General features: G+C 69.1%; 52 protein-coding genes, 1 tRNA gene and 1 pseudogene (1 of these 54 cut by a window edge). 26 read left to right on the top strand and 28 right to left on the bottom strand.

Annotated features, from left to right (window positions below; genetic code table 11):
* A protein-coding gene (locus ACSFBM_RS13105; protein WP_435484714.1) for an MFS transporter crosses the window boundary here: on the bottom strand, nt 1-1458 show its 5' portion. 60 nt of this gene lie to the left of the window's left edge; the window shows 1458 of its 1518 coding nt (coding positions 1-1458); its start codon is at nt 1456-1458; its stop codon lies beyond the left edge, outside the window.
* 112 nt (nt 1459-1570) lie between these two features.
* On the opposite strand from ACSFBM_RS13105, the gene ACSFBM_RS13110 reads away from it, so the two are divergent.
* The 3 genes from ACSFBM_RS13110 to ACSFBM_RS13120 are packed head-to-tail and all read left to right on the top strand — an operon-like array spanning nt 1571 to nt 3998.
* Nucleotides 1571-2476 carry a LysR family transcriptional regulator gene (locus tag ACSFBM_RS13110; RefSeq protein WP_435484715.1) on the top strand — a complete coding sequence of 302 codons (906 nt, stop codon included), beginning with the start codon at nt 1571-1573 and terminating at the stop codon, nt 2474-2476.
* 38 nt (nt 2477-2514) lie between these two features.
* Nucleotides 2515-3879: an HD-GYP domain-containing protein gene (locus ACSFBM_RS13115; protein WP_435484716.1), complete on the top strand. Its 1365-nt coding sequence runs from the start codon at nt 2515-2517 to the stop codon at nt 3877-3879.
* Nucleotides 3876-3998 carry a hypothetical protein gene (locus tag ACSFBM_RS13120; protein WP_435484717.1) on the top strand — a complete coding sequence of 41 codons (123 nt, stop codon included), beginning with the start codon at nt 3876-3878 and terminating at the stop codon, nt 3996-3998. Before ACSFBM_RS13115 ends, ACSFBM_RS13120 begins: the two co-directional genes overlap by 4 nt.
* Nucleotides 3999-4022: 24 nt before the next feature.
* On the opposite strand, the gene ACSFBM_RS13125 is transcribed toward ACSFBM_RS13120, so the two are convergent.
* Together ACSFBM_RS13125 and ACSFBM_RS13130 are read right to left on the bottom strand one after the other, a co-directional pair.
* The gene (locus ACSFBM_RS13125; protein ID WP_435484718.1) at nt 4023-5504 is read right to left on the bottom strand and encodes an ATP-dependent nuclease; all 1482 of its coding nucleotides are present in this window, start codon (nt 5502-5504) and stop codon (nt 4023-4025) included.
* Between the two features lie 115 nt (nt 5505-5619).
* Nucleotides 5620-8136 carry an ABC transporter permease gene (locus ACSFBM_RS13130; protein ID WP_435484719.1) on the bottom strand — a complete coding sequence of 839 codons (2517 nt, stop codon included), beginning with the start codon at nt 8134-8136 and terminating at the stop codon, nt 5620-5622.
* Nucleotides 8137-8346: 210 nt separating this feature from the next.
* Between ACSFBM_RS13130 and ACSFBM_RS13135 the strand changes: the two genes are divergently transcribed.
* The 8 genes from ACSFBM_RS13135 (at nt 8347) to ACSFBM_RS13170 (ending at nt 18393) form a co-directional block, all read left to right on the top strand.
* The gene (locus ACSFBM_RS13135; RefSeq protein WP_435484720.1) at nt 8347-8661 is read left to right on the top strand and encodes a hypothetical protein; all 315 of its coding nucleotides are present in this window, start codon (nt 8347-8349) and stop codon (nt 8659-8661) included.
* Between the two features lie 85 nt (nt 8662-8746).
* Nucleotides 8747-11824, top strand: coding sequence for a formate dehydrogenase-N subunit alpha (fdnG, locus tag ACSFBM_RS13140; protein WP_435484721.1), 3078 nt, complete (start codon nt 8747-8749; stop codon nt 11822-11824).
* Nucleotides 11825-12001: 177 nt separating this feature from the next.
* A complete protein-coding gene (gene fdxH / locus ACSFBM_RS13145) occupies nt 12002-12979 on the top strand; it encodes a formate dehydrogenase subunit beta (RefSeq protein ID WP_435484722.1) in 978 nt (325 codons plus the stop codon).
* A 10-nt stretch (nt 12980-12989) separates the two neighbouring features.
* Nucleotides 12990-13613: a formate dehydrogenase subunit gamma gene (locus ACSFBM_RS13150; protein WP_435484723.1), complete on the top strand. Its 624-nt coding sequence runs from the start codon at nt 12990-12992 to the stop codon at nt 13611-13613.
* 161 nt (nt 13614-13774) lie between these two features.
* Complete coding sequence (gene fdhE, locus ACSFBM_RS13155) at nt 13775-14791, top strand: formate dehydrogenase accessory protein FdhE (RefSeq protein WP_435484724.1); 1017 nt, start codon at nt 13775-13777, stop codon at nt 14789-14791.
* Entirely contained in the window at nt 14791-16239 is a 1449-nt protein-coding gene (gene selA / locus ACSFBM_RS13160; protein WP_435484725.1) for an L-seryl-tRNA(Sec) selenium transferase, read from the top strand. The genes fdhE and selA overlap by 1 nt, the downstream gene beginning before the upstream one ends.
* Nucleotides 16240-16381: 142 nt before the next feature.
* Complete coding sequence (gene selB, locus ACSFBM_RS13165) at nt 16382-18289, top strand: selenocysteine-specific translation elongation factor (RefSeq protein ID WP_435484726.1); 1908 nt, start codon at nt 16382-16384, stop codon at nt 18287-18289.
* Between the two features lie 11 nt (nt 18290-18300).
* A tRNA-Sec gene (locus tag ACSFBM_RS13170) sits at nt 18301-18393 on the top strand.
* Nucleotides 18394-18534: 141 nt separating this feature from the next.
* Here ACSFBM_RS13170 and selD read toward each other — a convergent pair.
* On the bottom strand, nt 18535-19587 hold the full coding sequence (selD, locus tag ACSFBM_RS13175) for a selenide, water dikinase SelD (RefSeq protein WP_435484802.1): 1053 nt from the start codon (nt 19585-19587) through the stop codon (nt 18535-18537).
* 134 nt (nt 19588-19721) lie between these two features.
* Here selD and ACSFBM_RS13180 point away from each other — a divergent pair, with 134 nt between their 5' ends.
* From ACSFBM_RS13180 to mnmH, 5 genes are read left to right on the top strand one after another with little or no spacing between them, the layout of a single operon-like run.
* On the top strand, nt 19722-20576 hold the full coding sequence (locus tag ACSFBM_RS13180; RefSeq protein ID WP_435484727.1) for a putative selenate ABC transporter substrate-binding protein: 855 nt from the start codon (nt 19722-19724) through the stop codon (nt 20574-20576).
* A 10-nt stretch (nt 20577-20586) separates the two neighbouring features.
* Nucleotides 20587-21402, top strand: coding sequence for a phosphonate ABC transporter ATP-binding protein (locus tag ACSFBM_RS13185; RefSeq protein ID WP_435484728.1), 816 nt, complete (start codon nt 20587-20589; stop codon nt 21400-21402).
* Nucleotides 21399-22226, top strand: a complete 828-nt coding sequence (locus ACSFBM_RS13190) for a PhnE/PtxC family ABC transporter permease (RefSeq protein WP_435484729.1) — start codon at nt 21399-21401, stop codon at nt 22224-22226. Before ACSFBM_RS13185 ends, ACSFBM_RS13190 begins: the two co-directional genes overlap by 4 nt.
* Nucleotides 22223-23038 carry a phosphonate ABC transporter, permease protein PhnE gene (gene phnE / locus ACSFBM_RS13195; protein WP_435484730.1) on the top strand — a complete coding sequence of 272 codons (816 nt, stop codon included), beginning with the start codon at nt 22223-22225 and terminating at the stop codon, nt 23036-23038. Before ACSFBM_RS13190 ends, phnE begins: the two co-directional genes overlap by 4 nt.
* A gap of 24 nt (nt 23039-23062) precedes the next feature.
* Nucleotides 23063-24112, top strand: coding sequence for a tRNA 2-selenouridine(34) synthase MnmH (gene mnmH, locus ACSFBM_RS13200; protein WP_435484731.1), 1050 nt, complete (start codon nt 23063-23065; stop codon nt 24110-24112).
* Here the strand turns inward: mnmH and fdhD are convergent.
* The 8 genes from fdhD to modB all read right to left on the bottom strand — a co-directional run bounded on the left by fdhD (nt 24067) and on the right by modB (nt 30708).
* Entirely contained in the window at nt 24067-24975 is a 909-nt protein-coding gene (gene fdhD, locus ACSFBM_RS13205; protein WP_435484732.1) for a formate dehydrogenase accessory sulfurtransferase FdhD, read from the bottom strand. The genes mnmH and fdhD overlap by 46 nt on opposite strands.
* Nucleotides 24976-24994: 19 nt before the next feature.
* Entirely contained in the window at nt 24995-25285 is a 291-nt protein-coding gene (locus tag ACSFBM_RS13210; protein ID WP_435484733.1) for a hypothetical protein, read from the bottom strand.
* Nucleotides 25282-27717, bottom strand: a complete 2436-nt coding sequence (locus ACSFBM_RS13215) for an FdhF/YdeP family oxidoreductase (protein WP_435484734.1) — start codon at nt 27715-27717, stop codon at nt 25282-25284. Before ACSFBM_RS13215 ends, ACSFBM_RS13210 begins: the two co-directional genes overlap by 4 nt.
* Before the next feature lie 112 nt (nt 27718-27829).
* Entirely contained in the window at nt 27830-28144 is a 315-nt protein-coding gene (locus ACSFBM_RS13220; RefSeq protein ID WP_435484735.1) for a type II toxin-antitoxin system RelE/ParE family toxin, read from the bottom strand.
* Nucleotides 28141-28422 (bottom strand): YlcI/YnfO family protein, encoded by a 282-nt coding sequence (locus ACSFBM_RS13225; protein WP_435484736.1) that lies wholly within the window; start codon nt 28420-28422, stop codon nt 28141-28143. The genes ACSFBM_RS13220 and ACSFBM_RS13225 overlap by 4 nt, the downstream gene beginning before the upstream one ends.
* Before the next feature lie 34 nt (nt 28423-28456).
* Nucleotides 28457-29245, bottom strand: coding sequence for an ABC transporter ATP-binding protein (locus ACSFBM_RS13230; protein ID WP_435484737.1), 789 nt, complete (start codon nt 29243-29245; stop codon nt 28457-28459).
* The gene (gene modA / locus ACSFBM_RS13235) at nt 29242-30000 is read right to left on the bottom strand and encodes a molybdate ABC transporter substrate-binding protein (RefSeq protein ID WP_435484738.1); all 759 of its coding nucleotides are present in this window, start codon (nt 29998-30000) and stop codon (nt 29242-29244) included. Before modA ends, ACSFBM_RS13230 begins: the two co-directional genes overlap by 4 nt.
* Nucleotides 30001-30024: 24 nt before the next feature.
* Nucleotides 30025-30708, bottom strand: coding sequence for a molybdate ABC transporter permease subunit (gene modB / locus ACSFBM_RS13240; protein ID WP_435444718.1), 684 nt, complete (start codon nt 30706-30708; stop codon nt 30025-30027).
* Between the two features lie 106 nt (nt 30709-30814).
* Between modB and ACSFBM_RS13245 the strand changes: the two genes are divergently transcribed.
* Entirely contained in the window at nt 30815-31054 is a 240-nt protein-coding gene (locus ACSFBM_RS13245) for a hypothetical protein (protein ID WP_435484739.1), read from the top strand.
* Nucleotides 31055-31104: 50 nt separating this feature from the next.
* Here ACSFBM_RS13245 and ACSFBM_RS13250 read toward each other — a convergent pair.
* From ACSFBM_RS13250 to apbC, 5 genes and pseudogenes are all read right to left on the bottom strand, one after another.
* Nucleotides 31105-31239 (bottom strand): annotated as a pseudogene (locus tag ACSFBM_RS13250) (tRNA (N6-threonylcarbamoyladenosine(37)-N6)-methyltransferase TrmO); the annotation flags it as partial.
* Between the two features lie 47 nt (nt 31240-31286).
* A complete protein-coding gene (locus ACSFBM_RS13255; protein WP_116910874.1) occupies nt 31287-31634 on the bottom strand; it encodes a winged helix-turn-helix domain-containing protein in 348 nt (115 codons plus the stop codon).
* Between the two features lie 221 nt (nt 31635-31855).
* Entirely contained in the window at nt 31856-33553 is a 1698-nt protein-coding gene (locus tag ACSFBM_RS13260) for an OFA family MFS transporter (protein WP_435484740.1), read from the bottom strand.
* Nucleotides 33554-33681: 128 nt separating this feature from the next.
* Nucleotides 33682-34626: a LysR substrate-binding domain-containing protein gene (locus tag ACSFBM_RS13265; RefSeq protein ID WP_435484741.1), complete on the bottom strand. Its 945-nt coding sequence runs from the start codon at nt 34624-34626 to the stop codon at nt 33682-33684.
* 11 nt (nt 34627-34637) lie between these two features.
* On the bottom strand, nt 34638-35729 hold the full coding sequence (gene apbC, locus ACSFBM_RS13270) for an iron-sulfur cluster carrier protein ApbC (RefSeq protein ID WP_435484742.1): 1092 nt from the start codon (nt 35727-35729) through the stop codon (nt 34638-34640).
* An 84-nt stretch (nt 35730-35813) separates the two neighbouring features.
* Here apbC and ACSFBM_RS13275 point away from each other — a divergent pair, with 84 nt between their 5' ends.
* Complete coding sequence (locus ACSFBM_RS13275) at nt 35814-37013, top strand: patatin-like phospholipase family protein (protein WP_435484743.1); 1200 nt, start codon at nt 35814-35816, stop codon at nt 37011-37013.
* Nucleotides 37014-37020: 7 nt separating this feature from the next.
* Here ACSFBM_RS13275 and ACSFBM_RS13280 read toward each other — a convergent pair whose 3' ends face one another.
* From ACSFBM_RS13280 to ACSFBM_RS13310, 7 genes are all read right to left on the bottom strand, one after another.
* Entirely contained in the window at nt 37021-38820 is a 1800-nt protein-coding gene (locus ACSFBM_RS13280) for an ATP-binding response regulator (protein WP_435484744.1), read from the bottom strand.
* Between the two features lie 65 nt (nt 38821-38885).
* Nucleotides 38886-39440, bottom strand: a complete 555-nt coding sequence (locus ACSFBM_RS13285) for a hypothetical protein (protein WP_435484745.1) — start codon at nt 39438-39440, stop codon at nt 38886-38888.
* Nucleotides 39441-39567: 127 nt separating this feature from the next.
* Entirely contained in the window at nt 39568-39930 is a 363-nt protein-coding gene (locus tag ACSFBM_RS13290; RefSeq protein WP_435484746.1) for a hypothetical protein, read from the bottom strand.
* Nucleotides 39931-39980: 50 nt separating this feature from the next.
* A complete protein-coding gene (locus ACSFBM_RS13295; protein WP_435484747.1) occupies nt 39981-40661 on the bottom strand; it encodes a YceH family protein in 681 nt (226 codons plus the stop codon).
* A gap of 94 nt (nt 40662-40755) precedes the next feature.
* Complete coding sequence (locus ACSFBM_RS13300; protein ID WP_435484748.1) at nt 40756-41202, bottom strand: DUF2846 domain-containing protein; 447 nt, start codon at nt 41200-41202, stop codon at nt 40756-40758.
* Nucleotides 41203-41350: 148 nt separating this feature from the next.
* On the bottom strand, nt 41351-42382 hold the full coding sequence (locus ACSFBM_RS13305) for an isocitrate/isopropylmalate dehydrogenase family protein (protein WP_435436076.1): 1032 nt from the start codon (nt 42380-42382) through the stop codon (nt 41351-41353).
* Between the two features lie 73 nt (nt 42383-42455).
* Complete coding sequence (locus tag ACSFBM_RS13310) at nt 42456-43094, bottom strand: LbetaH domain-containing protein (RefSeq protein WP_435484749.1); 639 nt, start codon at nt 43092-43094, stop codon at nt 42456-42458.
* A 98-nt stretch (nt 43095-43192) separates the two neighbouring features.
* On the opposite strand from ACSFBM_RS13310, the gene metG reads away from it, so the two are divergent.
* Together metG and ACSFBM_RS13320 are read left to right on the top strand one after the other, a co-directional pair.
* Nucleotides 43193-45289: a methionine--tRNA ligase gene (gene metG, locus ACSFBM_RS13315; RefSeq protein WP_435484750.1), complete on the top strand. Its 2097-nt coding sequence runs from the start codon at nt 43193-43195 to the stop codon at nt 45287-45289.
* A 20-nt stretch (nt 45290-45309) separates the two neighbouring features.
* Nucleotides 45310-45513: a hypothetical protein gene (locus tag ACSFBM_RS13320; protein ID WP_435484751.1), complete on the top strand. Its 204-nt coding sequence runs from the start codon at nt 45310-45312 to the stop codon at nt 45511-45513.
* A gap of 6 nt (nt 45514-45519) precedes the next feature.
* Here the strand turns inward: ACSFBM_RS13320 and ACSFBM_RS13325 are convergent, their stop codons facing one another.
* The 3 genes from ACSFBM_RS13325 to ACSFBM_RS13335 all read right to left on the bottom strand — a co-directional run bounded on the left by ACSFBM_RS13325 (nt 45520) and on the right by ACSFBM_RS13335 (nt 48977).
* Nucleotides 45520-46416 (bottom strand): alpha/beta fold hydrolase, encoded by an 897-nt coding sequence (locus ACSFBM_RS13325; protein ID WP_435484752.1) that lies wholly within the window; start codon nt 46414-46416, stop codon nt 45520-45522.
* 13 nt (nt 46417-46429) lie between these two features.
* On the bottom strand, nt 46430-47884 hold the full coding sequence (locus tag ACSFBM_RS13330; protein ID WP_435484753.1) for an FAD-dependent oxidoreductase: 1455 nt from the start codon (nt 47882-47884) through the stop codon (nt 46430-46432).
* Nucleotides 47885-47969: 85 nt separating this feature from the next.
* On the bottom strand, nt 47970-48977 hold the full coding sequence (locus ACSFBM_RS13335) for a Bug family tripartite tricarboxylate transporter substrate binding protein (protein WP_435484754.1): 1008 nt from the start codon (nt 48975-48977) through the stop codon (nt 47970-47972).
* Between the two features lie 112 nt (nt 48978-49089).
* On the opposite strand from ACSFBM_RS13335, the gene ACSFBM_RS13340 reads away from it, so the two are divergent.
* Nucleotides 49090-49989, top strand: coding sequence for a LysR substrate-binding domain-containing protein (locus ACSFBM_RS13340; protein WP_435484755.1), 900 nt, complete (start codon nt 49090-49092; stop codon nt 49987-49989).
* A 31-nt stretch (nt 49990-50020) separates the two neighbouring features.
* On the opposite strand, the gene ACSFBM_RS13345 is transcribed toward ACSFBM_RS13340, so the two are convergent.
* The gene (locus ACSFBM_RS13345) at nt 50021-50506 is read right to left on the bottom strand and encodes an outer membrane protein assembly factor BamE (RefSeq protein ID WP_435484756.1); all 486 of its coding nucleotides are present in this window, start codon (nt 50504-50506) and stop codon (nt 50021-50023) included.
* A gap of 69 nt (nt 50507-50575) precedes the next feature.
* On the opposite strand from ACSFBM_RS13345, the gene ACSFBM_RS13350 reads away from it, so the two are divergent.
* The 5 genes from ACSFBM_RS13350 (at nt 50576) to queE (ending at nt 54968) form a co-directional block, all read left to right on the top strand.
* Complete coding sequence (locus ACSFBM_RS13350) at nt 50576-50782, top strand: DUF3460 family protein (RefSeq protein ID WP_435484757.1); 207 nt, start codon at nt 50576-50578, stop codon at nt 50780-50782.
* A 75-nt stretch (nt 50783-50857) separates the two neighbouring features.
* The gene (locus ACSFBM_RS13355; RefSeq protein WP_435484758.1) at nt 50858-51694 is read left to right on the top strand and encodes a segregation and condensation protein A; all 837 of its coding nucleotides are present in this window, start codon (nt 50858-50860) and stop codon (nt 51692-51694) included.
* Nucleotides 51695-51821: 127 nt separating this feature from the next.
* Nucleotides 51822-53411 (top strand): L-aspartate oxidase, encoded by a 1590-nt coding sequence (gene nadB / locus ACSFBM_RS13360; protein ID WP_435484759.1) that lies wholly within the window; start codon nt 51822-51824, stop codon nt 53409-53411.
* A gap of 70 nt (nt 53412-53481) precedes the next feature.
* Nucleotides 53482-54333: a pantoate--beta-alanine ligase gene (panC, locus tag ACSFBM_RS13365; protein ID WP_435484760.1), complete on the top strand. Its 852-nt coding sequence runs from the start codon at nt 53482-53484 to the stop codon at nt 54331-54333.
* Nucleotides 54330-54968 (top strand): 7-carboxy-7-deazaguanine synthase, encoded by a 639-nt coding sequence (gene queE / locus ACSFBM_RS13370; protein WP_435484761.1) that lies wholly within the window; start codon nt 54330-54332, stop codon nt 54966-54968. Before panC ends, queE begins: the two co-directional genes overlap by 4 nt.
* Nucleotides 54969-55001 lie beyond the last annotated feature (33 nt).

Genomic DNA, 55001 nt, shown 5'->3' on the forward strand with positions numbered 1-55001 from the left:
GAACACGAACACCACCAGCGCCGTCAGCACCGTCACCCCCGCCAGCACGCACAGCAAGGTGCCGAACGCAGCGCCGTACGCCTGAAGCAGCACCGCGCGGTCGATGCCGGGCAGCAACGCCATCGCCTGCGACAGGTCGCCCGTCGTCATGCGCTGGGCCGCCTGCGACGCCCCGGCGTCATGGCCCAGGCGCCCCAGCTGCGCCGCCACCAGCGCCGCGAGCCCCGCCCCGACCAGCGCCAGCGCAATGCCCTCGCCCGCCACCCGCACCGTGTTGAAGATGCCCGACGCCATGCCCGCGCGCTCGCGCGGCACCACGCTCACGGCCAGCCCGTCCATCAGGCCCCAAGGCAGGCCGATGCCCGCGCCGATCAGCAGCAGCGCCCCGGCCAGTTCGTGCAGCGGCGCGCCCGGCGCGCAGCGGCTCAGCCAGACCAGCCCGGCCGCGCACACCAGCAGCCCGACCGCGGAAATCGCCCCGGCCGAGAACCGGTGCGCCAGCCACGCGGCCAGCGTCGGCACCACGAGGATCGGCCCCGACAGCGCGAACATGATGCTGCCCGCCTCCAGCGCGCTGCGCCCTTCCAGCCCGATGAAGCGGATCGGCAGCAGCACCAGCAGCACCACGAAGCCATAGGCCGGCGCCGCGGCCAGCAGCTGCACGCCGACGAAGCGCGGAAAGCGGAACAGCGTCAGGTCGAGCATCGGGTGCGCCACGCGCCGCTCGATGGCGATGAAGGCCGCACCCATCAGCGCCGCGCCCACCAGCGGGCCGACGACCCACGGGCTGCCCCAGCCGCTGTCGGGCGCCTGCAGCACGCCCAGCGTGAGCAGGCTCAGCGCGGCGGTGAAGGTGATGGTGCCCGGCAGGTCCAGGCCCATCGCGTGCGGATTGCGCGACTCGCGCATGCAGGCCGCGGCCATGCACAGCGCCACGAGGCTGACGGCCCCGGGGCCCAGCATCACGGCCTGCCAGCCGAGCGACACGGCCAGCCAGCCCGACAGCGCGGAGCCGCACGACAGCCCCACGCCGAACGCGGTGCCGATGAGGCTGAACGCCCGCATGCGCGCCGCGCCGTCGAACACCTGCGCCAGCGCGGCCGTGCCCGCCGCGAAGGCCGCGGCCGAGCCCAGCCCCTGCAGGGCGCGCGCGAGGTCGAAGGCCACGATGCCCGGCGCCAGCGTCAGCAGCGAACTGCCCAGCGCCATCACCGCGAGCCCCAGCAGGAACACCCGCTTGCGGCCGTACGCATCGGCCAGCGCGCCGGCGGCCATCAGCGTGGCGCCGAAGCTCAGCATGAAGGCATTGGTCACCCAGTTCAGCTGCACCGGGCTGCCGCCGAGCGCGGCATGCACGGCGGGCAGCACCACCGCCGGGCCGGTGAAGCTCAGCGGCATGCCCAGCGCGGCCAGGCAGACGGCGGCGAGCAGCCAGTTCTTGGAGGAGGACGACAGCATCGAAAAAGCGCCTTCGCGCAGAAAGAACAAGGAGGGGCAAAGATAAAAAGGATTCAATGGAATGAGAATGGCGCCTTTGATCCTCAGACCCCCAACCCAAGGTTGCCAATCCATGGACAGCTTCAGCGGACTCGAATCCTTCGTGCGCGCGGCAGACCTCCTGAGCTTCGCCAAGGCCGGCCGGCTGCTGGGCATCTCGGCCTCCGCCGTGGGCAAGAACGTCGCGCGGCTGGAACAACAGCTCGGCGTGCGCCTGTTCAACCGCACCACGCGCCACACGCGGCTCACGCAGGAAGGCGCGATGTTCCACGAGCGCTGCCGCCGCATCCTCGACGAACTGGACGACGCGCGCGCCATGATGCAGGACGCCGTGGCCGCGCCGCGTGGCCGCCTGCGCGTGAGCCTGCCGACCATCGGCTACCGCTTTTTGCTGCCGGTGCTGCCGGCCTTCAAGGCGCGCTTTCCCGAGATCGAACTCGACCTCGACTTCAACGACCGGCTGGTCGACGTGATCGCCGAAGGCGTGGACGTGGCGATACGCAGCGGCGAGCTGGTCGATTCGCAGCTGGTCGCGCGCCGGCTCGGCCCGTTCCATTTCGTGCTGGCGGCGTCGCCCGCCTACCTGGCGCGCCACGGCGTGCCGCAGGTGCCGGCCGACCTCGCGCAGCACGACTGCCTGCGCTACAAATTCGTCACCGGCGGCAAGGTCGAGGAATGGGACCTGCCCGGCCTGCCCGAACAGCTGCCGCCGGGCCTGCTGTGCAACAACATGGAGGCCATGCTGGGCGCGGCCATCGCGGGCCTCGGCGTGGCCTACATGCCCGACTTCCTGGCGCGCGATGCGCTGCGCCGTGGCGAACTCCAGCGTGTGCTGACCACGCACCTGGTGCGCCAGGGCCAGTTCTCGGCGCTGTGGCCGTCGAGCCGGCAGCTCTCGCCCAAGGTGCGCGCGTTCGTGGATTTCGCGGGCGAGCACATGTTCAAGCCAACCGGCGACGCCACCGGCATTGAGAACTAAGGCTTAAAGTTTCCGGCGGCCGTGCCGATAACACGGAGATGCCTTCCTCCCACGCCTTCCCGGACTCGCAGGCGTTCACGGCCGGCGGCCTCGCGCTGTCCGAACTCATCGGGCCCCTGAGCCACGCGCTGGACCTCACCTCGGGCCAGCCGAGGGGGCATTGCGTGCGCGCCTGCTGGATCGGCATGAACATCGGGCGGCAGATCGGCCTGGACGAGGCGTCGTTGCGCGACCTGTACTACACCGTGCTTCTCAAGGACCTGGGCTGCAGCAGCAATGCAGCGCGCATTTCCGAGCTGTACATGACCGACGACCTGCGCTTCAAGCGCGAGTTCAAGGAGGTCGGCGACAGCTGGCCGCGCATGCTGCGCTTCGTGTTCAGGCACACCGGCTCGAAGGCCTGCCTGCCGGCCCGGCTGCGCGGGCTGCTGCACGTGCTGCGCAACGGCCCGCTGATTGCGGACGAGCTCATTCGCACCCGGTGCACGCGCGGCGCGGGCATCGCCCGGCGGTTGCGCTTCGGCGAGCCGGTGGCGCAAGGCATCGCAAGCCTGGACGAACACTGGGACGGCAGCGGACACCCGCAACAACTCAAGGGCGATGCCATTCCGCTGCATGCGCGCATCGCGTTGCTGTCGCAGGCGGTGGAGGTGCTCCATGGCGCGGGGCACGCTCCCCTGGCCATTCATGAAGTGCGCCGCCGCGCGGGCACCTGGTTCGACCCGTCGCTGGTGGCGGCGTTCGACCACGTCGCGCTCGACCCCCTGTTCTGGCACCGCCTGGCTTCGCCGGCTTTGGAGGCCCGCGTGTTCGCGATGGAACCGGCCAGGGGCCGGGTCGCGCTGGACGACGGCTATCTCGATGACATCGCCGAAGCCTTCGGCGAGGTGGTGGACGGCAAGAGCCCGTTCATGGCCGGCCACAGCGCGCGCGTGGCCGCCAGCGTGGACAGCATCGCCCAACAATTCGGCCTTGCGCCCGCGCGCCGGCGCTGGCTGCGCCGCGGCGCCCTGCTGCACGACGTCGGCAAGCTGGGTGTGAGCAACGCGGTGCTCGACAAGCCCGGCAAGCTGGACCGCGCCGAATGGGACGCCGTGCGGCGGCATGCGCAGCACACCGAAACGATCCTGTCGCGCATCGGTGCCTTCGGCGACCTCGGACGCATCGCCGCAGCCCACCACGAGCGGCTCGACGGCACGGGCTATCCACGCGGGCTGAAGGCGGAACAGATCCCGCTGGAGACACGCATCATCACGACCGCGGACATCTTCGATGCGCTCTGCGCCACGCGCCCCTACCGCGCTGCGGTTCCGCTCGCCGGAGCGCTCACGGTGATGGCCGCGAGCGTCGGCACCGCCATCGACCCGGCCTGCTTCGAGGCACTGAAGCGGGTGGTCGGGTGAGCTTTGAACGATGGGCTGCCGCGCAATTCGCGGTCGAGGCCTCGCTCACCCAGAACATGCGCCTGGGCGCGGTGAACCAGGCCATGGCGCGGCTGGAAGCGGCGGACAGCCGGGCCTGAACGCTCAGGCCCTGGCGCGGCGGATCAGGCCGGCTCTGCGATCGCCGCCGGGGCGGGTGCAGGAACAGCCGCCGGCGCAGTGGCGGGCACGGCCACCGGCGCAGCCTCGGCCGCCATCCGGCTCAACGCCAGCGCGGCCGTCAGCGCAAACCGCGTGCGCGCATCGCCCTCGGCCCCATTGCTCACCGTGGTGCCGGCGCGCTCGCTCCTGCTGGCCGTGCGCACCGCGTCGGGCCGGTGCACGGGCACCATGAACGGCGAGTGCGTGGTGTAAAGGATCTGGCTGCCGAAGTCCTTCTCGAAGTGCGCCAGCAGGTCGGCCTGAGAGTGGGCGTGCAGGTGCAGCCCGGGCTCGTCCAGCAGCAGCACGGCGTCCTGCGCCCGGCCGCCCTGGGTGTCGGCGAAGAACGCGACGTAGAACGAGAAGAACCACTGGAAGCCACGGCTGCGCTCATCGAGGTTCACCTCCACCTCGTAGGCGTCGCCCGGGTCGGACACCAGCGTGTCCAGGTGCTGCCCGTCGAGGTTGAAGCGCACCTTCAACGCCCGGTCCCTCCACAGCCGGCGGATCTCGGCCGTCACCACCGCGCCGGCGCGGTTGGCCAGCTGGTTGCGCGTGGCCAGGTCGTTCTTCTCGAGCAGGTCCTGCAGCCGTTGCGGGTCCAGCCCCGCCACCTTGCACAGCTGGCCGAAGCTGCGTTGCGCGGGCGTGAGCTGGCCCCAGCCCTGGCGCCCCAGGTACTCGGCGATGTTCTGGCGCCCGGGCAGCGCCGGGTACTCGTCGACGTAGACGAAGCGCGGCAGCTTCTCCAGCACCCAGGCCTGCGCCCTGGCCAGCGCCGGTGCGTCGTTGGCGATGGCCAGGGCCATGTCTTCCAGCTCGGCCAGCATCTGGTCCTGCTTGTCGCTGAGCTCGGCGCCCGCCGCGGCCAGCGCACGGCGCAATGCCTGCACCGCCGCGACCGCACCGGCGGACCACCGGATGTAGTCGGGGCTCATGATCATCACGGCGTCGAAGGTGTCGGCCGCCTGCTCCAGTGCGGCCTTCGCCTCTTCCGCGACCTTCTCGGCGGCGGCCTTCACGGCCGGCACGATCTTGCGCACCTTGCCCTTGATGTCGCTCACGTCGAGCGACAGCGCCGCGAGCCCTTCGAGCCCGGCCGAGCGCGCCGCGCCGTAGCCACGGCTCGCGGTGACGTGGCGCACACCGGCCGCGCGCGGAAGCATGTCGGCCAGCGCGGCCTGCTCGCTGTCGTCCAGCGCCCAGCGCGTGAAGACGACCGGCGTGTCGCCGGTGCACTCGTCCAGGCGCCGGTGGCGCGGAAAGTCCTTGATGGGGCTCAGCTCGGCCAGGCCCTCGGCCGGGTTCAGGCTGTGCAGTGCGCGCAGCAGGTTCGACTTGCCGCTGTCATTTCGACCGAGGATCGCCGTGATCTGCGAGGAATCGATGAGGCCGCTGTCGTGGATCGAGCGAAAGTTGGTGATCTGGAATGACGCCAAGCGCATGCAGGGGTTCTCTTCTGAATTGAATACGGGGTCGGGGAATGTATTGCATCCCCGACCCCGCAGCCTCGACCCCAGAAGAAAAAAACTGCGCGGCGCTGTCCCGCGCTGAGCGTTGCTACTCGGACGCGCGCCGCAGCGTGTCGACCACGGGCCGGCGCAGCACGTCGCGCAGGCCCCACCAGCCCGCGCCCAGCGCCAGCACCGCGCCGGCCAGCGCGCCGGCAACGGGCACCAGCGGCGACGCGGTCCAGGTGAACTCGAACACATAGCGCGCCAGCGCCCAGCCGATCACCGAGGCCACGATGCTGGCAAGAAAGCCCGCGAGCAGCCCGACCCCCACCAGCTCGGCGCGCTGCACCTGCCGCAGCAGGCTGGCGCGCGCGCCCACAGCGCGCATCACGGCGAACTCGCGCGCGCGCTCTTCGCGCGTGGCCGTCACCGCCGCGAACAACACCACAAGGCCGGCCGCCAGCGTGAAGCCGAACAGGAACTCGACCGCGCGGATCACCTGGTCGAGCACGCGCTGCACCTGGTTGATGGTCGCGCTCATGTCCACGTTGGTCACGTTGGGGTAGCTGCGCACCAGGGCGTTGTCGAAGCCCCTGGTCTCGGGCGCGCGGAAGGCGCCCATGTAGGTCACCGGCACGTCGGCCAGCGAGGCCACGGTGTACATCACGAAGAAGTTGGCGTGCAGCGAGCCCCAGTCGACCTTGCGCAGCGAGGTGACGCGCGCATCGTTCTGCATGCCGCCGATGTCGAAGCGCAGGCTGTCGCCCAGCTTCAGGCCCAGCGTCTCGGCCAGGCCCTCTTCCACGCTCACCTCGCCGGCCGCGCCGGGCGTCCACTTTCCGGCGGTGATGGCGTTGTGCGCGGGTGCCTGCGTGGCGTTGCTCAGGTTGAACTCGCGGTCCACCAGGCGCTTGGCACGGTCTTCGGCGTAGTCGTCGGGCGTCACGGGCTTGTCGTTGATGGCGACCAGGCGGCCGCGGATCATCGGGTACCAGTCGAACTTGGCCACGCCGGCGTCGCGCAGCGACTTCTGGAAGGCGTCGCTCTGGTCGGGCATGACGTTGATGACGAAGCGGTTCGGCGCGTCGGGCGGCGTGGCCTTGCGCCAGCTGGCCACCAGGTCGGTGCGCAGCAGCACCAGCAGCACCAGCGCCAGCAGCCCGACGGACAGCGCGCTGACCTGCACCACCGCATAGGCCGGCCGCGCGGAGATCTGCCGTGTGGCCAGCACCAGCCAGCGCGGCGCGGTGGTTTCGTTCACGCTGCGGCGCAGCACCTTCACCGCCAGCCAGCTCAGCAACGCGAACACGGCCACCGCGGCCGCGAAACCGCCGACCGCGATCAGCCCCAGCTTGAGGTCGCTGCTGGCCGCCATCAGCAAGGCCGCGAAGCCTGCCACGCCCACGCCCAGCACCGCCAGCGACGCCGGCTTGAGCCCGCCGACGTCGCGCCGGATCACGCGCAGCGGCGGCACCTTGGCCAGCTGCAGCACCGGCGGCAGGCCGAAGGCGAACAGCAGCGTGAGGCCCATGCCCAGGCCGAAGGCCACGGGCCACAGCGTGGCGGCCGGCAGCGCGGTCTCGACCAGGCCGGCCAGCAGCAGCACGAACACGTAGTGCACCGCGAAGCCGATGGCCACGCCCAACGCGCTGGCCACCAGGCCGATCACCGCGAATTCGAAGGCATAGGCCATGGCGATGGTGCGCTGGCTCTGGCCCAGCACGCGCAGCATGGCGCAGTCGTCCAGGTGGCTGGCCGCGAAGCCGCGTGCGGCCAGCGCCACGGCCACGGCCGACAGCAGCGCCGCCAGCAGCGCCACCAGGCTCAGGAATTTCTCGGCACGGTCCAGCGTCTGGCGCATCTCGGGGCGGCCGCTCTCGAAGGAGTCGAGCCGCACGCCGCGCAGCTCGCCCTTCTTGATGGTGGCGTCGGCCCAGTCGGTGAAGCGCTTCACCGCCACGTCGTTGCCGGCCACCGCATAGCGGTAGCCCACGCGGCTGGCCGGCTGCACGAGCGCGGTGCGCGCCACGTCGGCCTGGTTGAGCATCACGCGCGGCGAGAAGCTCATGAAGCCGGCGCCGCGGTCGGGCTCCAGCGTGATGACGCGGCCCACGCGCAGGCCGGCGTCGCCCAGCAGCAGGGTGTCGCCGACCTTCAGGCCGAGCGAGTCGAGCAGCGAGGCATCGACCCACACCTCGCCCGCCGGCGGAATGTCGCGCGTGACCGCGCCCGCGCCGTCGAGCGTGGTCGAGGTCTGCAGGCTGCCGCGCAGCGGGTAGCCCGGCGCGACGGCCTTCAATGCCACCAGCTTGCTGGCGCCGCCCTGCGCGTCTTCGGCCCGCGCCATGGTCGGAAAGCCGTAGGTGCCGGTGCCTTCCAGGCCCAGCGATTTCGCCTGCGCCATGAAGGCCTCGGGCGTGGGGTTGTCGCTGACCACCACCGCGTCGCCGCCCAGCAGCTGGCGCGCATCGCGCTTCAGGCCGCCCTGCAGGCGGTCGGCAAAAAAGCCGACGGCCGTGAGCGCGGCCACGGCCAGCAGCACGGCGACGATCAACAGGCGCAACTCGCCGGCGCGCAGGTCGCGCCAGAGCGTGCGCCAACCCAGGCGGAGGGAGGCATTCATGGCCGCGACGATAGCCCAGAGCCCCGCACACGGCGGCATTCAAGGGTTATTGCGGGGTGATTGCCGGCCTTGGCCTACTTGATCGCATCAAGGCACTGTCGCATGATGCAAAAAAACATCCCCGTCCCGTAACTCCGAACATTCAAGGGGTGGCCGCGGGGACACACCAACAATCTGCGGTCCGATCGCCTTTCCCACGAAGGAGTGTCGATGCCACGTTCCCAGCGCCTGCCAGCCGTCGGCCTTTTTGGCCTTTGCCTGGCCGCAGGTTTGTTCCTGACTGCCTGCGACCCCAAGCCCACGACCGGCATGGCCTCGAGCGCGCCCGCCACGGCGCCTTCAGGCGCCAGTCCGGCCGGCATCAAGCCCGCCGACTCCGGCGACAAGGTCGACGCTTCTGCCGCACACAAGGGCCCCTCCGAAGGCGGCGCGGCCGTCGGCGGCATGAGCGGCCCGAACGGCGGCGGCTCCTCCGGCGGCGCGGCGCCCTCGCCGAGCGGCGGCGACGGCACCGCGCCCAAGTAGCGCGGTTCGCCGCCACCAGGTTTCCCCTTTCAAAGAAGAAGCTCCCGATGAAACACACCACTTCACCGCTGCAGGAGGTCACGTCATGGACATGAACCGCCGGCAATTCTTCCGCGTGAGCAGCGCGGGGCTGGTCGGCTCCAGCATCGTGGCGCTCGGCTTCTCGCCGACCGCCGCGCTGGCCGAGGCCCGCAACTTCAAGCTCGCGCGCACCACCGAGACGCGCAACACCTGCCCCTACTGCTCGGTGGGCTGCGGGATCATCATGTACAGCCTGGGCGACAAGGCGAAGAACGTGGTGTCCGACATCCTGCACATCGAGGGCGATGCCGACCACCCCGTGAACCGCGGCACGCTGTGCCCCAAGGGCGCGGGCCTGCTCGACTTCGTGCACAGCCCCAACCGCCTGAAGTACCCCGAGGTGCGCGAGGCGGGCGCCACCGAGTGGAAGCGCATCGGCTGGGACGAGGCGCTCGACCGCATCGCCAGGCTGCTCAAGGCCGACCGCGACGCCAACTTCCAGACCACCAACGCCGACGGCAAGACGGTGAACCGCTGGACCAGCTCCGGCATGCTGTGCGCCTCGGCCTCGTCCAACGAAACCGGCTACATCACCCACAAGGCATTCCGCTCGACCGGAATGCTGGTCTTCGACAACCAGGCACGCGTTTGACACGGACCCACGGTGGCCAGTCTGGCCCCGACGTTCGGCAGAGGCGCAATGACCAACCACTGGCAGGACATCCAGAACGCGGATGTCGTGCTGATCATGGGCGGCAACGCGGCGGAAGCGCATCCGTGCGGCTTCAAGTGGGTGATCGAGGCCAAGAAGCAGAACAAGGCACGCCTGGTCGTGGTCGACCCGCGCTTCACGCGCTCGGCCGCCATGGCCGACTACTACGCCCCGGTGCGCGCGGGCTCGGACATCGCGTTCCTGGCCGGGGTCATCAACTACCTGCTGGGCAACGAGAAGATCCAGACCGAGTACGTGCGCAACTACACCAACGCGCCGTTCATCGTCGGGCCTGACTACAAGTTCGAGGATGGCATCTTCAGCGGCTACAACGCCGAGAAGCGCAACTACGACCCCAAGTCGTGGAACTACGCGCTCGACGAGGCCGGCATGGCCAGGGTCGACATGACCATGCAGGACCCGCAGTGCGTGCTGCAGGTCATGAAGCGGCACTATTCGCGCTACACGCCCGAGCTGGTGAGCCGCATCACGGGCACCCCGCAGGACAAGTTTTTGAAGGTGTGCGAGTACATCGCGAGCACCAGCACGTCCACGCGCACCATGACCATCCTGTATGCGCTCGGGTGGACGCAGCACAGCCAGGGCTCGCAGATGATCCGCACCGCCGCCATCGTGCAGCTGCTGCTGGGCAACATCGGCGTGGCGGGCGGGGGCATGAACGCGCTGCGCGGGCACAGCAACATCCAGGGCCTGACGGACCTGGGGCTGCTGTCGAACTCGCTGCCGGGCTACATGTCGCTGGCGCGTGACAGCGAGCAGACGCTGGAGGACTACTACAAGACCCGCGCGCTGAAGCCGCTGCGCCCCAACCAGATGAGCTACTGGCAGAACTACCCGAAGTTCTTCGTCAGCATGCAGAAGGCGTGGTGGGGCAACGCGGCCACGGCGGAGAACGAGTGGGGCTTCCACTACCTGCCGAAGATCGACAAGCTCTACGACATCCTGCAGGCCTTCGAGCTCATGAACCAGGGCAAGCTCAACGGCTACATCTGCCAGGGCTTCAACCCGGTGGGCTCGTTCCCCGACAAGAAGAAGATCGTCGACGGCCTCTCCAAGCTCAAGTTCCTGGTCACCATCGACCCGCTGGTCACCGAGACCAGCGAGTTCTGGCGCAACTTCGGCGAGTTCAACGACGTGAAGACCGCGGACATCCAGACCACGGTGTTCCGCCTGCCCTCGACCTGCTTCGCGGAGGAAGACGGCTCGCTCACCAACTCCAGCCGCTGGTTGCAATGGCACTACAAGGGCGCGGAGCCGCCGGGCGAGGCCAAGGGCGACATCGAGATCGTGGCGGGCATCTTCAACCGCATTCGCACGGCGTACATCAAGGACGGCGGCGCCTTCCCCGACCCGATCGTCAAGCTGACCTGGCCGTACAAGATCCCGCATTCGCCTTCGGCGCAAGAGCTGGCGATGGAATACAACGGCCGCGCGCTGGTCGACCTGGTCGACCCTAAGGACCCGAGCAAGCCGCCGACAGCCAAGGCGGGCGAACAGCTCTCCGGCTTCGGCCTCTTGCGCGACGACGGCAGCACGGCCAGCGGCTGCTGGATCTACAGCGGCGCGTGGACGCAGGCCGGCAACCAGATGGCGCGGCGCGACAACGCCGACCCCTACGGCATCGGCCAGGCGCTGAACTGGTCGTGGGCCTGGCCGGCGAACCGGCGCATCCTGTACAACGCCGCCTCGACCGATCCCACCACCGGCAAGCCGTGGATCGCCAGGCGCGGCCTCATCGCCTGGGACGGCACCAAGTGGGGGGGCTCCGACATTCCCGACATCCGGCCCGACGCCAACCCGATGGAAGCCGAGGCAGTGCGCCCGTTCATCATGACGGCCGAGGGCGTGGCGCGGCTCTTCGCGCCCACCGGCATGGCCGAAGGGCCGCTGCCGGAACACTACGAGCCCTTCGAGTCGCCGCTGGTCAACAACCTGATGCACCCGAACAACGCGGTGGCGCGCGCCAACCCTGCGGCACGCATCTTCAAGGGCGACCTCGAGCGGCTCGGCGTGCCGGCGGACTTTCCGTACGTGGCGACCAGCTACCGGCTGACCGAGCACTTCCACTACTGGACCAAGAACGTGCGCACCTCGGCCATCATCCAGCCGCAGCAGTTCGTGGAGATCGGCGAGGAGCTGGCGAAGGACAAGGGCATCGCACACGGGGACATGGTCAAGGTGTGGAGCAAGCGCGGCCACATCAAGGCGGTGGCGGTCGTGACCAAGCGCATCGTCGGCCTGCAGGTGGACGGCCGCACGGTGCACACGGTGGGGCTGCCGAACCATTGGGGCTTTGTCGGCATCGCGAAGCCGGGCTACCTGGTGAACACGCTCACGCCCTTCGTGGGAGACGCGAACACGCAGACGCCGGAGTACAAGTCGTTCACTGTGAACATCGAGAAGGCGTGAGATGAAGCAGTTCTTCAACGCCCTCGATGCCTTCGTCTTTCTCCCTCCCCTTCCGGGGGAGGGCCGGGGTGGGGGCACGACGGCCTCCACTGCCACGCAGCGCTTCCTTGAAGGCCTGCCCCCATCCCAGCCTTCCCCCAAAGGGGGAAGGAGCAAGACCAAAAACCGGAGCCGTTGATGTCCTCCCTCCAGACCCTCGACATCGCCGCCCGCTCGGCCACCACCACGCCCTCGCCCGACATCCGCCACCGGCCGCAGGTGCAGCAGGTGGCGAAGCTCATCGACGTGTCCACCTGCATCGGCTGCAAGGCCTGCCAAGTCGCGTGCATGCAGTGGAACGACCTGCGCGACGAGGTCGGCACCAACCACGGCACCTACGACAACCCGGTCGACCTCACGCCGGCCTCGTGGACGGTGATGAAGTTCTCCGAAGTGGAGCCCGAAGCCGGCAAGCTCGAATGGCTGATCCGCAAGGACGGCTGCATGCACTGCGACGACCCCGGCTGCCTGAAGTCTTGCCCCGCGCCGGGCGCCATCGTCAAGTACAGCAACGGCATCGTCGACTTCATCAGCGAGCACTGCGTGGGCTGCGGCAACTGCGTCACCGGCTGCCCCTTCGACGTGCCGCGCATCAGCAAGGCCGACAACAAGGCCTACAAGTGCTCGCTGTGCTCCGACCGCGTGGGCGTGGGCCTGGAGCCGGCCTGCGTCAAGGCCTGCCCCACGGGCGCGCTGCACTTCGGCACCAAGGAAGACATGCACGAGTACGCCTCGGAACGCATCGTCGACCTGAAGGACCGGGGCTTCGCCAACGCCGGCGTCTACGACCCGGCCGGCGTGGGCGGCACGCACGTCATGTATGTGCTGCAGCATGCCGACCGCCCCGGCCTGTATGCCGGCCTGCCCAAAGACCCGCACATCAGCCCGCTGGTGTCGCTGTGGAAAGGCGTGGCCAAGCCGCTGGCGATGGTCGCGATGATCGGTGCGGTGGTGGGGAGCTTCTTCCACTACATGAAGGTCGGCCCCATCGAGCCGAAGGACGAGCATCCGGACGCCGGCCTCGACGGCAGGCCCGACGACGTCGTGTTGATCGAGGCGCCGCCGGCCTCGTCGACGGCAACCGCCGAGCGTCCCCACGACACACCCCGTGCATGAGGAGAACGCGATGACCCGCTACTACCTTCGCCGCTACCGCGATGCCACGCGCATGAACCACTGGTTCGTCGCGGTCATGTTCTTCGCGGCCGCGCTCTCGGGCCTGGCCTTCTTCCACCCGGCCCTGTTCTTCCTGAGCACGCTGTTCGGCGGCGGGCCGTGGACGCGCATCCTGCATCCCTTCATGGGCGTGCTGATGGTGCTGGGCTTCGTGTTCCTCTTCTTCACGATGTGGCGCGAGAACTTGCTCGACCGTGGCGACCGCGAGTGGATCAAGAACGCGCCCAGGATGCTCAAGGGCGACAAGTCGGGCATGCCGCCCGTGGGCAAGTACAACGCCGGTCAAAAGCTGGTGTTCTGGGCCTTCGGCGTGAGCCTGCTGCTGCTGTTCGTGACCGGCTTCATGTTCTGGAGCCCGTGGTTCGTCGGGTTCTTCCCCATCCTGCTGCGGCGCATCGCGGTGGTGGTGCATTCGGTGTCGGCGGTGGTGCTCATTCTTTCGGTCATCACGCACATCTACGCCGCGATCTGGGTCAAGGGCACGCTGCGCGCCATGACGCGCGGCACCGTCACCGAGGGTTGGGCCAAGCTGAACCACCCGCTGTGGCATCGAAAGATGACGCGCGGTGAATAGCGCCTCCCCGCATTTCCTCCTCCCCTCCCGGGGGAGGGCTGGGGTGGGGGCACGACGGCCTGGACACCACCCGGGTGCTCGTTGGGCACTGCCCCATCCCAGCCTTCCCCCGGCAGGGGAAGGAGCAAGACAAATCGCCAGATCGCTGTAGAGTGAGCGCAATGAACAGTCCTCCGCCGATCCGGACCACGCGGGTTCTCGATCCCGAACAGATCGCGATGCAGGCCGGGCGGCAGATGCCGTTCCTGCGCCTGCCCGTGCGTGCCGCCGTGTTCTCCGACCGGCAATTGCGATTGCGCCAGCTCGCGGCCTCGCATCCGATGCGCGAGTACCTGATCTTCATTGCAGACCTTGCGCAGGCACAGCACCAGGTGCTGCAGAACTACCCGCAGGTTGCGTTGCCCGAATCGACCGCGCTCGAAGCCGCGGCGCAAGTGCTCAAGCCGCCGATGCCCGCGTTCGGCTGGACGCGCGATGCCGTGTGGCGGCAAGAGCTTCGCAGGCTGCTCGGTCTCTTCCGCGTTCGCGTGCCCGAAGGCGCGGCACGAGACACGCTCGACCGCGTGGTGGCCGCCGACGACGCATGGCTCGACCAGCAGGCCGACCTTCTTTCGCGCCGCATCATGTTCGGGCTCGACCTGGCCGCGGCCCCGTTGATTGCCGCCGGGCTGCAGGCCTACTGGGCGCAGCTGGTGTTGCAGGTGGCCGAACGCGACGGCGAGAACATCTTTGGCCGCACCGACCCCGGCACCGAATGCCCCTGCTGCGGCAGCGCGCCCACCGTGAGCGTCACGCGCATCGGCGCGGACGAAGCGGGGTTTCGCTACCTGCACTGCTCGCTGTGCAGCACCGAGTGGCACTACGTGCGCATCAAGTGCGCGCACTGCGAAAGCACCAAGGGCATCCACTTCGAATCGCTCTCGCCGCAGTCCGGCGTGGAACTGCCGGCCACCGGCGCGCGCGAAGGCGCGGTGAAGGCCGAGTGCTGCGACAGCTGCGGCCACTACCTCAAGCAGATCGCGATGGAGAAAGACCCCGAGGTCGAACCCGTCGCCGACGACCTAGCCAGCGTCACGCTCGACCTGCTTGTCTCCGAAGCCGGGCATCAACGCAGCGGCCACAACCTGATGCTGCTGTTCGGCGACCCCGAGATCGCAGACGACGGCGGAGGCGGCTGATGGCGACGCCGAAAGAGTCCGTGGTCCACGGCTCGACGGCAAGGCCCCAGGATCTGCCTTCTGTCGATCAACTGCTGCGCCTCGAAGTGCCGGGCGCATTGCTCACCGAGCACGGCCGCACACTGGTGGTGAAGGAAGCGCGCGCATTGCTCGAAGGGCTCCGTGCGCAAGCCGTTGCCGGAACGCTGCCGGCGTCCGACGTGCAGCAGCAGGCCCTCGGCGCGGCGCTGGCAGCGCGTGTGCGCTCCCGCCTTGCACCGCGCATGCGCGCCGTGCTCAACCTGACGGGCACCGTGATCCACACCAACCTCGGACGCGCGCTGCTGGCCGACACGGCACTGCAGCGGCTGCTCGCGGTGATGACCTCGCCCAACAACCTCGAGTACGACCTGGCCACCGGCAGCCGCGGCGACCGCGATTCGCTGGTCGAAGAGCTGCTGTGCACCATCACCGGCGCCGAAGCCGCGACGGTGGTCAACAACAACGCGGCCGCCGTGCTGCTGACCATCGCGGCGCTCGCTCGCGAGCGCGAGGTGATCGTCTCGCGCGGCGAACTGGTCGAGATCGGCGGCGCCTTCCGCATGCCCGACGTGATGGCCAGCGCCGGTGCCCGCATGGTCGAGGTCGGCACCACCAACCGCACGCACCCGCAGGACTACGAGCGCGCCATCAACGAACACACCGCGCTGGTGATGAAGGTGCACACCAGCAACTACGCGGTGCAGGGCTTCACGGCCGCGGTCGACGAGGCCACGCTCGCGGGCATCGCGCACGCGCGCGGCGTGCCGCTGGCCACCGACCTGGGCAGCGGCTCGCTGGTCGACCTGGCGCACTACGGCCTGCCGCGCGAGCCGCTGCCGCAGGAGATGCTGGCCGCCGGCTGCGACGTGGTCACCTTCTCGGGCGACAAGCTGCTGGGCGGCCCGCAGGCCGGCCTCATCGTCGGCAGCAAGGAGGCCGTGGGCCGCATCCGCAAGTTCCCGATGAAGCGCGCGCTGCGCATGAGCAAGCTGCCGCTGGCCGCGCTGGAAGCCACGCTGGCGCTGTACCTGCGGCCCGAGCGGCTCGCGCAGGACCTGCCCACGCTGCGCCTGCTGACGCGCCCGGCCGAGGCGATCCGCGAGATGGCCGAGGCGCTTCTTCCTGCCGTGCAGGCCGCCGTGTCGCCGCGATTCACCGTCACGGTGGTGCCGCTGCTCGGGCAGATCGGCTCCGGCTCGTTGCCCGTCGAACGCCTGCCTTCGGCGGGCCTGGCGCTCGCACCGGCCGGCACGTCGAAGAAGGGCCTGGGCACGGCGCTCGACGCGCTCGCCACCGCACTGCGCAGCCTGCCGCTGCCGGTGATCGGCCGCATCGCGGAAGACCGCCTGCTGCTCGACCTGCGCTGCCTGGAAGACAGCGCACCATTCGTCGCGCAGTTGCCTTTGCTGAAGGAGCAGCTCTCGTGACATCGCCCCGCATTCCTCCCTCTCCCTCTGGGGGAGGACCGGGGTGGGGGCACGACGGCCTTCGAAGAAGCGCAGCGCCTGATCGAGGGCATGCCCCCATCCCAACCTTCCCCCAAAGGGGGAAGGAGCAAGACCCCCGGTCATGATCATCGGCACCGCAGGCCACATCGACCACGGCAAGACCACGCTGGTGCGCGCGCTCACCGGGGTCGACACCGACCGGCTGCCCGAGGAAAAACGCCGCGGCATCTCCATCGAGCTGGGCTACGCCTACCTGCACGCGCCCGACGGCGTGTCGCTCGGCTTCGTCGACGTGCCGGGCCACGAGCGGCTGCTGCACACCATGCTGGCCGGCGCCACCGGCATCGACCATGCGCTGCTGGTGGTGGCGGCCGACGACGGCGTGATGCCGCAGACGCGCGAGCATCTGGCGGTGGTCGCGCTGCTGGGTGTGCGCGAGGCGACCGTCGCACTCACCAAGATCGACCGCGTCGACGAAGCGGTGCGCGACGCAAGGCTCGACGAGGTGCGTGCGGAAATCGATGCCTTGCTCGCGCCCACGGCGCTTTCCAACGCGCCGGTGCTTGCGGTGTCCGCCACCACGGTGGAAGGCATCGACGCATTGCGCACGCGGCTGCTCGATGTCGCACGCGAAGCGCACGCGCGCGAAGACGACCTCGCGTTCCGCCTTGCGGTGGACCGTGCCTTCACGCTGGCGGGTGTGGGCACCGTCGTCACCGGCACCGTCTTCAGTGGCACGGTGCGCATCGGCGACGAGCTGCGCGTGGCGCCCGGCGAGCGCACGGTGCGGGTGCGCGGCATTCACGCCCAGAACAAGCAGGCCGAATCGGCGCACGCGGGGCAACGCTGCGCGCTCGCACTGGCCGGCGTGACGAAGGACGAAGTGCACCGCGGCGACTGGGTCTGCACCCCGGCCATTGCACTCGCGACGGCGCGCATCGACGTGCTGCTCACGCTCTGGCCGGACGAAGCCAGGCCCCTGCGCTCGGGCGCGACGGTGCATGCGCACATGGGTGCGAGCGATGTGATGGCCTCGGTGGCCTTGCTCGACCGCGATGCCATCGCACCGGGCGAAACCGCGCTGGCCCAACTGATCCTGCGCGAAGAGTTGGGCGCCTGGCATGGTGACCGCGGCGTGCTGCGCGACGCCTCGGCCACCCGCACCGTGGCCGGCGTGCGCGTGCTCGACCCGTTCGCGCCGGTGCGTTACCGGCGCACGCCCGAGCGGCTGCGCACGCTGGCGGCCTGGGCCGTCGACGCGCGCGCCGCGCGCGTGGCCGCGCTGCTGCACAACGCGCCGCTGGGCATCGATGCCGAGCGGCTGGCGCGCGCACTGTCGCTGGCGAACGAAGCGGCGCTGCCGTGGCCCGGCGATGCGGTGCGCATCGACCGCACAGCCATTGCGCGCATGCACTTGGACGCGCTCGAAGCCCAGGTCGTCACCCGACTCGCCGACTTTCACCAGGGCGCGCCCGACGAGGTCGGCCCCGATGCGCGCCGCCTCAAGCGCCTGGCCGCGCCGCGCACCGACGATGCGCTGTGGCGCCATGCGATCGACGCTCTGCTGGCACGCGGCGCGCTGGTGCGCAGCGGCACCTGGCTGCACCTGCCGGACCATGCGGCACGCCTGAACGAAGCCGAGCAGAAGCTCGCGCAGAAGCTGTTGCCCAGGCTGGCCGACGGCGGCTTCGATCCACCGTGGGTGCGCGACCTGGCGAAGGACTGCGCGGCAAGCGAGCCGATGGTGCGGCAGACGCTCGCGAGCCTCGCGCGCCGCGGCGAGGCCTTCCAGGTGGTGAAGGACTTGTACTATCCGCTGGCGACCGTCGAGCAGCTGGCGGCCATGGCGCGCGATTGCCTCGAAGGGCCGGAGGGCTTGCAGGCGGCGAGCTTTCGCGATGCGACGGGGCTGGGGCGCAAGCGCGCGATCCAGCTGCTGGAATTCTTTGACCGTGTGGGCTATACGCGGCGCGTGAAAGACACGCACCTGCTGCGGCCCGATACGTCGTTGTTCGGGGCGAGCCCGTGAACAGCGCTTATGGGAGGGGATCGTCCCTGGTGGGGCGGCTGGGCTTCAAACCCAGTGGGTGGCGCCAGTCGTCGCCGGGAAGGTTCGACTCCTTCCCCCTTCCGCCGCTTCTGTCTTGCTCCTTCCCCCGCTGGGGGAAGGCTGGGATGGGGGCAAGCGGCGCTGGTTTTTGCGCAGTGCTTCATCGACCGCCGCTTGGCCCCACCCCTGCCCTCCCCCAGAGGGGGAGGGAGAAATGCGGGGAGCTACGGCACCACGCGCAGCGAGGGCTCACCGGCCTCTACAAGCCCGATCACCGCAGCCTGCGCAAACCCTTCGTCACGGAAGATCTTCAACACGCCATCCACCGCTTCAGGCGCACAGCTCACGAGCAGGCCGCCCGAGGTCTGCGGATCGCTGAGCAGGTTCTGCGCGGTGCCCGGCAGGCCGGCGGCCAGTTCCACATCGGCGCCGTAGCCCGCCCAGTTGCGACCCGACGCACCGGTGACGAAGCCCTCGGCAGCCATCGCCGCCACGTTGTCGAGCAAGGGCACCTTCGACCACTCGACCACCGCAGTGAGCTTTGCCCCCCGCGCCAGCTCGAGCGCGTGTCCGGCCAGCCCAAAGCCCGTCACATCTGTCAGCGCATGCACGCCGTCGAGCGCCGACAGCGCGATGCCCGGCGTGTTGAGCTTGGTCGTGTTGTCGATCAGCTGGCGATAGCCGGCCTCGGGCAACTGCTCCTTCTTGAGCGCGGCCGACAGCACGCCCACGCCCAGCGGCTTGCCCAATACCAGCACGTCGCCCGCCTTCGCATCGGCATTGCGCCGCACGCGGTCCGGGTGCACCAGCCCCATGGCGACCAAGCCATAGATCGGCTCGACCGAATCGATGGTGTGGCCGCCGGCAATGGGAATGCCCGCCGCGCGGCACACGTCCTGCCCGCCGCGCACGATCTCGGCGATCACTTCCACCGGCAACTGGTTGATCGGCATGGCCACCAGCGCCAGCGCCATGATCGGCCGGCCGCCCATCGCGTAGACGTCGCTGATGGCGTTGGTTGCGGCGATGCGGCCGAACTCGTAGGGGTCGTCCACGATGGGCATGAAGAAGTCGGTGGTGGCGATCAGCGCCTGCTGGTCGTTGAGCCTGTAGACTGCCGCGTCGTCGGCGGTCTCGATGCCCACCATGAGCTCGGGCGGGATCATTCCCCCGGCATGGTTCTTCAGGATCTGCGACAGCACACCGGGTGCGATCTTGCAGCCGCAGCCGCCACCGTGCGAGAAGCTGGTGAGCCGCAGCGGTGCCAGCGGATTCATGGGTCTGGGGGTGGCGGCATCGGTCATGGCAACGCTTCGGTCGAATGAGACAAGCCGCGATTATCGAAGCCCCGCCCCTGCTGCGCCCCTTCGCCCGAATACACCCCTTTTTCACAACCACCACAGGCCACCTCATGAACAAGCTCTCCCGACTGGCACTTGCGCTCACTGTTTCCCTCGCCAGCTTCGGCGCGCTCGCCCAGGGCGTGCTGCGCGTCTCCGCCATTCCCGACGAGGCGCCCACCGAACTGCAGCGCAAGTTCACGCCGCTGGGCGACTACCTCAAGAAGGAAACCGGCATGGACGTGCAGTTCACGCCCGTGACCGACTACGCCGCCGTGGTCGAGGGCCTGGCCACCAACAAGATCGACCTGGCCTGGCTGGGCGGCTTCACCTTCGTGCAGGCGCGCATCCGCACCAACGGCGGTGCGGTGCCGATCGTGCAGCGCGCGGAAGACGAGGTGTTCACCAGCAAGTTCATCGTGCCCATCGACAGTCCCGCCAAGACCTTGGCCGACCTGAAGGGCAAGACCTTTGCCTTCGGTGCGCCTTCTTCCACCTCGGGCAGCCTGATGCCGCGCTACTTCCTGCTGCAGGCGGGCATCAACCCCGAGAAGGACTTCAAGACGGTCGCGTTCTCGGGCGCGCACGACGCCACGGTGGCTTTCGTGGCCGCATCGCGTGCGGAAGCCGGCGTGCTGAATGCGTCGGTGTGGGACAAGCTGGTCGAAGCCAAGAACCCGAACGCCGCCAAGGTGCGCGTGCTGGCGACCACGCCCACCTACTACGACTACAACTGGACGGTGCGCCCGGGCATGGACCCGGTGCTGCAGAAGAAGCTGACCGATGCCTTCCTGAAGCTCGACCCGGCCAACCCGGCGCACAAGGACATCATGGCGCTGCAACGCGCGAGCAAGTTCATTCCGACGAAGTCGTCGAACTATGACGGGATCGAGACGGCGGGGAAGTCGGCTGGGTTGATCAAGTGAGCCTGCGCGGATGAGTTTTTCGCTGGAAAGCGTGGGCGTCGTCCACCCCAACGCCCACCGCGCCCTGGCGGGCGTCACGCTCGCCGCGCGCGACGGCGAACGCATCGCCGTCATCGGCCCCTCGGGTGCCGGCAAGACCACGCTGCTGCGCGTGCTGGGCGCCGCGCTGCGGCCCACCGAAGGCGAAGTGCGGGCACTGGACGCAAGCCCCTGGCAACTGCCGGCCGCCGCACTGAAGAAGCTGCGCGCGCGCATCGGCACCGTGCACCAGTCGCCGCCGATCGCGCCGCGCCTGCGCGTGGTCACGGCGGTGCTCGCGGGGCGGCTCGGCGAATGGTCGACGCTGCGCGCGCTGGGCTCGCTGTTCTACCCCTCCGACATCGCCGGTGCGCACGAGGCACTCTCGCGCCTGTCGATGGAAGACCGCCTGTTCGACCGCTGCGACCGCCTCTCGGGCGGGCAGCTGCAGCGCGTGGGCATTGCACGTGCGCTGTACCAGCGCCCTGCCTTGCTGCTGGCCGACGAGCCCGTGTCGGCGCTCGACCCCACGCTGGCCGACGCCGCCATCGGCCAACTGGTCGCGCAGAGCGACACCACCGGCGCCACGCTCGTGGCCTCGCTGCATGCGGTGGACCTGGCGCTGCGCTGGTTTCCGCGCATCGTCGGCATGCGCAACGGGCAGGTGATGTTCGACCTGCCCGCCGCGCAGGTCACGCCGGCGATGCTAGATGCGCTCTATGCGAGCGAAGGCGGTATCGCGACGCAACGGCCCCTGCCGCCGGGCGCAACGGCGGAAGCGGCCTTCCAGCGGCCCGACTGCCCGTGAGCACGGCCATCGCCCATCGCGATCCGCACGCAGCGCGCCGGCTGGCCGCGTGGCTCGCCGCGCTCGTCATCGCATGGCCGATGCTGGCGCTGTCCGAATTCAAGCCCTGGGCGCTGTTCGAAGGCGGCAACCTCGCGGTGATCGGCGGCTTTCTCGGGGGCTTCTTTCCGCCCGACGGCTCGCCCGACTTTCTTGCACTGCTTTTCAAGGCCACGCTCGAGACGCTGGCCATGGCCACGGCCGGCACCGCGCTGGCGCTGCTGATCGGCGCGCCGCTGGGCTTCGTGACCACGCGCGCGCTGTCGATCTCGCGCATCGGCCCGGGCCCCGGCCGGGTGCAGGCCGGCGTGGTGCGGCAGGCCGCGCGCTGGCTGCTGATGGTGCTGCGCGCCATTCCGGAAATCGTGTGGGCGCTGCTGTTCGTGCGAGCGCTCGGGCTCGGGCCGGCGTCGGGCGTGCTGGCGCTGGCCATCACCTACGGCGGCATGCTGGGCAAGGTGTACGCGGAGATCCTCGAATCGACCGACACCCGCCCCGCGCGCGCCCTGCTCGAAAGCGGCAGCGGCCGGTTCTCGGCGCTGTGCTACGGTCTGCTGCCGAACACCGCGCAGGAACTGGCCTCCTACACCGTGTACCGCTGGGAATGCGCGGTGCGCGCCTCGGTCGTGATGGGCTTCGTGGGCGCGGGCGGGCTGGGCCAGCTGATGGACCAGTCGATGAAGATGCTCAACGGCGGCGAGGCGAGCAGCATCCTGCTGGTGTTCCTGGCGCTGGTGCTTCTGGCCGACCTGCTGAGCAATGCCTTGCGGAAGCTGCTGGCATGACCGCGTTGCCCCCTCCTCCCGTTCTGCCCCCTTCCCCGCCGCCATGCTGGCGCTGCCGCATCGCGCTGCTGCTGATCGGCGTGGCGGTGGTGGCGAGCTTTGTCTACCTGGGCATCGACTACCGCGCGCTGGGCTCGTCGGAGTCGCTGCGCCTCATGGGCAAGTTCATCGCGGAGTTCTTCCCGCCCGATGTGTCGCCGGACTTTCTCGCCAAGGTCGGCAACGGCGCGTTGCAGACGCTGGCGGTGTCGGCCCTGGGCACGGTGCTGGCGGCCGTTGCGGGCGCGCTGCTCGCGCTGCCGGCGTCGGGCCGCGCGGGCGGTGCGTTGCGCCATGGCGCGCGCTTTGTCCTCAACTTTCTGCGCAGCGTGCCCGAGCTCGTGTGGGCCGCGCTGATGGTGCTGGCCGCGGGCATCGGCCCCTTCGCCGGCGCGCTGGCCTTGTCGCTGCACACCACGGGGGTGCTGGGCCGCCTGTTCGCCGAAGCGCTGGAGAACGCCCCGCGCGAGCCCGAGCATGCGCTGACGCTCTCGGGCGCCGGCCCGGTCGCGGCCTTCAGCTACGCCAGCCTGCCCATCGTGCTGCCGCAGTGGGTCGCCTACACGCTCTACCGCTGGGAAATGAACATCCGCATGGCCGCCGTACTGGGCTTCGTGGGCGGGGGCGGGCTGGGGCAGCTGCTGTACTTCCACCTGTCGATCTTCCAGCAGCAGCAGGCGATGACGGTGCTGATCGCGATGTTCGTGCTGGTCACCTTCGTGGACTTGGCGAGCGCTCGCTTGCGAAAGGGCCTCGGCCCGGCTTACGCCTGACAATCGCGGCATGAGGTTCCTCCCATGAGTCATCGCCAGCCCGTGCGGGTGCCCGACCGCCACGCCTTCGACACGCTGATCGACGCCCGCTCGCCGGCCGAGTTCGCGCTCGACCACATTCCCGGCGCCATCAACTGCCCGGTGCTCGACGACGAGGAGCGCCGCATCGTCGGCACCATCTACGTGCAGACCGGCGCCTTCGAGGCGCGGCGCATCGGCGGCGCCATGGTGGCGGCCAACATCGCACGGCATCTGCGCGACACCCTGGCCGACCGGCCCGAGAACTGGAAGCCGCTGGTCTACTGCTGGCGCGGCGGCATGCGCAGCGGCTCGATGGTGACTTGGCTGCGCCTCGTGGGCTGGGACGCGCAGCAACTCGCGGGCGGCTACAAGAGCTTTCGCCGCCACGTGATCACGCAGATTGATACGCTGACCCCGCAGCTCGACCTGCGCGTGGTCTGCGGCGCCACCGGCAGCGCCAAGACCCGCGTGCTGCATGCGCTGGCCGCGCGCGGCGCGCAGGTGCTCGACCTGGAAGATTTCGCGAACCACAAGGGTTCATTGCTGGGCGCGCTGCCGGGCGTGGCGCAGCCCTCGCAGAAGCACTTCGAGACGCGCATTGCGGCGGTGCTCGAAACCCTCGATCTTTCGCGCCCGCTGTATGTGGAGGGCGAGAGCATCCGCATCGGGCGGGTGTCGCTGCCGTTGTCGCTGGTGGCGCGGATGCGCGCGGCGTCGTGCATCGAGGTGGCCGCCACGCCAGAGGCGCGCCTGGCCTACCTGCTGCGCGACTACGCCTACCTGGGCGACGACCGCGGCGCGCTGGCCGACAAGCTCGGGGTGCTGAAGGAGCTGCAGGGCAAGGAAACGGTGGCGCGCTGGCAGCAATGGGCGCACGAAGCAGACTTGCCGCATCTGTTCGCGGAGCTGATGGCGTTGCATTACGACCCGCATTACGAGAAGTCGCAGGAGCTGCACTTCAAGGCGTGGGACCGGCGGCGCAGCGTGGCGGCAACCGATCTGTCGGATCAGGGGATCGAGGCTGTGGCGGATGCGGTGCTGGGGCTGGGCTGAACCGCAAACCCGTCCGCATAGAGCACCCCACGCGGCGCGCGGCACAGCCCCCAGAACCGCAGCCCGCTGAGTTCGGCCATGCGCACGCCCATCGAGGTCGGCGCGGAAATGGTGGCCATCGCCGCAATGCCCAGGCGCGCGCACTTGCGCACCAGCTCGTGGCTGCCGCGGCTGGACATCAGCACGAAGCCAGGTTCTTCAAGTCGGCCCGCCAGTGCGAGCTTGCCGAGCAGCTTGTCGAGCGCGTTGTGGCGTCCCACGTCTTCCATCAGGTCGGTGAGCTCGCCGTCGACCGTGGCCCATGCGGCTGCGTGGATGGCGCCCGCCTCGGCGTTGAGCACCTGGCGCGGCGGCATGGCGGCAAAGGCACGCAGCACGGTGGCCAGGTCGATGCGCTCGATCCACGCGCGCGGCGGCACGCGCTGCGGCGTGAGGTCGAGCCCCGCGAAGCTTTCGACGCCGCACACGCCGCAGCCGGTGCGCCCGGCGAGGCTGCGGCGGCGGTCCTTGAGGCGTTCGAAGCTGCGGGTGGAAATATCGAGCTGCACCTCGATGCCGGGCATGCCGTCGGGCAGGCCGGCGTCGGAGGCATCGACCACCTGCACGTCGATGCCGCGGCAGTCCGCCGCGGTGTCGAGGATGCCTTCGCTCAGCGAGAAGCCCAATGCGAAGGCCTCCAGGTCTTGCGGCGTGGCCATCATCACCGCGTGCGATACGCCGTTGAACACCAGTGCCACCGGCACTTCGGCCGCCAGCGTGTCGTTGCGCACCACGCCCTCGGGCGCGAGGCCGCGCTCGCCGACGACGTGCACGGCATGCCGCACAAGCGACGGCAGGGAGTCTGTTTCGGTGGTGTCTGTCATGGCCGAGGCCATTGTCCGCTCAGCCGGGGTTTTCGTCAGCCGGCAGGGTGGCGACCAGGGCACGCCCGGCATCGGTGAGGTGCGCGACCCAGCGGTCGTCGAGCTGCACCACGCGCACCCAGCCGGGCCCGCGCACGCCGCCGATGGCGGCGTCGCCCATCAACGTGAGCTGGCGCATCACCACGCTGGCGCCCTGCCCCAGCCGCTTGCCCAGGCGCGGAAGCGACATGCCGCCCTCGCCCGGCGCCTCGGCCAGCACGCGCAGGATGGCGACCGCAAAGGCATCGGCGTCGAAGGCGGCAGCGGTCATGCCGCCACGGTATCGGCGTCAGCAGGCGCGGGTGCGGGCGCCACATGCAGCGACAGCACCACGGGAATGGATTTGGAGGTCGGCGTGCCCGCGTTCTCCGCCACCGACGACAGCGGCACCAGCGGGTTGGTCTCGGGGTAGTACGCCGCCAGGTTACCGCGCGGAATGTCGTAAGCCACCAGCTTGAAGCGGTCGGCCCGGCGTTGAATGACGACCCCCTCGCTCGGCACTTCGTGTCCTCGCTGCCCCCCGGGGGGGGCCTCGCTTGCTTGGGGCGGCCCAGCGCGGCGCTCGGGGCCGTCGCTCCACACGGTCTGGATGTCGACCCAGTCGCCGTCCTTCATGCCCAGCTGGCGGATGTCTTCCTTGTGGATGAACACCACGCGGCGCTGGCCGAAAACGCCGCGGTAGCGGTCGTCCATGCCGTAGATGGTGGTGTTGTACTGATCATGCGAGCGCGTGGTCAGCAGCGTGAAGACGATGGTGTCGCCCTTCTTCGCGAAGCGCGCGCGGGCGCGGTGGGCGTGCGTGTCCAGCGGCACGGCGTGGGTGAAGAACACGGCCTTCTTCGACGCGGTGTTCCACACGCGCTCGCTCGCCGTATTGCGCAGGCGAAAGCCGCCGGGGTGCGCCACGCGGGCATTGAAGTCCTTGAAGTCGTCGAACACGGCTTCGATCTTGTCGCGGATGCGCGCGTAGTCCTCGACGAGCCAGAGCCACGGCGTCCTGCTGCGCGCGCCGATGGTGGCGGCCGCCAGACGCGCCACGATGGCCGGCTCGGACAGCAGCTGCTCGGACGCGGGCGGGTTGATGCCCATCGAGATGTGCACCATGCTCATCGAATCTTCCACCGTCACGCCCTGCGGGCCGGCGGCCTGCATGTCGATCTCGGTGCGGCCCAGGCACGGAAGAATGAGGGCCTCGCGCCCGTGGATCACGTGGCTGCGGTTGAGCTTGGTGGTCACGTGCACCGTGAGGTCGCACTTCTGCAGGCCCTTCCAGGTCTGGTAGGTGTCGGGCGTGGCGGCCGCGAAGTTGCCGCCGAGCGCGAAGAACACCTTGCCCTTGCCGTCGAGCATCAGCTGGATGGCCTCGACCGTGTCCACGCCGTTCTCGCGCGGCGGCTCGAAGCCGAACACCTGCTGCAGCCGGTCGAGCAGCGCCGCCGGCGGCTTTTCCCAGATGCCCATGGTGCGGTCGCCCTGCACATTGCTGTGGCCGCGCACCGGACAGGCGCCCGCGCCTTCGCGGCCCATGTGGCCGCACAGCATGAGCCAGTTGCCGATCATCTGGATGGTGGCCACCGAATGCTGGTGCTGCGTGATGCCCATGCCCCAGCAGGCAATGACCCGCTTGGCGCCCAGGTACACGTCGGCCGCGGCGCGGATCTGCGCTTCGCTCAGGCCCGACTCCTGCACCAAGATGCTCCACGACTCGGCGCGCAGGTCGTCGGCCAGGGCCTCGAAGCCGGTGGTGTGGGTGGCGATGAATTCATGGTCGAGCACCGACGGCTCTCCCCGCGCCACGGCCGCGTCCTCGCGCTCGATGACGTGCTTCATCATCCCCTTGACGGCGGCAAAGTCGCCGCCCACGCGCAGCTGGAAGTAGTGCGTGCTGATGGGCGTGGAGCCCATGGTGGCCATCTCGAGCTTGTCCTGCGGGTCGGCGAATCGCTCCAGCCCGCGCTCGCGCAGCGGGTTGAAGCTCACGATGCGCGCCCCGCGCTTCGACGCCGCGCGCAGCTCGCCGAGCATGCGCGGGTGGTTGGTGCCAGGGTTCTGGCCGAAGATGAAGATGGCGTCGGCCTTCTCGAAGTCTTCGAGCGTGACCGTGCCCTTGCCCACGCCGATCTGCGGGCGCATGCCGCTGCCGCTGGGCTCGTGGCACATGTTCGAGCAGTCAGGAAAGTTGTTGGTGCCGTACTCGCGCACGAACAGCTGGTACAGAAAGGCGGCCTCGTTGCTCGCGCGGCCCGAGGTGTAGAAGATGGCCTGGTTCGGGTCGGGCAGCGCGTTCAGGTGCCCGGCGATGCGCGCAAAGGCGTCGTCCCACTCGATGGGCACGTACTTGTCGCTGGCCGCGTCGTAGGCCATGGGGTGCGTGAGGCGGCCCTGGTCTTCGAGCCAGAAATCGCTCTGCTCGGCCAGTTGGGCCACGGTGTGTTTTGCAAACAGCTCGGGCCCGGCGCGGCGCGCGGTGGCCTCGGCGGCCACGGCCTTCACGCCGTTCTCGCAGAACTCGAAGGTCGAGGCATGGTTGCGGTCGGGCCAGGCGCAACCGGGGCAGTCGAAGCCGTCGGGCTGGTTGGCCGACAGCAGCGTCTTCGCGCCCTTGATGGGAATGTCCTGGCGCAGCAACGCGTTGGTGACGCTGCGCAACGCGCCCCAGCCACCGGCGGGGCCCTTGTAAAACTCGATCTTCTGCTCGCTCATGCCGGGAGTGTTCGTCCCTCGGGTGCCGCCGTCAAATTGGATTGGCACATGCAGCGATTCAAAACAAAAATGAAGGCCCCCCGCCGAACAGCCAGCCTTTGTCGTTCTTTCTTCAGTGGTAGTCGTCTTCGCGCTGGTGCCTGACCGCAGCCACGACGATCGAGTCGCTCGCCTCTATTTCGAACAATGCGACATAACCGCTGGCGCCGAACGGGATCACAAGTTCGCGGATGAAGGGGCTGTCGCCTGCCTTGCGGCAAGTGAATGGCGAAAAAGCGACTGCGGCAATGCCGTGTTCAATGGCATCGAGAGCCCGCGAGGCCAGTTCCAGGTCACCGCCCCTTTCGAGTTCCCGCTCGAGAACGAAGTCGTACAACCGCTCCAGATCTTCAACAGCCTGGCGCGTGAACCGGACCGCGTAACTCACCGGCGCGCCGCGTCCTGCCGCTTCTTCGCCGATTCAAGCTTTGTCTTCAGGCGATCAACCACCTCGCCGGCGTCGACATAGTCACCGCTGCGACGCGCGCTGGCGAGTGACTTCACACCGCGCGCCACAAATTCGGCCTGGCTCTTTCGCTGGAGCACACAGGCGCGAACGGCCGTCTCGACGAACTGGGACAAGGACTCGCCCTTGCCAAGCACTTGCTCGACTTCGTCCCGAAACTCGGGCTCCACACGCACGGAAGGAATGGTGGCGGTTTTCATCGCCAAAGTGTATCGCTTATGCGATACACGGACATCACCCGCGCGCGCCCTGTATCAGCAGCCCGCGCAGCCTGCTGCGCAGCGGCGTGTCCTCGACCGCCTGCACACCCGCGATGTCGCGCAGCGCGAAGTCGCGGCTCTCGGCGTTGTGCAGGTCGATTTCGCGCGCCACCTGGCCGTTGCTGTACACGAAGGCCACGTCGGCCAGCGCGAGCACGTCCTCGATGTCGTGCGTGATCATCAGCACGGGAATGCCCCAGTCCTTGCGCACCTGGGCCAGCTCGGAGCGCAGCTCGGCGCGCAGCATGGGGTTGAGCGCGGCAAAGGGCTCGTCGAGCAGCAGCACCTGCGGCTCGCAGGCCAGCGCGCGGGCGAGCGCCACGCGCTGCTGCTGGCCGCCCGACAGCTTCTGCGGCCGGCTGTCGGCCAGCGCCGCGAGGCCGAAGCTGTCGAGCAGGCTCTGCACGCGCCCGGCGTCCTTCGCGGGCGGCTTGCGGCGGTGCCAGGCGGTCAGGCCGAAGGACACGTTCTCGCGCACGCTCAGGTGCGGGAACAGCGCGTAGTCCTGGAACAGGTAGCCCACGCGGCGCGCCGGCGCGGGCACGTCGATGCCCTGGGCCGAGTCGTACAGCGTGCGGCCGTCCAGCCGCACATGGCCCGACGCGGGATGCAGCAGGCCGGCAATGGCCTGCAGCGTTAGCGACTTGCCCGCGCCCGACGGGCCGTAGAGCGCGGCGAAGGGCACGTCGGTCTGAAAGCGCACGGCGAGGTCGAAGCGTCGTGCCCCGTCCTTCACCGACAGTTTCAGATCGACATCGATCATGGCTTGCCGAAGCCGTAGCGCGTGAGCACTTCCTGGGCCGCGGGTGTCGACAGGAAGGCCACGAAGTCAGCAGCCAGCGCCTTCTGCCTGCTGTCGGCCACCACGGCGATCGGGTAGGTCACGGGCGTGTGGCCGGTGGGCGTGAAGGCGATCTTCACCTTGTCGCCGGCCACGGCCGCGTCGGTGCGGTAGACGAAACCGGCCTCGACCTCGCCGCGGCTCACGTAGTCGAGCACCTGGCGCACGCTGTCGGCCTGCACGAACTTGGGCTCGAGCGAGGTCCACAGGTTGGCGCCGTCCAGCACCTGCTTGGTGTAGCGGCCGACCGGCACGGTGGCGACCTTGCCGACGGCGATCTTCTTCACGTTGGCGCCGCCCAGGTCCTGCAGCGTCTTCACGCCCACGGCGCCCTGCGTGGGCTCGACGAGCACCAGGCTGTTGGTGACGAAGTCCTTGCGGGTGGCGGTGTCGATCAGCTTCTGCTCGACGGCGCGGTTCATGGTGTCCTGGTCGGCGCTGGCGAACACGTCCACCGGCGCGCCCTGCCCGATCTGCTGCAGCAGAACGCCCGAGGCGGCGAAGTTGAAGCGCACCGTGGCACCCGACCTGGCGGCCTCGAACCTGGGGCCGATTTCCTTGAATGCGTCGGTCAGGCTGGCAGCGGCCGACACGGTGATCTGCTGCGCGGCGGCGGCCAGCGGCAGGGCAAGCGCCACGACCGCGCAGGCGAGTGACAAGAGACGGAACGGACGCATGTGCAACACCTTAGAAGAATGAAATCAGCGAAGTGAAAAGAACCGGTTCGACAGCACCAGCACGGTGATCGACAGCACCGAGGTCACGATGACCAGCAGCAGCGCCAGGTCGTCATGCCCGGCCTGCACCGCGTCGTAGATGGCCATCGACAGCGTCTGGGTCTGCTTGGGGATGGAGCCCGCCACCATCAGCGACGCGCCGAACTCGCCCATGGCCCGCGCGAACGCGAGCAGCGTGCCGGCCAGGATGCCGGGCCAGGCCAGCGGCAAGGTCACGCGCAGGAACACGGACAGCGGCGACTGCCGCAGCGTGCTGGCCGCCGCTTCGAGCGAGCGGTCGACGTTCGCGAAGGCAGCGCTGGCCGACTTCAGCACCAGGGGCAGCGCCACCACGGCCGAGGCCACCACGGCGCCGTGCCAGCTGAAGATGATGGTGTAGTCGAGGTGCTCGCGCAGCCAGGCGCCCAGCGGGCTGCGGCGGCCGGCGGCCACCAGGATGGCGTAGCCGATCACCGTGGGCGGCAGCACCAGCGGGAGCATGAACACGGCTTCCAGCACGGTGCGCCCGAAGAAGCGCTTGCGCGCGAACACCCAGCCCAGCGCCACGCCGGCCACCAGCGCCAGCACGGTCGCGACGGCGGCGACCTTGAGCGACAGCACCAGCGGGAACCAGTCGGTCGAGGCAATGAGCGAGTTCGTCGTGTTCATGAGAATACGGCGGGATTGTTACACGGTGAGGCTCAAGGTTCACATGGGGGTGCGCAAAACCATGAGTCTTCATATACTGAGGAATACAGCGTAGGAGACAGTCCCCATGCGCCAATCCGCCCACGACACCGTTGTCCGCTCGATCTCCGGCCGGCCGGAGCTTCGCCATGTGACGCGGGTGCATGAATGGCGCATCGAGCGCGCCATGGACGCCGGCGGCTTCGTGCTCTCCATCACCGGGCCCGACGGCGCGAGCCAGTGCTTCTTCGTGGCCGACGCGGACGCCGACGACATCGGCGAGGTGCTGCGCCGGCAAGCCGCCTGGATCGACCACCGGGCGCAGTGACGCAGATGCATGCGGCGCGCAGATGGAGCCCTGGCGCGCCCTGCAGCGGTTCAGGCCATCCGGTCGTCGGAGCGGATGCGCGGCAGCGGGTCGAGCCTGTCACCGAACCAGCCCACGCGCTCGGTCTGGCGCACGCCGAACCTGGGCACGCAGGGCTTGATGTCGAGCACGGGCGTGCCGTCCACCGACACGAGCCGCACAGGGCGGCAGACAACGGCTGCCGGCCCTGAACTCATGGCGCCAGCAGCCGGGTCAGCGCGCGGATGTCCGCCGCAGTGGCCAGCCGCGCCGCGTTTTCGATGGCGCGGTAGTGCTTGACGATGTCTTCGCCCACCGGCGTGAGCGCGGTACCGCCGCCGCGCGAGCCGCCAGCCGCGGTGTTCACGGCGGGCGAGGCCAGTGCATGGTTCATCTCGTCGATCAGCATCCAGGCACGGCGGTACGACATGCCGAGCAGCCGGGCGGCCGCGGAGATCGAGCCGGTCTCGGCCACGGCTTCGAGCACGGCGATCTTGCCGGGACCGATGGCGATGGTGTCGTCCCGGTAGACGCGCAGGCGGAACTGGACTTTGGATTTCATGTGGGCACGAAGCGTAAACCAATGCGGGCCGTCATTGTCCGCCCGCGGCCAGCCATCGCCCCGGTTCGTCGCTATGCAAGACTGGATACGGCGCGCCACCTTCGACCTGGCGGCAACGCCGAAGCCGGGCCGTTCGATGGCCCGGCTGGCGGCGAGCGAGGTGGTTCGCCGCGCGGCCTTCGGGCCGCTGACCGTTCAAGCCGGTCGAAGGTTCAGAAAGGTCAGCCGAAGAACTTGGCCGCGCTGATCAGGGTCTTGTAGACGCCCCACGCCAGGGGAATGCCCACGGCGATCCAGGCCAGCGCCACCACCAGCGGGCTCACCGCGTCGGCGCGGCCCGAACCGCTGCCCACTTCGGCGGCTGAGGCCTTTTCGTGCGCCAGCTTCTTCTCGACGGCCAGTTCGGCGTCGGTCATGAAGTGCTTGTCGGCCACCGGGCGCACCAGCAGGTTGGCGATGAAGCCGATCACCAGCATGCCCACCAGGATGTACATGGTCTGGTTGTAGACCTGCTCGCGCGGCAGGCCCAGGCCCAGCTGGTACTCGCGCATGTAGTTCACCACCACCGGGCCGAGGATGCCGGCCGTGGCCCATGCGGTGAGCAGGCGGCCGTGGATGGCGCCCACGAACTGCGTGCCGAACAGGTCGGCCAGGTAGGCGGGCACGGTGGCAAAGCCGCCGCCGTACATCGACACGATGACGCAGCACGCGCCCACGAACAGCAGCTTGCTGCCCGCGCCCGCCGACGACGGAATGCTCGCGTACAGGATGCCGCCGAGCACGAAGAACACCGTGTAGGTGAGCTTGCGCCCCAGCTTGTCAGACAGGCTGGCCCACACGAAGCGACCGCCGATGTTGAACAGCGACAGCAGCGCGGTGAAGCCGCCCGCCACCACCGCGATGGCCGCGAGCTGCGCCTTGTCGAGCTGGCCGTACTTGGCCGGCAGGTCGATCAGCGCGCCGCCGAACACCTCCTGCAGCATCGGCGAGGCCATGCCGATCACGCCGATGCCGGCGCTCACGTTCATGCACAGCACCAGCCACACGAGCCAGAACTGGGGAATGCCCCAGACCTTCTTCACGTGCACGTGGCGCTGGGTGATCATGGTGTTGCTGGTCTGCGCCGGGGGCGGCGTCCAGCCTTCGGGCTTCCAGCCCGAGGGCGGCACGCGGTAGCCCAGCGCGCCGGCCATCATGAACACGAAGTAGCCGAGCGCCATGACGACGAAGGTCTGCATCACGCCCACGTCGGTGGCGGTGCCGAAGCGCTTCATCAGGTCGACCGCCAGCGGCGAGCCGATCATCGCGCCGCCGCCGAAGCCCATGATGGCCATGCCGGTGGCCATGCCGCGGCGGTCGGGGAACCACTTGATCAGCGTGCTCACCGGCGAGATGTAGCCCAGCCCGAGGCCGATGCCGCCGATCACGCCCGAGCCGAGGATCATCAGCCAGAACTGGTGCAGGTGGATGCCCAGCGCCGACAGCAGCATGCCGCCGCACCAGCACACGGCCGACACCACGCCGGCCTTGCGCGGGCCGGCCCGTTCGAGCCAGCCGCCCCACAGCGCTGCCGAGCAGCCGAGGAACACGAAGAACAGCGTGTACATCCAGCCGAGCGTGGCCACGCGCCAGTCGCAGGTGGTGGCGAAGAGCTCGGCGAAGAAGCTCATGTCCTTGGCGCAGGCCTGCGCGCCGGTGCCCGCGGTGCCGAGTGCTTTGGACAACGGCAGCCAGAACACCGAGAAGCCATAGGCCATGCCGATGCACAAATGAATGGCCAATGCGGCGGGGGGCACCAGCCAGCGGTTGAAGCCCGGGCCCGCAATGATGCGCTCCTTGTCGAGGAAGCCGGGTTGCTGTTGCAATCCGGCTCCGTTGATGCGTTCTCCCTCGAGAACGCCTGCAGATGAACCCGCCATATTTCTCCTAGTTCGCCGAATGTGTAAGTAATTGCTGATCCGGGCCGCGGAGTGTGTGTGAACGCTTTGATCTGCGTCAAATTCGATCAACGCATGGCCCGATTCAATAAGTAAATGAACCCGCCCGTTCACGCCCCGAGCGTGCCGCTGTGCTGCTGCACCTGGGCCTGCCACTCGGGCGTCTTCATGAAGGCCAGCGCGGCCTCGAGCGCGCGCGAGTGGCGCACGCCGTCCTGCGTCATGAAGCCGATGGGCGTGCGCACCTCGGGCGCCACCAGCGGCAGCGCCTCCAGTTCGCGGTGGCTGCGCACGGCCGCGATCATGCCGCCGGGCAGCACGCTGCTGACGGTCCCCGCGCTCACGGCCAGCGCCAGCGTCAGCACGGAGTTGGTCTCGATGGCCGGCGTGACCGGCACGCCGGCTTCGCGCAGCGCCTGGTCGACGATGGTGCGGTTGTGCATGTCGGGCGTGAGCAGGCACAGCGGCAGCTTGCCGGCCTCGGTCCAGGTCATGGGCTTGCCGATGCGCAGCTGGTCGGTCGACGCCTTGCGGGCGCGGCGCAGCAAAAAATAGTGCTCGATGCTCTGCGGCCAGGCCGTGAGCTTGACGCCCGGCAGGTGCATGCGCTCGGTGTAGCCGAGCGCGAGGTCGACCGACAGGCTTTCGAGCCCCGTCTCCAGCTCCTGCGAGCTCATCGACAGCACCGCCGGCACGATGCCCGCATGCCGCTGCTGCAGCATGGCCGCGAAGCGCGACAGCATCGGTATGGCCGTGGGCACGGCCGCCATGCGCAGGCGCCCGTGCGGGTCGCCTTCCGCGCTGCGCAGTTCCTGCAACAGCACCTCGTTGTCCCTCAGCATGCGCTGCGCCGTGGCCAGCACGCGCTCGCCCTCGTGCGTGAGGCCGACGTACACCCGGGCGCGCTTGACGATGACCACGCCGAATTCGCCCTCCAGGGCACGCAGCGCATTCGACAAGGCGGGCTGCGTGATGTGGCAGGCCTGCGCTGCGCGGCCGAAGTGCTTGTGCTCGTTCAGCGCCACCAGATAGCGCATGGAGGCGAGCAGGTTCATCTGCTTGCTCTCTAGGTGTTCTTGCTGATCGAGATCGTCGGAAACTTCGACGAGAAGTCCTTGGCCTTCTCGGCAATGCCCACGGCCACGCGACGGGCCACGTCCTTGTAGAGAACGGCAACGTCGCTGTCGGGCTCCGACACCACCGTAGGCGCACCACTGTCCGCCTGCAGGCGAATCTTGATGTCCAGCGGCAGCGCGCCGAGGTACTCCATCTGGTATTCGGCCGCCATTTTCTTGCCGCCGTCCGCGCCGAAGATGTGCTCCGCATGACCGCAGTTCGAGCAGATGTGCACCGCCATGTTTTCCACGATGCCCAGGATCGGCACGCCGACCTTCTCGAACATCTTGATGCCCTTCTTGGCGTCGAGCAGCGCAATGTCCTGCGGCGTGGTGACGATCACCGCGCCCGTCATCGGCACGCGCTGGCTCAGCGTGAGCTGGATGTCGCCGGTGCCCGGGGGCATGTCGACGATCAGGTAGTCGAGGTCTTTCCAGTTGGTCTGGCGCAGCAGCTGCTCCAGCGCCTGCGTGGCCATGGGACCGCGCCAGATCATGGCCTGGTCCTGGTCGACCAGGAAGCCGATCGACATCACCTGCACGCCATGGCGCTCCATGGGCTCCATGGTCTTGCCGTCGGCGCTGTCGGGGCGGCCTTCGATGCCCATCATCATGGGCTGGCTGGGGCCGTAGATGTCGGCGTCCAGCAGGCCCACCGTGGCGCCTTCGGCGGCCAGCGCGAGCGCCAGGTTGGCGGCCGTGGTGCTCTTGCCCACGCCGCCCTTGCCCGAAGCCACCGCGATGATGTTCTTCACGTTGGGCATCAGCTGCACGCCGCGCTGCACCGCGTGGCTGATGACCTTGGTGAGGATGTTGACCGACACGTTCTCCACGCCGGGTACCGCCTTCGCGGCTGCCACCAGCGCTTTTCGGATGGCCGCGTGCTGGCTCCTGGCGGGGTAGCCGAGCTCGAGCTCGAACGACACGTCGCCCTCTGAAATCTGCAGGTTCTTGAGCGACCGGCTCGCCACGAATTCCTTGCCGGTGTTAGGGTCTGCGACGGCCTTGAGCGCGTCCATGAGCCCTTCTGGGGTGAGTGCCATTGATCTAACTCCTGAATGGCGGGTAGTCTAGTTCGCTCTCCAAGGCCACACCGCACGGCCTCCCAATAGCCTGAAACAATAAAAATGCCAGAGACACCCCCCGTCACCGGGCTCCTGCTCACCGGAGGCGGCGCCCGGGCCGCCTACCAGGTGGGCGTGCTGGAGGCCATTGCAGACATCCGGCGCGCCGCCGGCCCCGCGGTCACCGGCACCGGCAACCCCTTCCCCGTCATCACCGGCACCTCGGCCGGCGCCATCAACGCGGCCGCGCTGGCCTGCGGCGCCGACAACTTCGACGCCATGGTGGCGCACATCGCCAAGGTCTGGCGCGAGTTCCGCGCCGAGCAGGTGTACCGCGCCGATTCGCTCTCGGCCATCGGCAGCGGCACGCGCTGGCGCATGCTGCTCGGCCTGGGGCGCTTCGCGGCCAACTGGATGCGCATCAAGCCGAAGTCGCTGCTCGACAACCAGCCGCTGGCCGAGCTTCTGCAGCGCATGGTGCCGCTGGACCGGCTGCCCCGGCTGATGGCCGAAGGCCACGTGCAGGCGCTGGCCGTGACGGCGTCGAGCTACAGCTCGGGAGAGCACGTCACCTTCTTCGAGGCGGCCGTGCCCATGGAGCCCTGGGTGCGCTCGCAGCGCCTGTCGGTGCGCGACCGCATCACGCACATGCACCTGCTGGCCTCCTCGGCCATTCCCTTCGTGTTCCCGGCCACAGCGCTGCCGATGCAGCAAGGCCACACCGAGTACTTCGGCGACGGCTCGATGCGGCAGTCCGCGCCCATCGCAGCGGCCATCCACCTGGGTGCGCAGCGCATCCTGGTGATTGGCGCGGGCCGCATGCACGAGCCGCGCGAGACCCCGGGGCCCAACACGCACAGCGGCTACCCGACCATGGCGCAGATCGCGGGCCATGCGCTCTCGAGCATCTTCCTGGACGCACTGGCGGTGGACATCGAGCGCCTGCGCCGCATCAATCACACGCTGGGGCTGATTCCCGAGGAGGCGCGCGCGGCGAGCGCGCTGCGTCCGCTCGACCTGCTGGTGATCTCGCCCTCGGAGCGCCTGGACGTGATCGCGGCGCGCCATGTGGACGCGCTGCCCGGCGCGGTGCGGCACCTGCTGGGCGGCTCGAAGGTCGCGGCCGACGTGAAGGGCGGCGCGCTGGCGAGCTACCTGCTGTTCGAGTCGGCCTACACGCGCGAGCTGATGGCGCTCGGGTGGACCGACGCCATGGCGCAGCGCGACGAGGTGCTGCGCTTCTTCGGCTGGAATACGGCCTGACGCGCCCTCAGTGCACGGCGCCCCGGGCCGACACCAGTGCCGACATCGCCTGCAGCAGCTTCTCCGCCGCCACCGGCTTGAACAGCACAGGCACGCCCGATTCACGCACGCGCTGCAACCGGTGCGGCGCGGTCTCGCCGGTCACCAGCAACAGGGGAACCTGTCCGTGCAGCAGCTGCTGCAGCCGCAGCCCGGCATCGAGCCCGTCGGCGCCGTCGGCCAGGCGGTAGTCGCACAGCAGCATGTCGAAGGGCCGGTGCTCGGCCTGCGCGCGCGCCAGCTCGTCGACCGCGCCGACCTCGTCGGCCACGCTGCGCACGTCGATCGCATGAAAGTGCAGCAGGCCAGTCATGGCGGCGCGGATGTCGGCCTCGTCGTCGATCAGCAGCACGCGGCGCGGCAAGCCTGCAGGTGCCCCGGCGGGCGGCTGCAGCGCGGCGGCGTCGCCCTGCGCTCTGACCGGCACCCCCGGCGGCGGCTCGGCCATCGGCACCACGACCCGCAAGCGCGTGCCGCGGCCGACGCGCGACTGGAGCTGCACCGGATGTCCCAGCAGCCGCGACAGCCGCTGCACGATCGACAGGCCGATGCCCAGCCCGCGCGAGCGGTCGCGCCCCGGGTTGCCCACCTGGTAGAACTCCTCGAAGATGCGGCCCGACTGCTCGGGCTCGATGCCCATGCCGGTGTCGCGCACCTCGATCCACACCGCGTTGCCACGCTCGCGCGCCATCACCGTCACACCGCCGCGCGACGTGTACTTGAGCGCGTTGTCGACCAGGTTCGACAGCATGCGGTGCAGCAGCTCGGGGTCGCTGCGCACCCACAGGCGGCTGGCGCGCACGCGCAGCTGCAGCGCCTTCTGCTCGGCGGGCGGGCCGAAGGTGAAGTTCATCCGCAGGAACAGCGCATCGAGCTGCACCGGGCGCACCACGGGCGTGACCACGCCGGCGTCGAGCCGGGACACGTCGAGCATGGTGTCCAGCGACATGCCCAGCGCATCGACGGCGCGCATCAGGCGCTCGGCGTTCCGGCCTTCGGGGCGGTCGCTCAGCTCGTTGCGCAGCGCCGCGCCGAACAGCGCAATGGCGTGCAGCGGCTGGCGCAGGTCGTGGCTCGCGGTGCCCAGGAAGCGGGTCTTCTCGGCGCTGGCGCGTTCGGTGGCGGCAATCTGCTCGCCCAGGCGCGCGGCCAGCGCCTCGTTCTCGAAGCGCAGCACCAGCGCGTCGGTGAGGATGCGGTTCTGCCGGATGCCGGTGCGCAAGGTCAGGCCCAGGTGCGCCGCACCGAAGGCCGCGAGGAAGACATGCAACGCGTCGCGCTGCCAGGCCAGCGCCACGATCAGCCCCAGCATCATCGGCAGGCCGTAGCCGAACAGCGCGGGTTTCAGGGGCCACAGCGCCTGCATGGCGCGGGTCCAGCTGCTCATGATCACGACCACCAGCAGCGTGGTGATGGGCAGGTTGTCGCCTGAAATCACGAACAGGGGCGCCGGCGCCGTGGCGCTGCTGACCAGCGTGACCAGCCGCGTGTACTTGCGCGCCCAGTACGGGCTGTCGGCCACCGGAATGCCCGGATGCCAGCCGGGCGTGAACAGCGCGTAGAGATCGACCGCGGCGATCACCGCCAGCCAGAACAGCGCCCACTGCGTGCCGTATTGCAGGTAGAAAGCGATGCCCAGCGCACAGGCAAAGCACAGGTGCGCGCTGACCGACACGCGGCGCGACGCATACACCGAGGCCACGTGCTCGCGCAGCACGCGCTGGCCGAGTTCGCGCTCGTCGAGCGAAGCGACGGCGGCCGAAGTCATGGCCCGGCGCGGCGCGCGCCGGGGCACTGCAGGGAAACGAGGTCGCGGGTGGTCACCCGCTCATGCTATCGGCGAGGCTGTGGCGTGACAGTGCCATTGGTCATGGATGCGCCATCGCCGCGGCGTGCCTGCTTGCGCAGGCCGAGCCCCGGCCGGGGGTTGTCGGCCGCGGGCACCAGCATCGAGCGCAGCAGCAGGGCCACCATGCAGACGATGGGCGCCAGCGCCAGCAGGCGGCCCGGCTCGAACGCCAGCCCGGCCCCCACGCCGACGGCGCAGCCGGTCTTGATCCACGGCGCCACGGCGTCCCAGCCGCGCCGGTGCGCCACCGCGAACCCGATCAGCGCGATCCAGCCGAACAAGCCGCCGATCACCGAGAAGACCCAGCTCGACAGGTAGTACGCCGAGTCCAGGTCGCGAAACGCGATCGCCGTGCCCAGCCCTTGCCAGGTGTGGCGGTAGCCGTCGAACAGGAAGAAGCCGGTGGCCGATGCGGCCCACCAGAAGAACGCGTAGAGGCTGGCGGCGCCAGCCAGGACGGCGAGCCACGCCAGCGCGCGCCGGGTGATGTCGTCGAAAGGCATGTGGTCGCGCCACGCCGCGAGGTGTCCGTTGTCCATGGCAGGTGCTCCATTGATGTCTGCAATGGGTACGACGTTAGAGGCGCCGTGTGCGGTCCGCGTGAAGACTGTGTGAAGTGGTGCCCGCCGGACGCGGTTACCCACCGCTGGCCGGCGCCGCCCCGTTCTACTGAAGGATGGCGATGAAGGCGTAGATGCCTGCGACCCACCAGTTGGCATGGCTCGCACTGGCCGCGCTTTCTGTGGAAATGGGATACATCGCCGCGCGCCGCCAGGCCCGCACGTTGCAGGCCACCGCAAGCACCAGCCCGCTGCAGAAGAACAGCGCCGAATGCAGCCCCAGCCCGCCGATCAGCGACACCACCAGGATCAAGACGCCGACCGCCCAGATACCGCTGGTCGTGCTGGCCAGCACATGCGACAGGCCGCCGCAGGCCTTGCACTCGGCAGGCGCCGCGCGGCTGGACCAGCGCTTGGCGAAGCCGCCGATGCCGGGTTGCTTGCAGCGCGGGCAGGTGTGGATCGTCATATGCCGCGCAAGATACCCCAGCCAACCCTCGGCTGGCAAAACCCCGGCAATCAGCCCGCTTCGGAGATACCCAGCTCGGCGCACACGCGCCCCAACAGCGCCTTCAGCGATGCCACCTCGGTTTCGAGCCGTGCCACGTTGGCCTTCAGTGCCGCGACCTCGCCCAGCGACACGTCGTGCGCAGCATGCGGCGCATCGGACCCGGGACCGGCAACCTCTTCCGCCGGCGCGCCGCTCAGCAGGTGCGCCCACCGGCTTTCGCGCGCACCGGGCAGGCGGGCGAGCTTCACCACCAGCGCGCCGGCCTCGCGTTCGGCCAGCTCGTTCAGGAAGCCCTCGACCGACGAGATGTCGGCAAAGTTGTGCATGCGGTCGCAGGCAATGCGCAGTTCGCCCGCCGTCTGCGGGCCGCGCAGCATCAGCACGGTCAGCAAGATGACCGACTGCGACGGAATGCGCAGCACGCGGTCGGTGTTGTGCTCGTAGCGAAAGGCGCGCCCGCCGCTGGTCTCGGCCACGAGGCTGTAGCCCTTCAGGCTGTCGATGGCGGCCTGCACCTGCGACTCGGTGAGTTCGAGCACCGGGTTGCGGCTGGTCTTCTGGTTGCAGCCCGACACCAGCGAGTTGAGCGTGAGCGGGTAGCTGTCGGGCACGGTGCGCTGCTTTTCGGCCAGCACGCCGAGGACACGGGTTTCGAGGAGGGACAGGACGGGCAGAGGTGTCGAGGACATGGCAGCTCAAAAAAGAAACGCCACCGGAGCATGGCCCCGGCAGCGTACACGTGTTCAGCGATGGCCTTGCGCCATCGGTGTCATTCGCAGGCCGTTACTTGGTCACGGCGAGGCTGGTTTCCTGAACGCCCTTCTTGCCGGTGGCGGCGTCCACGAGCTGCAGCTTGTTGCGCGCATACATGACGCCCATCTTCACTTCCTGCCAGATGTAGTACGACATGCCCGGCTGGGTGTCGACGGTCAGCGTGTCGGTGTTCTCGGCCGTCGAGGCGATGGTGTGCTTGCCCGGCGCGACTTCCTTGTAGAGGAAGGTCTTCGAGGCGGTCTGGCCGATGGGTTTGCCGTCGACGGAGACGTCCATCTTCACCGAGCCGCCCATCGACTCGTTGCGATAGATGTACAAGGCCGACTTGTCGGCCGCAGGCGCGGCGAACTTCTTCACTGCCGCATCCTGCTCGGCATTGCCCATGCTCACGGATGCGCATCCGACCAGATTGAGCGCGGCGATGGCCACTGCGGTGGCGACGAGAAACTTCTTCATTGGAAACCCTCCAGGCTTGTTTTTGATATGACAGCACCGCCTGCCAATCAGGCGCGTGCGGCCAGCACTGTAGCCGCGCGCGTCGCCCTTTGAAGTTCCTGCCGGCCGAATTTTTTCAGCCCTGGGGAATTGGTTGCTTTCTTCTACCTCAGCCGCCGTTGATACGGCTGACCAGCGCCTTCGTGAACGCCGCCGTCCCCGCCGTGCCGCCCAGGTCGCCGGTGCGCACCTTGTCGATGTTCAGCGTCTCGTCGATGGCCTTGCGCAGGCGCGTGGCCAGCTCGGGCAGCTTGACGTGATCGAGCATCAGCGCGGCGGCCAGCATGATGGCCGTCGGGTTGGCTATGCCCTTGCCGGCGATGTCGGGTGCGGAGCCGTGCACCGCCTCGAAGATCGCCGCGTCGGTGCCGATGTTGGCACCCGGCGCCATGCCCAGGCCGCCCACCAGGCCCGCCACCAGGTCGGACAGGATGTCGCCGAACAGGTTGGTGGTGACCAGCATGTCGAACTGCCAGGGGTTGAGGACCAGCTTCATCGCGCAGGCGTCGATGATGACCGTGTCGAGCTCGAACTTGCCCTTGTACTTCTGCTCGTACAGGTCGATGCCGGTCTCCAGGAAGATGCCCGTGAGCGCCTTCATGATGTTGGCCTTGTGCACGATGGTGACCTTCTTGCGGCCCGTGGCCACGGCCGTCTCGAAGGCGTACTCCAGCAGGCGCCGGCTGCCCTGGCGGGTGTTGATGCCGGTGGCCATGGCCACGGCATGGGGGTCGCCGTCGATCGGCACGTAGTGCTCGTGGCCGATGTACAGGCCTTCGAGGTTCTCGCGCACCACCACGAGGTCGATCTTGTCGTAGCGGCCACCGGGAATGATGGTGAGCGCGGGGCGCAGGTTGGCGTACAGCTGGAACTCCTCGCGCAGCCGCACGTTCGACGAGCGGTAGCCGCCGCCCGACGGCGTTTCCAGCGGGCCCTTCAAGGCCAGGCGGGTGCGGCGGATGCTGTCCAGCGTGGCCACGGGCAACGGGTCGCCGGCGGCCACCACGCCGCCGAGGCCGGCGATCTGGCGGTCCCACACGAAGGGCGCCTTCAGCGCGTCGAGCGCGGCCAGGGTGGCGTCGACGATCTCGGGGCCGATGCCGTCGCCGGGAATGAGGGTTGCGGGAATGGGAGTGGTCATCGGCGGCGTCTCGCTTTCTGTATCAGGGGCTGGAGCATACCGTCTCGCGCGAGACACCCCGCGAAGTCGTGGGTCACTCGTGGCCGGGGATTTCGGGGTCGAGCAGCGAGGCACGTGCCACCACCCGTCCCGGCAGCAACAGCGCACCGGGCGCAATGACCGCATTGGCACCGATGCGCACGCCGTCGCCGATGAGCGCACCGAACTTCTCGCAACCCGTGGGCTGCAGCGCCCCGCCCTCGCCGCTGCGCACGAAGATTTCCTTCGCCGCACGCTCGTTGCGGTGGTTGCACACGATGCTGCCGGCCTCCATGTTCACGCCCGCGCCCAGCACCGAGTCGCCGACGAAATTGAAGTGCGCGAGCGCCGTGCCCGCGAACACGAAGGACGATTTCAGCTCCACGCCCGGCCCAAGGCTGCAGCCCGCGTCGACCCAGTTGCCGCCGCGCAGGTAGGCGCCCGCGGCCACGAAACAGCCAGCACCGAGGATCAGCGGGCCCTTGAGCACCGCGCCGGGTTCGATGCGGGCGCTGCGGTGAACGGCCACGTCGCCGTCGACGGCGTAGTCGGCGGGCGGCAGCCCGGCCAGCAGCTGACGCACGATCTCGGGGGCGCGCGGCGGGAGCTCCCAGGGCAGCGATGCGGCCCAGGGTGCGAGGGGAGAGGCGGCAAATCCGGCGATGCAGGCGCCGAGGTCGATGGCGTGGGGCATCGCGCGATGCTGCCATCAAACCCATGAAAGCGCGCCCGCCGACGCCGCACCTAAAATGCCCGGTTCCGTCAGTTCCACTCCCGAAAGCGCCCTCCCCGATGTCCGCCCCGCGCAAGCTCTTCGTCACCACCGCCCTGCCGTACGCCAACGGCAAGTTCCATATCGGCCACATGATGGAGTACATCCAGGCCGACATCTGGGTGCGGAACCAGCGAATGAACGGCGCCGAGGTCAACTTCGTGTGCGCCGACGACGCGCACGGCGCGGCCATCACCATCGCGGCCGACAAGGCCGGCGTGACGCCGCAGGCCTTCGTGGCCGAGATCGCCGCGGGCCGCAAGCCCTACCTGGACGGCTACTACATCTCCTTCGACAACTGGCATTCGACCGACGCGCCCGAGAACCACCAGCTCGCGCAGGACATTTACCGCGACCTGCGCACCGCCGGCCTCATCGAAACCAAGAGCGTCGAGCAGTTCTACGACCCCGAGAAGGGCATGTTCCTGGCCGACCGCTTCATCAAGGGCGAGTGCCCCAACTGCCACGCCAAGGACCAGTACGGCGACAACTGCGAGGTGTGCGGCGCCGTGTACGCGCCCACCGAGCTGATCAACCCCTACTCGGCCCTGTCGGGCGCCAAGCCCGAGCTGCGCAGCTCGGACCACTTCTTCTTCAAGCTGTCGGACCCGCGCTGCGAGGCCTACCTGAAGGAATGGACCGCGGCCCCCGGCCACGTGCAATCCGAAGTGCAGAACAAGATCCGCGAGTGGCTGTACAAGGACGACGAAGGCAAGGGCGGCCTGGGCGACTGGGACATCAGCCGCGACGCACCCTACTTCGGCATCGAGATTCCCGATGCGCCGGGCAAGTACTTCTACGTGTGGCTCGACGCCCCCGTGGGCTACCTGGCCTCGCTGAAGAACCTGCTGGACAAGCGCTGCATCGAGCTGGGCGGCGACGGCATCTCGTACACCGAGTACATGGCCGATCCCGACCTGGAGCAGGTGCACTTCATCGGCAAGGACATCATCACCTTCCATACCCTCTTCTGGCCCGCGATGCTGCACTTCAGCGGCCGCAAGGCGCCGAACGCGGTGTACGTGCACGGGCACCTGACGGTGAGCGGCGAGAAGATGAGCAAGAGCCGCGGCACCGGCATCGACCCGCTGAAGTACCTGTCGATCGGGCTGGACCCGGAATGGCTGCGCTACTACATCGCGGCCAAGCTCAACGGCCGCAACGAGGACATCGACTTCAACCCCGAGGACTTCGTGGCGCGCGTCAACAGCGACCTCGTGGGCAAGTACATCAACATCGCCAGCCGCGCGGCGGGCTTCATCGGCAAGCGCTTCGCAGGCCAGCTGGGCGCCGTGTCGGCCGATGGCGAAACGCTGCTGTCGGCGCTGCGTGCCGCCGCGCCGCAGGTGCAGTCGCTGTACGACGGCCGCGACTACGCCCGCGCGCTGCGCGACGTGATGGCGCTGGCCGACAAGGTGAACGAGTACGTCGACCAGAACAAGCCCTGGGAGCTGGCCAAGAAGGAAGGCGCCGAGGCGCGGCTGCACGACGTGTGCACCGTGTGCATCGAGGCCTTCCGCCTGCTCACGCTGTACCTGAAGCCGGTGCTGCCGGCGCTGGCGGTGAACGTCGAGGCCTTCCTGAAGATTTCGCCGCTGGTGTGGGCGGATGCGGCGCAAGCGCTGCCCGCGGGCCACGCCATTGGTGACTACAAGCACCTGATGCAGCGTGCCGATGCCAAGGTGGTCGACAAGCTGTTCGACGCGCCCGAGCCTGCAGCAGCCGCCCCAGCCGCCGTGGAGGCTCTGGAATTGCCGGGCGGCGAAGCCATCGCGCCCACCATCACCATCGACGACTTCGTGAAGATCGACCTGCGCATCGCGAAGATCGTGAATTGCGAGAAGGTCGAAGGCTCGACCAAGCTGCTGCGCCTGACGCTCGATGCCGGCGAGGGAAAGACCCGCAACGTGTTCAGCGGCATCGCCTCGGCCTACCAGCCCGAACAGCTCGTGGGCAAGCTCACGGTGCTGGTCGCCAACCTCGCTCCGCGCAAGATGAAATTCGGCGTGAGCGAAGGCATGGTGCTGGCCGCCAGCCACGGCGACGAAAAGGCCCACCCGGGCATCCACGTGCTGGAACCCTGGCCGGGCGCAACGCCGGGCATGCGCGTGCGCTGACCAACGACAAGGAAGCTCCCATGACCCGCCTTTGCCGTGCGCTTGTGCTGCTGTCGATGTCCGCCTTGCTAGGCGGCTGTGCGGTCGTGACCGTGGCGGGCACCGCGGTGAGCGTGGGCGCCAGCGCGGTCGGCCTGGCTGCCGATGCGGCCATCGGCACCGTGCGCATCACCGGCAAGGCCGTGGGCGCGGCGGCCGATGCGGTGATACCCGACAGCCAGTAGCCGCGCTCAACCCCGCGCATGGCGCTGCAGAAAAGGCAGCGCCCGTGCCAGCACCTCGTCGGGCGCCTCTTCCGCCATCAGGTGGCCGCAGTCGATGGTGCCGCCGTCCACCTCGTTCGCCCAGGTCCGCCAGATTTCCGCAGGGTCGGGCCTGGCGGTGTTCGACGCGCTCCACAGCACCTGCACGGGGCACGCGACGCGGCGGCCGGCCGCCAGGTCGTCGCGGTCGTGCCGCAGGTCGATGTCGGCGGCGGCGCGGTAGTCCTCCACCATCGCATGGCGCACAGATTCCTTCGCGAAGGCGCGGTGGTACTCGGCCAGCGCCTCGGGCGTGACGGCATCGGCCTTCTGCACGGTGTTGCGCAGCGCCCAGTCGAGGTAGTAGGCGGGGTCGGCGCGCAGCATGCGCTCGGGCAGGTCGAAGGGTTGCGCAAACAGGTACCAGTGGAAGGCCTTCAGGCCGAATGCCATGCCGGCGCGCTTCCACATCTCCTCGGTGGGCACCACCGTGAGCGAGACGAAGCAGTTCACCGCGGCGGGTGTGTCCAGCGCCAGCCGGTAGCCCACGCGCGCACCGCGGTCGTGGCCCATGACGGCGAAGCGCGCAAAGCCCAGCGACGCCATCAACGCCAGGTTGTCGGCGGCCAGCGTGCGCTTGCAGTGGTTCACATGCAGCGGATCGCCGGCCGGGCCGGTGCTGTCGCCGTAGCCGCGCAGGTCGGGCGCCACCACGGTGAATTGCTGCGCCAGCACGGGCGCGATGCGGTGCCAGGCCACGTGCGTCTGCGGGTAGCCGTGCAGCAGCAGCAACGGCGGGCCGCTGCCGCCGACCTCGGCATGGATGACAGCGTCGCCCAGCGGAATGTCGTGAACCGCGAAGCCCGGGAAGAACGGTGCGCTCATAGCCCTCCTCCCGTCATGCGGCCGCAGCATGTGCCCGCGACGCTTCGACCGCCGCCTGGCGCAACGGCACGCCCTGCGCCGCCAGCAGCGCCTGCAGCCGCTTCACGTCCACGTTGCGCGGCAGCACGCCGCTGTCCGCGGCCAGCGCCGCGGCCGTGCCAGCGGCCTGCCCCGTCAGCCAACACTGCGGAATCTCGCGCATGAAGCCGTGCGAGTTGGTGTCGCACGAGATGTGCTTGCCCGCCGCGAGCACGCCGTCGAGCGTCTCGGGCACCAGCGCGCCGTAGGGCACCGAGATGTTCGGGAACTTCGGCGACGGGCTCGGGCTGATGCCCACCTCGTCGGCTTCCACCGCGCCCGCATCCCAGGCGCCGCGCCGCACGCTCTTCACGCCCACCAGGCGCCGGCCGTGCCGCGTGCCGATTTGCGGCGCCATCAGCATGACCCAGGCGTTCTCGAAGCCCGGCGCATGCGCGCGGTAGAAGGCCAGGTGCTCGGCCATGCTCTTGCGCGACTCCCATTCGACCTGGGTCATCTCGTCGACGTCGAGCGCACTGAAGCCCGACTTGCGCGGCCCGAGGAAGGTGGCCACGTCGTCGCGCCAGGAGACGATGGGCTTCTCGAAGCTGCCCAGCGTCTCGCGCCCCTGCGCCAGCAAGGCCGAGTAAGCCTGCGGCTCATGGGCGCGAAAGTCGAGCCAGCGCCGCATGTCCACGCCCGCGAACAGCCACGAGGTGTTGATGCAGTGGTGGATGTCGTGCGCGTCGATGTCCGACGAGAAGGCCGCACCCGCCGCCGCGTACAGGTCGCCCTCGCCGGTGGTGTCGACCACCACGTTCGCGAGGATGGCGCGGCGGCCCTGCTTGCTCTCGAACACCGCGCCCTTGACGCGGCCTTCTTCGGCGATGGGCGCGACCATCCAGCCGTGCAGGATCAGGTCGACGCCGGCCTCGCGCACCATCTGGTGGTACACGCCCTTGAGCATCTCGGGGTCGATGGTGGGCGAATGCGTGACCACGCCGTGGAAGGCGGCCGTGCGCATCGCCCAGTAGTCGGCCTTGGCGCTGTCGCGCGAGCCCCAGTCCTCGCGCGGCGGACCGGCAACGGCCTTCTGAGGCTGCCTTCCCAGCCGGTCCATGAACTCCGCGGCCAGGCCGTGGATGACATGCTGGCCCGACCAGTCGCTCATGCGGTCGATCCAGATCACGAGGCCGCCGGTCGACAGGCCGCCCAGGTGGTTGTAGCGCTCCAGCAGCACCACGCGCGCCCCGCTGCGCGCGGCCGCGACCGCCGCCGCCACGCCCGACGGGCCGCCGCCGAGCACCAGCACGTCGCAGCGTTCGTGCACCGGCACCTGGCGCGCTGGCTCGGTGATGTGGCCGTGCGGCTGGCGCTGCTTGCGTTCGCCGTCGCGCGCGTTGACGTCGGAGCGGAAGAAGTGGCGTTCTTCGGGGGTGAGGGTTCCCATGGGCGGTGCTTTCGAAGGAGAGGTGAATACGGTGGTGGTGGTGGTGGTGGTTGTGGTGGTGATGGCCGGCCTGCCGGTGGCGGCGCTACTCGCTGCGCGCGCCGGTGCGCCGGATGACGTCGCCCCACATCGCCGTGTCCTCGGCGATCTTTCGCGACAGCGCATCGGGCGCGGTACCCAGCGCCTGCCAGCCCTGGTCGAACAGGCGCTGGCGCGTGTCGGGCGCCTTCAGGATGCGGGCGATCTCCTCGGACAGCCGCTGCGCCACCGGCGCCGGCATGCTGGCCGGGCCGACGATGGCGTTCCACGACGCCACGTCGAAGACCTTGCCGCCGCCCAGCGCGCTCTGAATCGGCGGCACCTCGGCAAAGGCGGCGAATGGCGCGCCGGTGCTGACGCCGTACAGCCGCAGCCGCCCGCTCTTCGCCTGCGGTGCGGCGATCGACGGAATCATGAACGACAGGTCGATCTGCTTGCCCATCAGCGCGGTCGCCACCTGCGGAAAGCCGGGGAACGGCACGTGCACGGCCTGGATGCCGGTGAGCGTCTTCAGCAGCTCCATGGCCAGGTGCGAGCCCGAGCCGGGCCCGACCGAGCCATAGCTCAGGCGGTCGCCCTGCGCCCTTGCGTGGGCCAGCAGGCCGCGCAGGTCGGTGGCGGGCATGTCCATGCTGCCGGTGAGCACGAAGGGGCTCGCGCCGACCAGCGAGATGGGCCGCAGGTCGCGCGCCACGTCGTAGGGTGTGGCGGGGTTGAGCGCCTTCGCGGTGGTGAGGGGGCCGTTGCCCGTGAGGCCGATGGTGTACCCGTCCGTGGCCTTGGCCACCGCGTTGACGCCGATGGTGCCGGCTGCGCCGACCTTGTTCTCGACGATGACCGGCTGGCCCAGCGCCTGCGCCAGCGGGTCGGCCACGGTGCGGGCCAGCGCGTCCGGCGAGGAGCCCGGCGGGAAGCCGACGATGAGCCGCACGGCCTTCTGCGGCCACGGGGCGGCCGCATGGGCGGGGAACACCAGGGCCGGTGCCACCGAAGCAGCCAGCGCGCCCTGCAGCAGCCGGCGCCGGCGCAGGAAGGGAACCATCGGGTCTTGCATGTCTTGTCTCCGGTTGCTGTCTTGTGGGTCCATTCTTGGCCCACAATCCAGCGCGAAACGTGATGGTTTCTGATCCTTGGCATCACGATTCATGATGACCCCGGAGATGCCCATGCCGGCGAGGAACGCCCGCCCCCCACACACCACCCAGGCCACGCCGCGCAGCCACACGGTCGACATCGACCTGCTGCGCGTGTTCGACACGGTGGTGCGCATCGGCAGCTTCACCACCGCGGCCAAGGCGCTGTCGCGCACGCAATCGGCGGTGAGCATGCAGTTGCGCCGGCTCGAGGAGCAACTGGGCGTGCAGCTGGTCGCGCGCGGCACGCGCCAGCTGGCACCGACGCCCGAAGGCATGCAGCTGCTGCCGCTGGCGCGCCAGATGCTGAGCCTGAACGACCAGCTGTTCCACGACGTCGACACGCAGGAGGTGTCGGGCAGCATCCGCATCGGATCCATCGAGCACTACGCCACGCGCGTGCTGCCGGTGCTCGTCGCGGAGTTCTGCCGCCAGCACCCGCGCATTCACGTGGAGCTGCACCACGGCGTGTCGGCGGTGATGCACGCGGAGCTGGGCGCGCGCTACGACATGGTGATCGGCGTGGGCGCGGTGGGCTCGGGCGAGGGCCTGCGGCTGACCAAGTCGCGCATCGTCTGGGCGTCGACCGCCGGGTCGGCCACGCACCTGCAACGCCCGCTGCCGCTGGCGCTCAACCCCGAGGGGGCGATGCTGCGCGACTGGGCCACGCATGCACTGGACCGCGCAGGCATTCCCTGGCGCATCGCCTACACGAGCACCAGCGTCACCGGCCTGGAGGCGGCCGTGCGCGCGGGCATTGCGGTGGGGGTGTTCCGCGAGGCCACCATCTCGAAGCGGCTGAAGATCCTGGGCGCCAGGGAAGGCATGCCTTCGCTGCCCGACTCCGAGGTGTGGCTCGCCACGGCGCCGCTGCCGGGGCGCAAGGCGGTGGAGTTGCTGGAGGCCTTCCTGATCCAGAAGCTGCGCAAGTGACCCTGGCGCAGCCGTGGCTCACTCGGCCGGCTCAGGGCGCCTCGGTGCCGCGGTCGGGCGAGGAGCCGCTGCGCACCACACGCTGGTCGTCGTTCAGTGTGGCGGTGAAGACCATGGGCGAGTTCGGCGGCTGCACCCAGCGCCATTCCCATTCGGTCTCCCGTTTCAGCGCATAGGGCGTGACCTTGGCGGGCTTGCCGAGCAGCTTGCGCAGGTCTTCCATCATCAGGCCGGGCTGCACCCTGGCGAAGTTCTCGGGCGTGAGCACCTGGCGCAGCGCGCTCATCTTGCCGTCGGCGCCGATGGTGATCATGTAGTTCTTCTGGCCCGCGGGCTGGCGGTTGTACTCGAACACGCGGGCGCCACGACCAGGGCCGGGCGCCTCCCAGATGTTCTCGGGCTCGCCGAAACGTGCGCGCACATCGGCCTCGGTGGAGACGCCTTCTTCCAGCTCGCTGATGTTCTTCGGGTCGCATGCCGCGAGCCCCAGTGCGGCCGCAAGCAGCGCGCTTGCCATGCCAATCTGCCACCCTCGCCGTTGCGTCATGCCGTCCCCGGTAAAATTCGCGCCATAAAGGTCCAGTCTATGTCCATCTTCCGTCGCCCCCACTACTCTTCCGAGATCACCAACTTCATCGAAGAGATGAAGGAAAAGAAGCCCACCCTGGAAGCCGAACAGCGCGCCGGGCGCGCCCTGCTCTGGGACAAGCACCTCGACCGCAACCTGCTGAACGAGTACGACGAAGCCCGCATCCCGATGCAGCCGTACGTCTACCAGACGCAATCCAAGTAATTTCCTGATGCCGAATTGGCAGGATACGCGCGTCCGTATTGCGCCTTCAGCTATTGAAATGATAGCAATCGCCGAATGAGCAGGAACGACGATTCCGGCGCGCTGGTGGTCGCCATGCCCGACGTGATCGACCAGGTCGCGCTCGCGCGGCTCTATGGCGAGCCGCTGTTCGCGATGCCGAAGGACCTGTACATCCCGCCCGAGGCGCTGCAGGTGTTCCTGGAGGCCTTCGAAGGCCCGCTGGACTTGCTGCTCTACCTGATCCGCAAGCAGAACTTCAACATCCTCGACATCCCGATGGCGGGGCTCACGCGGCAGTACCTGAGCTACGTCGACGAGATCCGCCAGACCAACCTCGAGCTGGCAGCCGAGTACCTGCTGATGGCCGCGATGCTGATCGAGATCAAGTCGCGCATGCTGCTGCCACCCAAGAAGGTGGCCGACGGCGAAGAGGCCGAAGACCCGCGCGCCGAACTGGTCCGCCGCCTGATGGAGTACGAGCAGACCAAGCTGCAGGCCGCCGCCCTCAGCGCCCTGCCGACCTACGGGCGCGACTTCTGGAAGGCGCAGGTCTACATCGAGCAGTCGCTCAAGCCGCGCTTCCCCGAGGTGGACGTGATCGAACTGCGCGATGCGTGGGCCGACATCATGAAGCGCGCCAAGCTTGTGCAGCACCACAAGATCTCGCGCGAAGAGCTCAACGTGCGCGAGCACATGAGCATCGTGCTGCGCCACCTGCAAGGGCAGCGCTTCGTCGAGTTCGAGAAGCTGTTCGACGTGACGCGCGGCACGCCGGTGCTGATCGTCACCTTCATCGCGATGCTGGAGCTCGCGAAGGAAACGCTGATCGACATCACGCAGGCGGAAGCCTTCGCGCCCATCTACGTCCGGCTGGCCTACTCGCCGACATAAATGGCTTACCCCCACACTTCGTGTCGCTTCGCCAACCCCCTTCCAGGGGGCAACACCGGTGGCCCGGCAAAGCCGGTTCCACGGTGTTTCCCGAAGTGACCGGAGCCTCGACCCAGCATTCCGCTTCATGGCTTTGCACGACTTCGACGTCCTGATCGTCGGCAGCGGCCTCGCAGGCCTTTCCGCCGCGCTGCATCTGGCCCCTACGCACCGCGTGGCGGTACTGACCAAGCGCGCGCTGAACGACGGCTCCAGCGCCTGGGCGCAGGGCGGCATTGCGGCGGTGCTGGCGGCGGGCGACAGCTTCGACGCCCACGTGCAGGACACGCTGGTGGCCGGCGCCGGCCTGTGCGACCCCGAGGCCACGCGCTTCGTGGTCGAGCATGCGCCCGAGGCCATCGGCTGGCTGCGTGAGCTGGGCGTTCCGTTTTCCGAGGCGTCCAGGGAAGAAGGCGGCGGCCTGCACCTGACGCGCGAAGGTGGCCACAGCCAGCGCCGCATCGTTCACGTGACCGATGCCACCGGCGCGGCCGTGCAGCAGGTGCTGATCGAGCGGGTGCGCCGCACGCCGAACATCACGCTGTTCGAGCACCACACGCTGGTCGACCTGGTCACCGGCACCAAGCTCGGGCTCGACGACCCGGCCTGCGTGGGCCTGTACGCACTCGACGACGCCACCGACGAGGTGCTGGCCTTTCGCGCGCCGCACACCATCCTGGCGACGGGCGGCGCGGGCAAGGTGTACCTGTACACCACCAACCCCGACACCGCCACCGGCGACGGCATTGCCGCAGCATGGCGCGCCGGCTGCCGGGTGTCGAACCTGGAGTTCATCCAGTTCCACCCGACCTGCCTGTACCACCCGCACGCCAAGTCCTTCCTGATCAGCGAGGCGGTGCGCGGCGAAGGCGGATTGCTGAAGCTTCCCGATGGAACGCGCTTCATGCCGGCGCACGACGAGCGCGCCGAACTCGCGCCGCGCGACGTGGTCGCCCGCGCCATCGACTTCGAGATGAAGAAGCACGGGCTGGACTGCGTGTACCTCGACATCTCGCACCAGCCGCCCGCGTTCCTGCAGGAACACTTTCCCAACATCCTGGCGCGCTGCCTGGAACTGGGCATCGACATCACGCGCGAACCGATTCCCGTGGTGCCGGCCGCGCACTACACATGCGGCGGCGTGCTCTCCGACCTGAGCGGGCACACCGACGTCGCGGGCCTGTACGCGATCGGCGAAACCGCCTGCACCGGGCTGCACGGCGCCAACCGGCTGGCCAGCAACTCGCTGGTCGAGTGCATGGTGTTCGCGCGCGCCGCGGCCGGCGCCATTGCGCAGGCGCCGGTGCATGCACGCGCCGAGCTTCCCGACTGGGACGACAGCCGCGTCACCGACGCCGACGAAGCCGTGGTCATCTCGCACAACTGGGACGAACTGCGCCGCTTCATGTGGGACTACGTGGGCATCGTTCGCACCAACAAGCGGCTGGAGCGCGCGAGCCATCGCATTGCGCTGCTGCAGGCCGAGATCCAGGAGTTCTACGCGAACTTCCATGTCACGCGCGACCTGCTCGAGCTGCGCAACCTGGTGCAGGTGGCCGAGCTGATCGTGCGCTGCGCGCAGGCCCGCCACGAGAGCCGTGGCCTGCATTTCAGCCGCGACTATCCATCGCTCGCCGAGCCCGCCGCACCCACGGTGCTGGCGCCGCCGGCCGGCTGACCGACCCCACCGACTGCTGTTTTCACTCAAGGATGCCCGGCCACCGACGCCCGCAGGGAGAAACCCAACCATGTACATCGCCACCACCATCGAAGAACTTCGCGCCCGCCTGTCCGCCAGCCAGCGCCCGGCCTTCGTGCCCACCATGGGCAACCTGCACGACGGCCACATCGCGCTCATCAAGCAGGCCCGCCCGCTGGGCGACGCCACGGTCGCGAGCATCTTCGTGAACCGGCTCCAGTTCCTGCCGCACGAAGACTTCGACACCTACCCGCGCACCTGGGACAGCGACTGCGAGAAGCTGCGCGCGGCCGGCTGCGACGTGCTGTTCGCGCCCACCGAGCGCGTGCTGTACCCCGAGCCCCAGACCTGCAAGGTGCACCCCGACCCGGCGCTGGCCGACATCCTCGAAGGGCACTTCCGGCCCGGCTTCTTCATCGGCGTGTGCACGGTGGTGATGAAGCTCTTCCAGTGCGTGCAGCCGCGCGTGGCCGTGTTCGGCAAGAAGGACTACCAGCAGCTCATGGCGATCCGCCACATGGTGCGGCAGTTTGCGATGCCCATCGAGATCGTGGGCGGCGAGACCTTCCGCGCCGACGACGGCCTGGCGCTGTCGTCGCGCAACGGCTACCTGAGCAAGGACGAGCGCGCCGAAGCCGTGCAGCTGTCGCGCGCCCTCAAGGCCATGGCCGAGGCGGTGCGCGCGGGCGAGACCGACGTGACCGCGATCGAAGCGCGGGCAATGCAGTCGCTGGCGCAGCGCGGCTGGCAACCCGACTATCTTGTGCTGCGGCGCCGCTCGGACCTGCAGCCCCCCTCTTCCGATTCGCCCGGCGAGCCGCTCGTGGCGCTGGCTGCGGCCCGCCTGGGCAGCACGCGGCTGATCGACAACCTGGAGATCGAGACTCCCTTCACCTTATGAGCTACAGCGTCAAGGAAATCTTCTACACCCTGCAGGGCGAAGGCGGCCAGGCCGGCATGCCGGCGGTGTTCTGCCGCTTCGCCGGCTGCAACCTGTGGAGCGGGCGCGAGGCCGACCGCGCCACCGCCGTCTGCCGTTTCTGCGACACCGACTTCGTCGGCACCGACGGCACGCTGGGCGGCAAGTTCAAGAACGCCGAGCTGCTGGCCGACACCATCGCCGCGCAATGGCCGGCGGGCGACGCCGACCACCGCCTCGTGGTGCTGACGGGCGGCGAGCCGCTGCTGCAGGTCGACGCGGCGCTGATCGATGCGCTGCACGCACGGCGCTTTCGCATCGCGGTGGAGAGCAATGGCACGGTCGAGGCGCCCGAGGGCATCGACTGGCTGTGCATCAGCCCCAAGGCCGGCGCGCCGTGGGTGCAGCAGCGCGGGCAGGAGCTGAAGCTGGTGTGGCCGCAGACCGCATTCGACCTCGACACGATGGCGCGCACGGGCGAGTTCACGCACCGCTTCCTGCAGCCGATGGACGGGCCCGATCGCATCGCCAACACCGAGCTGTGCATCGCCGAATGCATGCGGCAACCGGCGTGGCGCCTGAGCGTGCAGACGCACAAGATCACCGGCATCCGCTGAAGCGGCGGCCTCTTTTTTCCTGAGTTCCAGACG

The organism is Variovorax pasteuri, from assembly GCF_051216435.1.
Classification (GTDB): domain Bacteria; phylum Pseudomonadota; class Gammaproteobacteria; order Burkholderiales; family Burkholderiaceae_C; genus Variovorax.

What these genes read in the sequence shown, in the direction of transcription:
- ACSFBM_RS13210 (WP_435484733.1), bottom strand. Translation starts at nt 25,285, where the DNA reads ATGACCGCTGCCGCCTTCGACGCCGATGCCTTTGCGGTCGCCATCCTG.
- ACSFBM_RS13310 (WP_435484749.1), bottom strand. Translation starts at nt 43,094, where the DNA reads ATGCCCCACGCCATCGACCTCGGCGCCTGCATCGCCGGATTTGCCGCC.
- ACSFBM_RS13260 (WP_435484740.1), bottom strand. Translation starts at nt 33,553, where the DNA reads ATGGCGGGTTCATCTGCAGGCGTTCTCGAGGGAGAACGCATCAACGGA.
- modB (WP_435444718.1), bottom strand. Translation starts at nt 30,708, where the DNA reads ATGAACACGACGAACTCGCTCATTGCCTCGACCGACTGGTTCCCGCTG.
- ACSFBM_RS13305 (WP_435436076.1), bottom strand. Translation starts at nt 42,382, where the DNA reads ATGACCACTCCCATTCCCGCAACCCTCATTCCCGGCGACGGCATCGGC.
- fdxH (WP_435484722.1), top strand. Translation starts at nt 12,002, where the DNA reads ATGTCCTCCCTCCAGACCCTCGACATCGCCGCCCGCTCGGCCACCACC.
- selD (WP_435484802.1), bottom strand. Translation starts at nt 19,587, where the DNA reads ATGAATCCGCTGGCACCGCTGCGGCTCACCAGCTTCTCGCACGGTGGC.
- ACSFBM_RS13280 (WP_435484744.1), bottom strand. Translation starts at nt 38,820, where the DNA reads ATGACTTCGGCCGCCGTCGCTTCGCTCGACGAGCGCGAACTCGGCCAG.
- ACSFBM_RS13320 (WP_435484751.1), top strand. Translation starts at nt 45,310, where the DNA reads ATGACCCGCCTTTGCCGTGCGCTTGTGCTGCTGTCGATGTCCGCCTTG.
- ACSFBM_RS13130 (WP_435484719.1), bottom strand. Translation starts at nt 8,136, where the DNA reads ATGAATGCCTCCCTCCGCCTGGGTTGGCGCACGCTCTGGCGCGACCTG.
- selB (WP_435484726.1), top strand. Translation starts at nt 16,382, where the DNA reads ATGATCATCGGCACCGCAGGCCACATCGACCACGGCAAGACCACGCTG.
- ACSFBM_RS13285 (WP_435484745.1), bottom strand. Translation starts at nt 39,440, where the DNA reads ATGGACAACGGACACCTCGCGGCGTGGCGCGACCACATGCCTTTCGAC.
- fdhD (WP_435484732.1), bottom strand. Translation starts at nt 24,975, where the DNA reads ATGACAGACACCACCGAAACAGACTCCCTGCCGTCGCTTGTGCGGCAT.
- panC (WP_435484760.1), top strand. Translation starts at nt 53,482, where the DNA reads ATGTACATCGCCACCACCATCGAAGAACTTCGCGCCCGCCTGTCCGCC.
- metG (WP_435484750.1), top strand. Translation starts at nt 43,193, where the DNA reads ATGTCCGCCCCGCGCAAGCTCTTCGTCACCACCGCCCTGCCGTACGCC.
- queE (WP_435484761.1), top strand. Translation starts at nt 54,330, where the DNA reads ATGAGCTACAGCGTCAAGGAAATCTTCTACACCCTGCAGGGCGAAGGC.
- ACSFBM_RS13185 (WP_435484728.1), top strand. Translation starts at nt 20,587, where the DNA reads ATGAGTTTTTCGCTGGAAAGCGTGGGCGTCGTCCACCCCAACGCCCAC.
- ACSFBM_RS13215 (WP_435484734.1), bottom strand. Translation starts at nt 27,717, where the DNA reads ATGAGCGAGCAGAAGATCGAGTTTTACAAGGGCCCCGCCGGTGGCTGG.
- ACSFBM_RS13180 (WP_435484727.1), top strand. Translation starts at nt 19,722, where the DNA reads ATGAACAAGCTCTCCCGACTGGCACTTGCGCTCACTGTTTCCCTCGCC.
- ACSFBM_RS13325 (WP_435484752.1), bottom strand. Translation starts at nt 46,416, where the DNA reads ATGAGCGCACCGTTCTTCCCGGGCTTCGCGGTTCACGACATTCCGCTG.
- ACSFBM_RS13225 (WP_435484736.1), bottom strand. Translation starts at nt 28,422, where the DNA reads ATGAAAACCGCCACCATTCCTTCCGTGCGTGTGGAGCCCGAGTTTCGG.
- ACSFBM_RS13355 (WP_435484758.1), top strand. Translation starts at nt 50,858, where the DNA reads ATGAGCAGGAACGACGATTCCGGCGCGCTGGTGGTCGCCATGCCCGAC.
- ACSFBM_RS13135 (WP_435484720.1), top strand. Translation starts at nt 8,347, where the DNA reads ATGCCACGTTCCCAGCGCCTGCCAGCCGTCGGCCTTTTTGGCCTTTGC.
- ACSFBM_RS13345 (WP_435484756.1), bottom strand. Translation starts at nt 50,506, where the DNA reads ATGGCAAGCGCGCTGCTTGCGGCCGCACTGGGGCTCGCGGCATGCGAC.
- modA (WP_435484738.1), bottom strand. Translation starts at nt 30,000, where the DNA reads ATGCGTCCGTTCCGTCTCTTGTCACTCGCCTGCGCGGTCGTGGCGCTT.
- ACSFBM_RS13115 (WP_435484716.1), top strand. Translation starts at nt 2,515, where the DNA reads ATGCCTTCCTCCCACGCCTTCCCGGACTCGCAGGCGTTCACGGCCGGC.
- phnE (WP_435484730.1), top strand. Translation starts at nt 22,223, where the DNA reads ATGACCGCGTTGCCCCCTCCTCCCGTTCTGCCCCCTTCCCCGCCGCCA.
- ACSFBM_RS13275 (WP_435484743.1), top strand. Translation starts at nt 35,814, where the DNA reads ATGCCAGAGACACCCCCCGTCACCGGGCTCCTGCTCACCGGAGGCGGC.
- ACSFBM_RS13330 (WP_435484753.1), bottom strand. Translation starts at nt 47,884, where the DNA reads ATGGGAACCCTCACCCCCGAAGAACGCCACTTCTTCCGCTCCGACGTC.
- selA (WP_435484725.1), top strand. Translation starts at nt 14,791, where the DNA reads ATGGCGACGCCGAAAGAGTCCGTGGTCCACGGCTCGACGGCAAGGCCC.
- ACSFBM_RS13230 (WP_435484737.1), bottom strand. Translation starts at nt 29,245, where the DNA reads ATGATCGATGTCGATCTGAAACTGTCGGTGAAGGACGGGGCACGACGC.
- ACSFBM_RS13245 (WP_435484739.1), top strand. Translation starts at nt 30,815, where the DNA reads ATGCGCCAATCCGCCCACGACACCGTTGTCCGCTCGATCTCCGGCCGG.
- ACSFBM_RS13125 (WP_435484718.1), bottom strand. Translation starts at nt 5,504, where the DNA reads ATGCGCTTGGCGTCATTCCAGATCACCAACTTTCGCTCGATCCACGAC.
- fdhE (WP_435484724.1), top strand. Translation starts at nt 13,775, where the DNA reads ATGAACAGTCCTCCGCCGATCCGGACCACGCGGGTTCTCGATCCCGAA.
- ACSFBM_RS13335 (WP_435484754.1), bottom strand. Translation starts at nt 48,977, where the DNA reads ATGCAAGACCCGATGGTTCCCTTCCTGCGCCGGCGCCGGCTGCTGCAG.
- ACSFBM_RS13290 (WP_435484746.1), bottom strand. Translation starts at nt 39,930, where the DNA reads ATGACGATCCACACCTGCCCGCGCTGCAAGCAACCCGGCATCGGCGGC.
- ACSFBM_RS13110 (WP_435484715.1), top strand. Translation starts at nt 1,571, where the DNA reads ATGGACAGCTTCAGCGGACTCGAATCCTTCGTGCGCGCGGCAGACCTC.
- ACSFBM_RS13340 (WP_435484755.1), top strand. Translation starts at nt 49,090, where the DNA reads ATGCCGGCGAGGAACGCCCGCCCCCCACACACCACCCAGGCCACGCCG.
- ACSFBM_RS13255 (WP_116910874.1), bottom strand. Translation starts at nt 31,634, where the DNA reads ATGAAATCCAAAGTCCAGTTCCGCCTGCGCGTCTACCGGGACGACACC.
- mnmH (WP_435484731.1), top strand. Translation starts at nt 23,063, where the DNA reads ATGAGTCATCGCCAGCCCGTGCGGGTGCCCGACCGCCACGCCTTCGAC.
- ACSFBM_RS13150 (WP_435484723.1), top strand. Translation starts at nt 12,990, where the DNA reads ATGACCCGCTACTACCTTCGCCGCTACCGCGATGCCACGCGCATGAAC.
- ACSFBM_RS13350 (WP_435484757.1), top strand. Translation starts at nt 50,576, where the DNA reads ATGTCCATCTTCCGTCGCCCCCACTACTCTTCCGAGATCACCAACTTC.
- nadB (WP_435484759.1), top strand. Translation starts at nt 51,822, where the DNA reads ATGGCTTTGCACGACTTCGACGTCCTGATCGTCGGCAGCGGCCTCGCA.
- ACSFBM_RS13300 (WP_435484748.1), bottom strand. Translation starts at nt 41,202, where the DNA reads ATGAAGAAGTTTCTCGTCGCCACCGCAGTGGCCATCGCCGCGCTCAAT.
- ACSFBM_RS13295 (WP_435484747.1), bottom strand. Translation starts at nt 40,661, where the DNA reads ATGTCCTCGACACCTCTGCCCGTCCTGTCCCTCCTCGAAACCCGTGTC.
- apbC (WP_435484742.1), bottom strand. Translation starts at nt 35,729, where the DNA reads ATGGCACTCACCCCAGAAGGGCTCATGGACGCGCTCAAGGCCGTCGCA.
- ACSFBM_RS13265 (WP_435484741.1), bottom strand. Translation starts at nt 34,626, where the DNA reads ATGAACCTGCTCGCCTCCATGCGCTATCTGGTGGCGCTGAACGAGCAC.